We start from the raw sequence: 42,505 nt of genomic DNA on the forward strand, positions 1-42,505 counted from the left end.
TCGCAGCGTGGTGCGCAACGCGTATTCGGGCAGGTTCGACGGATCGAGCGAGATCTTCTGCGTCTGCAGGGTCGTGATCGGCGCCATCGTTTCATGAAAGCCGACGATCGCCATCGCGAGTATGCCGATGATCAGCGGAAACGCGACCGCATCCCAGCGGTTGGGGAGCACGCGCCACGCGGACGCGTTGGCGATGCGATTCGGATCGAAGAAACGGATATCCATCGGTAGCGTCTGGGTCGAATTGAAAATCGATGGGATCGGCCGCGTGCCGCGCGGCCGGGTATGGCATCGGCCGGCGCGGCTCAGAACAGCGTGTAAATCGCCCGGTGCAGTGCCGCCGACAGCGCGATGAAGCGCAGCACGATCGGCAGGACCGAACGTTCCTTGACCGGACCGGGATCCGCGCTCGGGTGAGCATCGACATGAACGATGCCGCAGGCAACGCTCGGAAAGAACGATGCGAGGCCGACGGTGCGCGTGCTTCGACCGCCCGCACCACGGGTTTCCGTTGCCGCGAGATTCGCCATGAGTGGCTCCGGAAAGATGATTCGGTGTCGCAGGCTATCGAGCGAACATGACGCAAACGTGACGTGTCACTTACAGGACATTGACAGGTCATCCGTCAGCGATCCGTCGTCGCTCCGCAAGCCTCGAACGGCCGCGTCGGGCCTCGCAAGGAAGCGGGAATAAATCCGTCTCCGCATCGGTATGGCATGCGAAGGCGCCGGCTAATTCCAGGACGATCCGGCCGTCCGGTTCCGTCATACGAATGCGAGGCAAACATGTCTTCATCGACTCCCACCCGCCCGTCGCGCCGCAAGGCCCTGCAATGCATGGCGTTCGGCGGCCTCGGCACGCTGTTTACGCTGTCGGGCGGCATCCTCACACCGTTCGATCTCGCGCTCGCGCAAAGCGGCGCCCCACTCCCCGCGAATGCGGGCCGGCCGCTGTTTGTGCAGATCAGCGACACGCACATCGGCTTCAACAAGGACGCGAATCCCGACGTCGCGGCCACGCTGGGGCAGACCATCGATCTGGTCAACGGGATGCCTGCCGCGCCCGCGCTCGCGATCCATACCGGCGACATCACGCACCTGTCCAAGGCGGAAGAATTCGACCGCGCGTCGCAACTGCTGTCCGGGCTGCGCGTGCCCGAGCTGCACACGGTGCCCGGCGAACACGACGTGACCGACGGCTCGGGCGCCGAATACTTCAGCCGGTTCGGCAAGGCGTCCGACAACCGCGGCTACTACAGCTTCGATCACGCGGGCGTGCACTTCGTCGCACTCGTCAACGTGATGCACTTCAAGCCGAACGGGCTCGGCAGCTTCGGCGACGAACAGCTCGCGTGGCTCGCGCAGGATCTGAAAGGGCGATCGTCGAGCACGCCGATCGTCGTGTTCTCGCACATGCCGATGTGGACCATCTACGAGCCGTGGGGCTGGGGCACCGGCGACGCGCCGCAGACGATGGCGCTGCTGCGCCGCTTCGGCTCGGTCACCGTGCTGAACGGGCACATCCACCAGATCGTGTCGAAGGTCGAGGGCAACGTGACGTTCCACACCGCGCGCTCCACCGCGTTCCCGCAGCCGACCGCCGGCAACGGCCCGGGCCCGGTGCCGCTCACGGTGCCGCACGACCGGCTGCCCGCGATGCTCGGCGTGACGACCGTCGACTTCGCCGGCCATCCCGTCGCTGCGTCGCTGCACGACACGACGCTGGCCTGATCCGGATACGCAAGGAGACCGACATGACCTTTCTCAAGCCCTCGACGCTGGCGGCCGCGCTCATCCTGAGCGCGGCCGCCGCCGGTACGCCGCTCGCCGCATGCGCGCAGACCCCGGCCGGCCCGCTCGTGACGATCCGCAATTTCATGTTTTCGCCGATGTCGACCACGATCAAGGCCGGCACGACGGTCACGTGGAAAAACCTCGACGCGGAACCGCATACCGTCGTCAACGACGCGGGCATCTTCCATTCGAAAGCGCTCGACCAGGACGAAACCTACTCGTTCCGTTTCGACAAGCCGGGGGTCTACAAGGTGTTCTGCGGGATTCATCCGTACATGAAGGAGACCATCACCGTGGAATGACGCGGCGCGCTGCAAGGCACCGCGGACGCTGCCCGACGATCGCCTACACTGGTTCCATCCGGCCGGCCCCCGCCGGCCGTCACCGACCACGAGGCAAGCGATGACGGCAAGTCAACTCGCACATCCGAAACTGCCGGGCCAGGTCGTGCTCGTGCTCCAGGGCGGCGGCGCGCTGGGTGCATACCAGCTCGGCGTATTCGAGGCGATGGATGCGGCGGGCATTCAGCCCGACTGGGTCATCGGCACGTCGATCGGCGCGATCAACGCGGCGCTGATCGCCGGCAACGCGCCCGGACACCGCGCGCAACGGATGGCCGAATTCTGGCGACACGTCACCGAACGGCCCGCCATGAACGTGCCGGGCTTTCCGACGAGCTGGGACAAGATCGGCTCGGAACTCGCGGTCATCGGCGCGGGCCTTCCGGGATTCTTCCGGCCGAATCCCGCCGCCTGGTTCGGGCCGCTGGCGCGGGTCGGCGTCGAGCGCGCGTCGTACTACGTGGTCGAGCCGCTGCGCGACACGCTTGCGTCGCTCGTCGATCTCGACCTGCTGAACGCAGGCCGGCCGCGACTGACCGTCGGCGCGGTCAACGCGTGCACGGGCACGATGCGCTATTTCGATTCGCGCGACCGGCCGCTCGGCATCGACCATGTGATGAGCTCGGGCGCACTGCCGCCCGCGTTCCCGGCCGTGCGGGTCGACGGCACGCCCTACTGGGACGGCGGCATCTATTCGAATACGCCGGTCGAGGTCGTGCTGGACGACGCGCCGCGCCGCAGCTCGATCATCTTCTCGGTGCAGATGTGGAATCCGGTCGGGCCGGAGCCGCAGAGCATCTGGCAGGTGTCGGAGCGGCAGAAGGACATCCAGTACGCGAGCCGCACGGACAGCAACATCGCGCGGCAGCAGCAGATTCACCGGCTGCGCCACGTGATCCGCGAACTGGTCATGCGGCTGCCGGAGGCGGAGCGCACGTCGGCCGATGTGAAGGCACTTGCTGCCTGGGGCTGCCAGACCACGATGCACGTGATCAAGCTCGCGGCCCCGCGGCTCGACGGTGACGATCAGTGGAAGGACATCGATTTCACACCCGCCGGCATCGCGGCCCGCCGGCAGGCCGGGTTCGACGCGACGATGCAGGCGATCGCCGCGCGGCCCTGGGACGTGCCGATGGACCCGACGGAAGGGCTCAGCGTCTGGAGTCCGGAAGAAAACCGGATCGGCGAGCGGCACAACTGATGGCGCGGGCGGCGCGCCCCCTTCCGCTTACAGTGCGCGCACGATCCCGCCGTCGACGCGAATGTTCTGCCCGGTGATGTAGCCGGCTCCTTCCGACAGCAGGAACGTCACGGTCTGCGCGATCTCCTGCGTCCTGCCGAAGCGACCGGCCGGAATGCGGGCGACGATCTCGGGCGTCTCCGGCCAGCTGTCGATGAAGCCGGGCAGCACCGAATTGATGCGGATGTTGTCCTTCGCATACCGATCCGCATACAGGCGCGTGACGGAGCTCAGCGCCGCGCGCAGCGCGGACGACACCGGCATCGCCTGCTCGGGCGCGTCGGCCGCGAAGCTCGAAATGTTGACCACCGCGCCGCCGCCCTGCTTCAGGAAGACGGGCGTCACCCGGCGCAGCACGCGAACGACGTTGAGCACGATCAGGTCGAGCCCTGCGTGCCACTGGTCGTCCTCGATGGCGAGCAGGTCGCCCTTCGGCGGATGCCCGGTGTTGTTGACGACCGCGTCGATGCGGCCGTACTTCGCGAGCGTCCCGTTCACGAAACGCTCGATGTCGGCGTCTTCGGTGACGGACCCCGCCATGCCGAAACCGCCGAGTTCCCCGGCAAGCTCGACCGCGCTGCCGGACGGCGACATCAGCGCGACGCGATAGCCGTTGCTCGCAAGATCCCGCGCGATCGCGGCGCCCATGCCCTTGCCCGCCGCCGTCACCAATGCCACTTTCTCTACAGTCATGCCGTTCTCCCGGATAGGTCGGCTCAATGCCGCGATCGTCGTCCTGAAGCGTTACTCTAGGACTCTATAATCGCCGTGTCGAACGATGATTTCTCCACCCACACTGTAGATTTTCTACTGCATGAAGGCTTTATCGCGTACCCGTCGATTCCCGCCGCTCAATGCGCTTCGCGCGTTCGAGGCCGCCGCGCGCCACCTCAATTTCCGGCTGGCCGCCGACGAACTCGGCGTGACCCAGGGCGCGGTGGCTCAGCAGGTCAGGCATCTGGAGGACGTCGTGGAGATTCGGCTGTTCCGGCGGCTGCCCAGGGGGCTGGCGCTGACGCGCGAAGGGCTCGAGTATTTTTCGTCGGTCCAGCGCGCGCTGCAGATCATCGCCGATGCCACGGACGCCCTCGGCCAGCGCCCCATGGTCCTGGCGGTCAGCACGACGCCGTCGTTCGCGTCGAAGTGGCTGATCCCGCGCCTGTCGGACTTCGGCCGCCTGCACCCCGACATCGAGGTTCGCGTCATCGCCGACGAGCGCATTGCGTCGTTCCGCGCCGACGGCGTCGACATCGCGATCCGGCTCGGCAAGCCCCCGTTCCCGGCCGGCATGGTCGCGGAATTGCTGTTTCCGCTCGACAACTTCGCCGTCGCCAGCCCGAAACTGCTCGACAGCGGGCCGCCGATCCTTGCACCCGCAGACTTGTCGAAGCATGCGTTGTTGCACGACGCGCACGACCTGTGGCCGGAGTTCATCGAGAAGCTCGGCGGAAAGGGGCAGATCGATCCGACGAAGGGGCCACGGTTCAGCCAGTCGCTGCTCGCCATCGACGCCGCCGTCGCGGGTCAAGGCATCGCGCTGACCAGCGAGCCGCTCGTCGAACGCGATATCGCGGAAGGCCGGCTGCGCCGCGTGTTCGATTTTTCGTTTCCGATGTCGCTTGGGTTTTACGTCGTCTTTCCGCAAGCCAATGCCCATTCGGAAGCGCTCGAGGCCATGCGCCGCTGGCTGTTCACGCAATACGGGGGCGCGTGATTCGCTGATGCTCCGACCGATCAACAACCCCACTCGCATCAGTGCCTTCGCACATATCGCAATTTTCCGATATATGATTCGCCCATCGACGATACCCGTTTGCACCGGTTTTCCGGCCGAACGCCCCGAACACCACACCTTTCCATGCCGACCGAACTCGACATCGACGCGATCCTGAAAGCGCTTTCGAACCCCGTGCGCCGGGAAATCCTCGTCTGGCTGAAAACGCCGGGTGCGCATTTCCCAGAGCAGACGCTGCCGTACGACCACGGCGTATGTGCCGGGCAGATCGACGCGCGCTGCGGGCTGTCGCAGTCGACCGTCTCCGCGCACCTTGCGACGCTGCAGCGCGCGGGGCTCGTGACGTCGACGCGGATCGGCCAGTGGGCGTTCTTCCAACGCAACGAGGCCGTCATCGACGCATTTCTCGACGCCCTGCGCCGCGAACTCTGACCCAGGCCACGCGGGCCGCACGCCGCGCACGACGCGGCGATAAACCCGCCTTTCTGAAAAGGTTGTCTGCCATGCCCACCCTGTTCGATCCCGTTACCCTCGGCGACCTGACCCTGCCGAACCGCGTCGTGATGGCGCCCCTCACCCGTGCCCGCGCAGGCAGCACACGCGTGCCCAACGACCTGATGGCCCGCTATTACGCCGAGCGCGCGTCGGCCGGCCTGATCATCAGCGAAGCGACTTCGGTCACGCCGCAGGGCGTCGGCTACGCGGACACGCCGGGCATCTGGTCCGACGAGCAGGTGGAAGGCTGGAAGCGCGTGACGCAGGCCGTGCACGCGGCCGGCGGCCGCATCGTCCTGCAACTCTGGCACGTCGGCCGGATCTCGGATCCGGTGTTCTTGAACGGCGACCTGCCGGTCGCGCCGAGTGCGATCGCCGCGGGCGGTCACGTGAGCCTCGTGCGGCCTCCGCGCCCGTTCGTGACGCCGCGCGCGCTCGAACTCGATGAAATTCCGCGCATCGTCGCCGCATACCGCAAGGGCGCCGAAAACGCGAAGAAGGCCGGCTTCGACGGCGTCGAGATCCACGGCGCGAACGGCTACCTGCTCGACCAGTTCCTGCAGGACAGCACCAACCTCCGCATCGACGCGTACGGCGGCCCGATCGAGAACCGCGCGCGCCTGCTGCTCGAAGTGGTCGACGCGGCGATCGACGTGTGGGGTGCGGGCCGTGTCGGCGTGCATCTCGCGCCGCGCGGCGACGCACACACGATGGGCGATTCCGACCCGGCCGCGACGTTCGGTTACGTCGCGCGCGAACTCGGCCGCCGCAAGATCGCGTTCATCTTCACGCGTGAGGCGTATTCGGGCGACCAGCTGAGCCCGCGTCTGAAGGAGGCGTTCGGCGGCCCGCTGATCGCGAACGAGCAGTTCACGCTCGAATCGGCGCAGGAAACGCTCGCGAGTGGCCATGCCGACGCGATCGCGTGGGGCAAGCTGTTCATCGCGAACCCGGACCTGCCGCGCCGCCTCGAACTCGGCGCACCGCTGAACAAGCCGGTGCCGGAGACGTTCTACGCCGAAGGCGAAACGGGTTACACCGACTACCCGGCGCTCAGCGACGCGGCCTGACGGCCGGCGATGCGTTCATGCGCGCACGTGTGCGTGCATGAACACGCGCTGCGTTTCGTCGAGCCCGCGTGCGACGTGATGCGCGCGAATCGCGCGCAACGTGTCGTCAAGCGATGCATCGTCGATGATGGCGAAGCCGAGGCGAGCGTAGTACGGCGCATTCCACGGCGCGTCGCGGAACGTCGACAGCACGACCTGTTCAATGCCGTCTTGCGCGGCGCGCGTCATGATCCTTTCGATCAGGCGCGCGCCGATCCGCTGCCCCGCGTGCGACGGCGCGACGTCCAGCTCCTCGAGATAAAACCGCCGCGCATCGAGCAGCCGGTATAACGCAAAGCCGACGCACGTCCCGGCTTCGTCCGTCGCGACATACGCGCGACCGTCGTCGATGCGCATCCGCACGTCGGCCGCATCGGTCGGCTCGCCGTCGGCGATGTCGGGCATGCCGATGTCGCGAAAGCGCTCGGCGGCGGCCACTTCCACGGCGGCCATCGCGGCCGCGTCTTCCCGCGTGGCGGGACGAATCCGGATCGATACTGTCATCACGACGAGGTAGGCAGGCGGGAACGGCCGTCACTATAATCGAAAGTTCATACGTTTCGAACGCCCTGCCCACGAGGTTCGTCATGACGCTGTCCGCGCTCGCCGTGTTCGCCATCGCCCTGCTCGTCACCGCCGGCACGCCCGGCCCGAGCGTCGCCGCGCTCGTCGCGCGCGTGCTGACGAACGGCGTGCGAGACGTGCTGCCGTTCCTCGCCGCGATGTGGATCGGCGAGGCGCTGTGGCTCACGCTCGCGGTTGCCGGGCTGTCCGCGTTCGCGCGCACGTTCGAGACGGGCCTGCTCGTGCTGAAGCTGCTCGGCGTCGCGTACCTGCTGTTTCTCGCGTGGAAGATGTGGACCGCGCCGACCGACACGAAGGCCGGCGACCTGCCCCGCGGCCAGTCGCCGTGGCGCATGTTCGTCGCGGGCACGCTGGTCACGCTCGGCAATCCGAAGATCATGCTCTTCTATCTCGCACTGTTGCCGACGATCGTCGACCTGACGCACGTCGGTGTCCTCGCGTGGGCCGAGCTCGTCGGCACGATGCTCGCGGTCCTGATCCTGGCCGACTGCTTCTGGTCGCTGCTCGCGTCGCGTGCGCGTGCGTTCCTCACGTCCGCACGCGCGAAGCGGATCGCGAACCGCACGAGCGCGACGGCGATGGCCGGTGCGGCGGTGGCGATCGCGACGCGCTGAACGGCGCGGTCGCACGCGCGTCCGCACGACGTCTCGTCGTTGCGAAACGGGGCGGACCGCCACGCCCGCCCGTCAGCGCACGACGGCGCGTTACGGTGTCCCGGCGCTGCAGCAATACGCGAGCAGGAACGTCGCGGTGCCCGCGTCGCCCTGCACGATCGCGCGCATGTCGCCGTTCAGCTTCGCCATCGCCGCCGTCACGTAATCCGGCGCGGGCAGCTTCGCCGTATTGAAGTCGTGTACCGCAACCGCCACCGGCTTGTTGTCCTTCGTCTTCGGCGAAGCCAGCGCCCGGTCTTCCGCGGCGAATCGCTGATCGCGCGTGGCGACTGCACCGACCTGCCCCGCGCAATAGCCGTGCGTTCCCGACATGATGTGAATCGTGTGACCGTCACCGCTCAATCCTGACGCGATGGTATTCAATGCCGCTGCGACGTCCCTGACGTTGCACGGGCCGTGAAAGCCCCAGATCTGCACCGCGTTCGGGGTGCCCTGCATGATGTTGACGAGCGTTGCCATGACCTCTCTCCTTGCGTTCCTGCGTCGTGGACAGTGCGCGGCGAAGCAGGCGCTGCTTTCCACGACGACGTTCATGGGCCGGCGCGATGCCGGGCACACGTGCCCGTTGCCTCCCGCCGAGTTGAGAAACATCCGGATATCCGCGGCGGACTCGATCGAATCGCGCCCGCCACGGACGGTTCAACCTTATCCATCGGCCTCGTTTCGCAACATGGCCCGCTCGTCACACATTCGGCAACGTGCCGATCTTCACGGGCAGCGGGAATCGCGGGCCAGCCTGCGCGCGCCACCCGGTTCGGGCACGCGATCGTTGCATTCAACCAGTGCCCGCACCAATGCCCAGTCATCGTCGTCGCAGAAATCGAGCAGCATCGCGCCATACGAACCACGTTGCGCGCGCAACCGCTCCGCCAGCCGCACCTGAATCCCCTGCACCCTGCCGTCGCCGCGCGCGACCACCGACGGATTCGCGCCCATCCCCGTACCGCTGCAGAAATTGATCGCCCAGCGGCCGCTTTCCGGCGACGGCATGCCGGTCAGCAGCGCATCGATCACGCGCCACTTGTAGTTGATCGATCCGGCAACGGGCACGCGGTATTCGTCCTGGATCACGAACGCCGCATCGGGATGATCGATCGTGAAGGTCGCGTTGTCGGGCCACGCGGTCAGGTCGACGCCCAGCGGCCGGCTGCTGCGGAACCGCCGCAGCAACACCACCGCGCCGCGCACGTCGCCGAGCGCCGGCAGCGCGCCGCCCGCGTGCCAGCGCAACCTCGGGTGCCGTGCACGATGTGCATCGAACGTCGCATCGAAACTGCGTGTGCACGCCTGCGCGGGCCATTCGTCCTTCACCGACATCACGATGCATTCGCGCGGATGCGTATCGAGAAAACGCGCACAGTCCGCGAGCACGTCGTCGAACGACATGCCGAGCGCGATCCCGCCGTGATGGATGTCGAACGCATCGCAGCGGTGCCGGCAGCGGATGTCGAGCAGCCGCACGCCGTGCGCGAGCTGCGCGGCGAGCGGCGCGCGTTGCGTGCGCACGAGCGGATCGTCGACCGTATACGCACAGGTGTCATGGCTGCCCGGTAGGGTCAGCGTATGCAGCGGCCACGCGTCGTCGAGCGCCGACATCCAGTCGGCCAGCGGCATGGAAGCTTCGTATCGCGAAGGGATCATGAATCGATGAATGTCAAGGAAAGGAAAGCGTGGGTAACCGCGTCGGATGTCGCCGTGCGGGCCGGCGTGTCTCGCTCCGCGGTATCGCGCGCGTTCTCGCCGACGGCGAGCATCGCACCCGAAACGCGCGAACGCGTGATGGTGGCCGCGCGTGCGCTCGGCTACCAGGTCAACCTGATCGCACGCGACATGATCACGCAGCGCAGCAGCATGATCGGTGTCGTGACGGCCGGGTTCGAGAATCCGTTCCGCGCGCGGCTGCTGTCGGACCTGATGGCCGCGCTCGGTCAGCGCGCGTTCACGCCGCTCGTCACCAACGCGGATGATCCGCACCAGGTCCGGCAATCGCTCGAACGGCTGCTCAGCTACCGGATCGCGGGCCTCGTAATGACGTCCGCGTCGCCGCCGCTGTCGGTCGCGCGGCAGTATCTCGATCACCGGATTCCCGTCGTGATGATCAATCGCGAAGCGAACCTGCCGGGCGCGGACGTCGTCATCAGCGACAACGCGGCGGGGGCCGCCCATGCCGCGCAACGGCTCGTGCGGGCCGGCGCGCGCCGGCTCGCGTTCGTCGGGCCGCGCACCGCGAGCTACAGCGCACGCACACGTGCGGATGCGTTCGGGCAGGCGCTGCAACGCGGCGACGCGTTCGATGCGGCGCTCGTCCACGTGATCGATACGCACTCCGATACGCATGCATGCGGCATCGACGCCGCGCGGCAACTGTTCGCATCCGGCGAGCGCCCGGACGGCGTGTTCTGCTCGTCCGACCTGCTCGCGCTCGGCGTGATCGACGCCGCCCGCGACGCATTCGGCCTGCGCGTGCCCGACGAGCTGCGCGTGATCGGCTTCGACGACATTCCCGCCGCCGAATACGGCGCGTATCGGCTCACGACGCTGCGCCAGGACACGCAAGGCCTCGCGCACGCGGCCGTCGATCTGCTCGCCGACCGGATCCAGACGTTCGACGGCGCATCGCGCACGCGCGTCGTGCCGGTTACGCACGTGGTCCGGCACAGCTGCGCGTAACGTGTCGCGTCACTTCAGCCCGCCCGCGAAGCCGCGCAGCAGGTAGCGTTGCACGTAGCCGGCCACGGCAAGCGTCGGCAGCGACGCCAGCAGCCCCGCGCTCATCAGGTCGCCCCAGTCGATGCCGTTCTCCGTCACGTAGCCGGCGATTGCGAGCGGCAGCGTGAAGCGGCTCGGCGTCGACACGAACAGCAGCGCGATCAGGAACTCGTTCCAGGCAGCGATGAACACGAAGATCGCGGTCGCGATCAACCCCGGCGCGCACAGCGGCAGCACGATCTGCACGAGCCGCCGCGCGAGCCCCGCACCGTCGATGCATGCGGCCTCCTCGTATTCGACCGGCACGTCGCGCACGAACGCGAGCAGCATCCAGATCGCCATCGGCAACGCGTAGATCTGGTAAGCGAGCATCAGCCCGAGCGTCGAATCGAGCAGATGCAGCCGCTTCGCGAGCGCGAACAGCGGCACCGCGATCGTGATCGGCGGCATCAGCTTCAGAGCCAGCACGAGCATCAGGAACAGCAAATCAAGCCGGGCCGGAAACCGCAGCCGCACGAGCGCATACGCGGCCGGAAACGCGAGCGTCAGCGCGAGCAGCGTCGTGCCGAACCCGACCAGCAGCGAATTGGCGAGCGGCGCGCCGATGCCGTTCGACCAGACCGACGCGAAATGCTCGAGCGTCGGCGCGGCCGGCACGATCCGCAGCGGATGATCGAGGCGCTCGAGCGTCGGCATGAACGCCGCGCCGGCCATCCACAGGCACGGCAGCAGCAACAGCGCGAGCGCGGCGGCGCGCAGAATCCATGGCGCCGCTCGACCGAATGCGCCCCCCGTTCGCGCGTGCGCGATGCCCGCGAATCGCGCCGTCATGCGCGCCGCTTGCGAACCGTCTGCCATACGTACCCCGAAACAAGCAGCGCAGACGCCGCGAGCATCAGCACCGACGCGGCGCTCGCCGGTCCGACGTTGAAGAAGCGGAAGCCCGTGTCGTAGATGTAGGTCGACAGCGTCTGCGTCGCGTTGCCGGGGCCGCCGCCCGTCAGCGCATAGACCTTGTCGAACAACTTGAACGTGTCGATCGAGCGCAGCAGCAGCGCGAGGCCGATCTGCGGCGCCGCGAGCGGCAGCGTGACGTCGCGGAGGCACTGCCACTCGCTCGCGCCGTCGGTGCGCGCGGCTTCGTACAGCTCCTGCGGGATCGATTGCAGCCCGGCCAGCACGATCAGGAACGCCATCGGCGTCCACTGCCACACGTCGACGAGCGCGAGCGACCACAGCGCGAGATGCGGATCGGACAGCCAGCGCACGCCTTCGATGCCAAACACGGTGAGCAGCGCGTTGAGGAAGCCGTCGAAGTTGAGCCAGTTGCGCCAGATCGCCGAGCACACGAGCGTGGACAGCATCATCGGCAGGATCGCGAGCGGCAGCGCGATGCGCCGCCCCGGAAACGCGCGCACGAACAGCAGCGCGAGACCGAAGCCGAGCGCGACTTCGACGAGCGATGCCGCGATCGTGAAGCGCAGCGTGTTGCCGAAGCCGGCCGCGAACGCGTCGTCGCCGAGCACCGCGCGATAGTTCGCGAGCCCCGCGAATGCGCGGCGGCCCGCCGTGTAGTCGACCTGGCAGAACGAGTCGATCAGCACCTGCGCGACCGGGTACAGCGCGAGCGCGGCCAGCACCAGGAGCGCGGGTCCGAGCAGCGCGACGAACGGCAGGCTGCGGCCGAGGGCTTTCATGCGCGGATTCCGGCTGAAGCGTGGCGACAAGCCGTCACTTGCCGGCCGCGGCCATCGCCTGCGCGATCTTCTGCTGCGCCTGACGCAGCGCGGCGTCGGGTGCGGCCTGCCCTGTCAGTGCGAGCTGCAGCTGGTCGCCGAGAATGCTCTCGACCTGCTGCCAGTCCTTCACGCGCGGCCGCGCACGGCCGGCCTCGAGCGCCTTCAGCTGATCGGGATACCAGCGGTACTGGCGCACCAGCGCCGGATCGGCGAACACGCTGCGGCGCGTCGGCGGAATGCCGATCCCGGCGAGGCGCGCTTGCGTATCGCGCGAACTCAGATAAACCAGGAAGTCCTGCGCGAGCTTCGCGTGCGGGGCGTCCTTCGGAATGCCCATCTGCCAGATGCCGAGCATCGGCGCCGGGCCGGCCGTCTGCCCGGGCGGCGGCTGCAGCGCGATCTGCCCGACCACGCGCGACTGCTTCGGATCGTCGAGCGCCGGAATCCACGCCGGCCACACCTCGATCGACTGCGCGGCCGTGCCGCGCTGAAGCGCATCGCGCACTTCGGCGGCGCCGTACACGTCGACGTCCTTCGGCGCGGAGGCCTTCAGCGCGAGGAACGTCTTCAGCGCGGCCTGCGACTCACGCGAATCGATCGTCACGTTGCCGGCGCGGTCGAACACGTCGCCGCCATAGGCCCACAGGATCGGCAGGAAGCCCGTCACGACCGGGTTGCCCTTGGTGCCGCGGAACACGACGCCCGACACGCTCTTGTCCGCGCCGCCGACGGTTTGCGCGATCTTCAGCACGTCGTCCCAGTTGCGCGGCGGCTGCAGCTTGTATTTCGCGAGCAGATCCTTCCGGTACGCGAACATCTCGACGTTGCCGACAATCGGCAGCGCGTACAGCGCGCCCGCCGCGTTGCGGCCGAGCGCGACCGCCGACGGCACGAGATCGGCGTCCGCGAGCGACACCGGCAGCGGCTTCAGCCAGCCGTTGCCGATGAATTCGGGCGCCCACGTGTCGTCCATCATCACGAGGTCGTACGTGCCGGCGCCTTCGCGCATCGACAGCTTCAGCTTCTGGTACAGGTTCGCGTTCGGCAGCTTGAGCAGCTCGATGTCGGTGCCCGGATGCAGCTTGGTGAAGCCGGCGACGGCGTCGGCCAGCCCCTTGCCGTAGATGTCGTCGCGGCCCGCGATGACGAGATCCGCCGCGAAGGCGTGCGAGGCGGCAAGGGACAGCGCAACGGCGGCGGACAGCGCGCGCAGGCGGCTCAGCAAGGTCATGTGGTCTCTCTCGATCGGCGTGGTGGCGGGTCGGCCTCGCGTTGCACACGTGTGCAACGCGGGCGACGCTTCGGGCGTCCTGAAGCGAACGCCATTGTTCACGTCGATCGTTAAGAATTTGTGGCAGACGGCGGAACCGGCCGGCCATCGCAGCCGGCCGCCCCGCCCGCTTCGCCACGTGCGCGCCGTCAGAAGTTCACGCGAATCCCGGCCATCACCGCGAGTTGCCGGCTCGAATTGCTGTTCGCGAGCACCGGAATCTGAGCGTAGTTCACCGCATTGCCGTTCGCGTCGGTGCCGAGCCCCGTGCCGCTCGCGAGCTGGCCGATCGCGACCGCATACAGCGCGGTGCGCTTCGACAGGCTGTAGTTCGTGCCGACGTTGACCTGATGGAAGCGCGTCGTACCGCGCCCGTCGGTGTGCGCGGCATTGAAGATGTACGCGACGCCGCCCTGCAGCGCGGGCGTGAACATGTACGTGACGTTCAGCTCGCCGATGTCGAATGTGAACGCCTGCGTGCGCGGCTGCGCGCCCGTCGAGAAATAGCGGCTGTCGCCGAGGCGCGTGTGCGTGTAGGTCAGCGCGACCGTCGCCGCGCCGAGCGTCACCGAGCCGCCGGCGCCGAACGCGCGCATCGAGCCGGCGTCCTGGAGCAGGCAGTACATCGCGCCCGGATTGCTGCACGCGAAGTCGCCGATATAGCCGTTCGCGCCGCCGAGCGCCGCGTCGAGCGGCTGGTGCAGGTCGAGATAGCCGACCGAAAACGCGACCGGCGCAAGCGTGTAGGTCGCGGCGACCGCATAGCCGCGCTTCGCGGAAAAATCGCCGGCCTGCCCGCCGAAGCTGAACGTGCCGCCGAACGTCAAGCCGTTGAAGTCCGCGCTGGTGAACTTCACCGCGTTGTTGAAGTTGAACGCGGCATTCAGGTTGTCGACGTCGCCGAGATGCGAGCCATACGGCGTCGCCCAGTTGTTGCTCGACACGTACGCGCCGAGCATGTCCGTGTACGAGTCGTATTGGCGGCCGAGGCCGAGCGTGCCGATCGAATCCTGGCGCAGCCCGACCCACGCTTGCCGGCTGAACGCGGTGCCGCCCTGCAGCGCCTGCCCGTTCGCGGACAGGAACTGCTGCTCGAGCGAAAACACCGCGGTGAGTCCGCCGCCGAGCGGCTCGGCGCCCTGGAATCCGAAGCGGGACGGCACGAGGTTGCCGCCGCCCATCTGCCATGCGTGGCCGCCGCCCGTGCTGCCGTCGGCGCGCGTGAACTGCTGGTTCGTCGAATAGATGATGCCGGTGTCCACGGTACCGTACAGCGTCACGCTGCCCGAGGTTTGCGCATGTGCGTGCATGCAACCCAGCGCGACCGCGCTCGCGGCCAGTCTTCGTCCGATCTTCATGTCCCGCCCCTCTGATGTCATCGATTCGCAGTGCAGATCGATGGTGTTGTCGATATGGGTGACAGGACTCTATCCAGCGAAAATTCGGGCCCCCTATCCCAAATCAGCAAACGATGAAGCGAACGGGCGACATGCGACCATGCCCGGCGGCGCAGTCGCGATGCGCGGACGTCATTCGGGACGCAAGGTTTGCGACGGCAGCTCGCCGAACAGGTCGCGATACTCGCGTGCGAAATAGCCGAGATGCGTGAAGCCCCAGCTCGCGGCGGCCTCGCCGACGCCGAGTTGCTGCGCCGAGGTCGTGCGCAGCAGGCGCCGCACCGCATTCAGCCGGATCGTGCGCAGATAGCCGACGGGCGTGACGTCGGCGACGCGCTGGAAGCTCGTCTGCAGCGTGCGGCGGCTGCAGCGAAGCGCGCGGCACAGTTCGAGCACGGTGACGGGTTCCTCGGGCCGGTCGCGCAGGTGTTTCTCGCAACGGCTGACGATATCGCTGTAGGTCGCGTGCGTGATGTCGCGGCGCTCGACGCCGATGCCCTGGTCGAGCGCATCGAGGAACATGCCGAGCATCGCGTCGCGGAACATCTTGCGGGTGGCCGCGTATTCCAGGCAGCCGGGGTTGCGCTGCGCGTCGTCGATCAGCGACGACAGCCGCGCGCCGAGCGCGACGCCTTGCGCGTCCGACAGCCGCGTGACGTGCCGCAGCTTGCGCGCGCCGGCCGCACCGAACTCGGCTTCGCACAGCTCGTCGATCATGTCCGACGCGGCGCTGATCCCGACGAGCCCCATCCCTTCCGGCGTATGGAATTCGAAATCCTCGCCGGCGCGCAGCGCGAGCAGCGCATAGCCGTCGACCGGCTGGCCCTGGAACGTGCCGGCGAGCGGCATCGACAGCGGCACCGCGAGCGACGTGCGCCCGGCCGGAGCGAGGCCGGTTTGCGCGACACGCCGGTTGGTCGTCTCGCGGAAGAAATGGAACTCGTCGTACAGCACCTGCGTGACGGTGCCCCTGAACCGGCCCGGCGTCATCTGGCGGTAGACCTGATGCCAACCCGCGATCGCGAGCCCGTGGTCATGCACGTCTTCGTGTGAGCGTGACTGGAACAGCATCGGCATCTCCGGTGAAACCCTGAATCCACGTTGCGCCGCACGGCGCGCAACGGCACAGCTTACCCCCGCAAAATTCCGCGCAGTGCAGTTTCGAACGCAAGGCAAGCCGCCGACAGTGCGGTGGCCTGCTCGCCGGTCAGGCGGACATAACGCCGAAACGACGGCATCCGGTTCACGATCTCGCTGCCGCCGAACGGCACGACGGCGAGCGTCCAGCGCCCGTCGCGGGCGGCGATCGTGCAGTCGGTCAGGTGCAGCGGGCGCAGCGCGTCGGCTAATGACGAATCGGCGACCAGCGCGGCCACCGCCCGCACGAATCCGGGGCCACATCCCGCTGCGGGCTCGGCTGCGACACCGGTGCGCCGCAGCCACCCGGTCTGCAGCACGCGGGCATGGCCCTGCCCGGCCGGGCCGTCCGCGCTGATCGACACCTGCACGCTGACCGTATGCATCAGGAACTGACGGTCGACGCGTTCGTCGATGGCCACGTGCACGCCATTCGGCAGCCGGGCCAGAGGTTCGGCAGCGCCGCTGCTCGCATCGCGCGCCGCACCGAGGTCGGCCAGCACGCGCGCGGCGATCGCGCCGGGCCGGTGGCCGGGCGGCGGTGTGTCGGGCGCCGCGCGCCACCGGGCGAATGCGAGCCTCACGACGCGACGTGCTCGTTGCGCAGCACTTCCTCGACCGGCACCGGTTTGAACGGATGCCGGCGCTGCACGACGAGCGTCCAGAACAGCGCGTACAGCGCGGTGAGCCCGAGCATCGCGCCGAACGGCACGTAGATGTCGCGCGCGTTCATGCCGGGCGGCGTGATGTACCAGATCGCGAGGACGATACCGACGCTCGACACGATCTGCGGCAGCGGGAACAACGGCGAACGATACGGACGCGGCAGATCCGGGCGGCGAATGCGCAGCATCACGACCGACGCGGTGACGAGCAGATACGCGGTGCCCCACGCGCAGGTCGCGGCGAGCACGAGGTGCAGGATGCTGTCGAGGTTGCCGTTGATCAGCCACGCATGAAAGATCGGCACGATCGCCGACGCGACGATGCCGACCACCGGCGTCTTGAAGCGCGGATGCAGATACGCGAAGCAGCGCGGCAGCGCGCCGTCGATCGCCATCCCGTACAGGATGCGCGGCAGCCCGGCCATCAGCGTGTTGATCGTCGCGGCGCCCGCGCACAGGAACGCGATGCCGAACCACACGCGGCCGAAGGGCCCGAGCACCTGCAGCGCGAACGCGGGAATCGCGCCCGGCGTGTCGAGCAGATGCGTGAGGCCGTCCGGACTCACCGGCACGTTCGCGACCTGGCGGCGGATCGCCGCGCCGTACAGGAACATGCAGATCGCGACGCCGACGAGACCGAGCGCCATCGCGCGCGGAATCGTGCGGCCTGGCGCCTTCATTTCCGGCGCGAGCGGCGTGACGAACTCGCAGCCGACGAACATGAACATCGCCATCCCGACCAGCGACAGCACCGCCGGCACCGACGTGCCGACTTCCGAGCCGCCGAACCAGCCGTCGAGATGCACGGCCGGCGCGGCGGCGAGGCCGAGGATGCCGAAGATCATCAGCGACAGCCACATGCCGGCCGTCAGCACGATCTCGAGCTTGCTGAACACCTTGATGCCGATGATGTTGGTGATCGCAAACGTGACGACGAGGCCGACGCCGACGAGCCACGAGCTGTTGTGCTTCTCGAACGCGGCATTCAACGACTCGAAGTTCACGAGCGCCATGATGCCGCTCAGGATCGTCTCCGCCGTGCCGGCGAACACGTGTACGAGGAAATACGCGGATATCGTGCCGGTGATCGCCCAGAAGCGGCCGAGCCCGCACGACAGGTAATCGTAAACCGAGCCCGCCGTCGGCAGCATTGCGGCGGCTTCGGAGAACGTCGTCGCCTGCGCCTGCATCATCACGAACGCGATGATCATCGCGACCGCGAACGCCCAGCCGCCCATTCCGAAGCCCGACGTCGCGGTGAGAATCACCGGGCTCGCCATGATGAGGCCGACGGCGCTCGCCAGCGCGGTCGGGAAACCGACCGCGCCCGCCTTCAGCACCGTGCCGCCGCCCGCTTCAGCCGACGCGCCGGCGGGCGTATCGCCCGCGGCGCCGGTCACTCCAGGCCATCCCGACATCTTCGTCTCCTTCCCTTTTTGGGCCGGCACCGGCGCTGCGGCGCCTGCTCCGTTCCGTGCTTCGCGGTCGGCCCGGGGCGGCGCTTCAGCGCGTCGCCACCGGGCCCCTGTCGATCCAATCCGGATCCGATGTCGAAAAAATACGCAGGCAAAATAATCCGGTCATAGCGCAAATCGGCAAACCGGCGGTGGCGCACGGGTTATCCCGCCCTCCACCGCCGGTTCGGCGTCATGCGCTCATGCCGTCACGGCCTCACGCGAACGGCACGGCCTCGAAGCCCGCCGCGAGCGCGTCGACGATCCGGTCGAGCTGCTCGCGCTGGATCACGAGCGGCGGTGACAGGATGATCTTCGTGCCGACCGGGCGCACCAGCACGCCGTGCGCGCGCGCCACTTCCGCGACCGCGTTCGCATAGCCGGACAGCGGGTCGATCGGCTCGCGGGTCTGCTTGTTCGCGACGAGGTCGAGCGCGAGCATCAGCCCCTTGCCGCGCACCTCGCCGACCGCCGCGAAGCGTTCGGGGAACGACTGCAGCGCTTCGAGCAGATACGCGCCCTGCTTCGCCGCGTTCGCCGGCAGGTCCTCCTTCACGACGATGTCGAGGCTCGCGATCGCGGCCGCGCACGCGACCGGATGCCCGGCATACGTGTAGCCGTGCATGATCGCGCCGCCGAAATCCGCGTTCGCGGCGAACGCATCCTCGATCCGCGCGTTCACGGCCGTCGCGCCGAGCGGCACGTAGCCGGACGAGATTCCCTTCGCGAGACACATGATGTCCGGGCGCACGCCCCAGCCGCGGCTGCCGAACATGCTGCCGCTGCGGCCGAAGCCCGTCACGACTTCGTCGGCGATCAGCAGCACGCCGTAGCGGTCGCACACCTCGCGCACGAGCGGCCAGTAGTTGGCCGGCGGCACGATCACGCCGCCCGCGCCCTGCACCGGCTCCGCGATGAACGCGGCGACCGTGTCGGGGCTCTGGAACTGGATCTCGCGCTCGAGCATTTCCGCGCAGATGCGGCCGAGTTCCTCCGGATCCTGCGTGAACGGATTGCGGTACAGCCACGGCGTCTCGACGTGGAAGCAGCCGGGCAGGTTCGGTTCGTAGTTGCGGCGGAACACCGTGTTGCCGTTCACCGACGCGCCGCCGAAGTGCGTGCCGTGATAGCCCTGCTTCAGCGAGATGAACTTGGTACGGTCGGCCTGGCCGCGCACCTTCCAGTACTGGCGCGCGATCTTCAGCGCGGTCTCGATCGAGTCGGAGCCGCCCGAGCTGTACAGCACGCGGCGCATCCCTTCCGGCTCCAGCATGTCGATCAGCTTCTTCGACAGTTCTTCCGCGCGCGGATGCGAGATGCCGTCGAACAGCTGGAAGTATTCGAGCTCGTCGAGCTGGCGCACGATCGCGTCCTTCACTTCCTGGCGGTTGTGCCCGACGTTCACGTTCCACAGGCCCGCGACGCCGTCGACCAGCTGCTTGCCGGTTTCGTCGAACACGTAGCAGCCGTCGCCGCGCACGATGCGGATCGGCTTGCGCTGTTTCATTTCGTTCGGGTGCAGCATCGGGTGCCAGAACTTCGCTTCGTTGTAGCTCATTGCAGTCTCCACTTTCGGATCGTTTGAACTTCGACCGCCCGCGGCCGAGGTTCGAGGTTGTCGGGGTGGTCGGAACGGGCGCCGCGCGTCAATGCGCGATGCACACGGATTTGGTTTCGGTGAAGCCTTCGATCGCGTACTGGCCGAACTCGCGGCCGATGCCCGACTGCTTGTAGCCGCCGAACGGCATCGACGGGTCGAGCGGAATGTGACAGTTCACCCACACGGTGCCGGCCTCGATCTGCGGCACGAGGTTCATCACGCGCTTCAGGTCGTTGCTCCAGATGCTCGCCGCGAGGCCGTACGGCGACGCGTTCGCGAGACGCACGGCCTCGGCCGCATCGTCGAACGGCACGACGACGATCACCGGACCGAACACCTCGTCGCGCACGATCGCGCTGTCGGGATGCGGATCGGCGATCACGGCCGGCTTCACGTAGTAGCCGGGCAGGTCGTCCGCCGGCGCGCCGCCCGCGAGGAACGTGAGGCCCGCGCGGCGCGCGCCGTCGATGTGCCGGACGACCGTGTCGCGATGGTGCGCGGAGACGAGCGGGTTGATCTGCGCGGTGGTGTCGAGGCCCGCGCCGAGCTTCATCGACTGCGCGACGCCCGCGAGGCCGTCCGCGAGCTGCGCGAACTTGCTGCGGTGCACGTAGATGCGCGACGCGGCCGCGCACACCTGCCCCTGGTTGAAGAACGCACCGGCGGCGACGCCGTCGAGCGCCTGCGCGACGTCGACGTCGTCGAGCATCACGATCGGGTTCTTGCCGCCGAGTTCGAGCGAGAAGCGCGTCATGTTCTGCACGGCCGCCGCGCCGACCAGCTTGCCGGTCGCGGTCGAACCCGTGAACGAGATCTTCGCGATCGACGGGTGGCTCGCCAGCGCGGCGCCGCACGTGCGTCCGCCGGTGACGACGTTGAACACGCCGGGCGGCACGCCGGCGTCGAGGGCGAGTTCGGCGAGGCGCAGCGCGGTGAGCGGCGTTTCCGGCGACGGCTTCAACACGATCGTGCAGCCGGCCGCGAGCGCCGGAATCAGCTTCCACACGGCGATCATCAGCGGAAAATTCCACGGCACGATCGCGGCGACCACGCCGACCGGCTCCTTGCGCGTATAGGCCGTATAGCGCGCGCCGGGCGGAAACGGGATCGACACGTCGAGCGTCTGGCCGGTGATCTTGGTCGCCCAGCCGGCCATGTAGCGCACGTATTCGACGCTCGCGCCGACCTCGATCGCGCGCGACACGTGGATCGACTTGCCCTGGTTCAGCGTTTCGAGCTGCGCGAGCGTTTCGGCGTCGGCCTCGATCAGGTCGGCGAGCTTCAGCAGGATGCGCTCGCGGTCGGCCGGGCGCAGCCCGCTCCACACGCGCGTGTCGAATGCGTGTTTCGCGCTGGCGACGGCGCGGTCGACGTCGTGCGCGCCGGCATCCGCGACCGTCGCGAGGCGCTCGCCCGTCGACGGGTCGTACACGTCGACCCGCGCGGCCGCGTGCGCTGGCTGCATGGCGCCGTCGATGAAAAGGCCGAAATCGCGTGCGACGAAGGTGCGCACGGTGTCGCTGACCGCGACGAAGTTCGTGGTGCTCATGGGCGTCTCGATGATTGTCATGGCTGGGCCGCGTGCGCGCCGGCATGCGGGTGTCGAACCACTGTAGCGACGAGGGATCGCGCCCGGTGAGCGCAAATTGGCAAGCGCGCGGGGATCGAAACGCGGGTGAGTCGGGAACCTGGCAAGCGCCGCGCTATCGTCGGATGAATCGCGCGGTGCATGGGGTGAGGAAAGAACTACAGGAACAATGTGCCGACCAGCTCGGTGCGGTTCGACACGCCGAGCTTGCGGTACATCCGCATCAGATGCGTCTTGACGGTCGGTTGGCCGAGCGCGAGATCGCGCGCGATCTCCTTGTTCGAGCGGCCGTCGCGTACGAGGCGGGCGATCTGCTCCTCCCGGTGGGTCAGCCGCTCCTCGCAATCGATCCGGTGAATCCCGCGCCGCGCGCGCAGCAACGGGGCCAGCGCGGCTTCGGCGATCGGCTGCAATCGTGCCAGCGCATCGACCTCGCCGGGCGCGAATCGCCCCGCCGTGCTGTTGCCCGCGCCACCTTTCCCGAAGCGCAGCAGCGAAAACGCGCCGACCGTCCGGCCCGCGTCGTCGCGCAGCCAGATCTCGACGACGTCGGCAACATCGTGCCGTTGCAGGAAACGAGTCCAGTATGCGGACGCATCGCGTCTCTCGTCAGGCAATTGGGAAGCCAGCGTCACGACCGCGTGAACGCCCGCCGAGCAGCGCGACGGATGTAGCGGATCGAGCATCCGGTAGCGCGCGATGTAGGCGCGATGCATCGACTCGGGCATGCCGAACAGCTCGAAATCGGCCGGCTCGCCGCTCAGGTCGAGCCGGTAGAACACGATCGCGGACGGGCTCGCGAACGCGTCGAACGCATCGACGCACGCGCGCAGCGCGCGCTGCCAGTCGGCGGCTTCGTGGTCGGCGGCAACGGGTGAAGTCGGCATGATGGGAGCGGCCGGCGGCCGAACGCGTCGAAGTTCGGGCCAGCCTACCGGCACCGAAATGGGCCGGTGAGCACAAATCGGCAATTCGTCTGCTGGTGCTGACGGGCGGACGCACCAGCCGTGTCGCGACAACCGAATCTACGTCAGGAAATCATGCGCCGCGAACCGTGCGGTCGACGATGGCCGTCGAGGGTGGCGCGAGACATCGGACGCGCCGGCTGAGTCTCGACGACGGAATCTGCATCGGGAAGGCATGCGCCGCGAGCCGCGGGACCGGGAATGGACGTCGAAGACGGCGCGGAACATCGCGCGCGCCGATCGAGCGCGATCGACGAAGTTTCCGGAGCGGCCGCGCGTGCGGCCTCGAAACGAAGGCGCGGCGACATGCGCGCCCCGCCCTGTCGGTCAATATCAGTGCGCGTTCGCGGCGAACGTGTCGCAGGCGCTCACTTCGCCCGACTCCATCCCGCGCCGCAGCCAGTACACGCGCTGCTCGCTGGTGCCGTGCGTGAAGCTCTCCGGCACGACGTAGCCCTGGCCTTGCTGCTGCAACCGATCGTCGCCGATCGCGGCGGCCGCCTTCAGCCCCTGCTCGAAATCGCCGGGCTCCATCAGCCGCTGGTTCGCGCGCTGCGCGTTGTTCGCCCACACGCCGGCGAAGCAGTCGGCCTGCAGTTCCATCCGGACCGACAGCGCGTTCGAGCGCGCTTCGCTCGAACGGCGGCGCGCGGCATCGACCTTGTCGGAAATGCCGAGCAGGTTCTGCACGTGATGGCCGACTTCGTGCGCGATCACGTAGGCCTGCGCGAAATCGCCGCCCGCGCCGAACCGCTTGCGCAGTTCGTCGTAGAAGCCGAGATCGATGTACACGTTGCGATCGCCCGGGCAGTAGAACGGGCCCATCGCGGTCTGGCCGGTGCCGCACGCGGTCGGCGTCGAGTTCGTGAACATCACGAGCTTCGGCGCTTGGTACTGCGCATGCAACTGGGTGTTGAACACGCCCGTCCACGTGCGCTCGATATTGCCGAGCACCTTGCGCGTGAACACCGCGCCGGGATCGTTCGCCGGCGCGCCCTGGTGCTGCGCAGGCGCGGGCTGCGCCTGCTGCTGCCGGCCCTGCAGCGCCGACGCGCCTTCGAGCACGACGCGCGGGTCGATCCCGAAAAAATACGATGCGGCCAGCGCGACCACGATCGTGCCGATGCCGATCGTCGCGCGCCCGCCGCCGAACCCGCCGCCGCGTCGATCCTCGACGTTCACGCTTTCTCTTTCGTCGTCCAGCCTCATTGCCGGCCCCTCCCTGTTCTTGTCGATGGTCCGGCCGCGCGATGCGCGACCGGGCGATCGGCCGCCGCGTCCCGCGCCATCGGCCGGCCGTCGCGCCCTGCATTGATGCGCGGGCGCGCCCGCGCCATTTTGCCGTGCTTTTGCGACGCATCGCAAAAATACGGAGGATAGAGCGATTCGGCGCCGAACATCGTCAGCCTTTGCAAAATGACCGCGATCTGGCCGGTCGGCCCGATACGCGTTCATCCTTTCGGCGGATACCGGCGTGCGTCGGCGCCGCCTAAAGTGACTGGAAACGACACCTTCCGGAGAACGACATGGCGCACCCGCAACCTCGTACGATCGCGATCACCGGCGCAGGCACCGGCATCGGCGCCGCGTGCGCGCGCCGCTTCGCCGCGCGAGGCGATCGCGTCGCGCTGATCGGGCGGCGCCTTGTGCCGCTCGACGCGCTCGCTGCCGAGACGGGCGGCCTCGCGCTCGCCGGCGACGCCGCGAGCACGGCCGACTGGGCCCGTTTCCTGTCCGAGATCGCCGCACGGTTCGGCCCCGTCGATGCGCTCGTCGCATGCGCCGGTGGCCACGGTCTCGGCCGCGCCGACGAAACCGACGACACGCAATGGCGCGACGCGATGCATGCGAACCTCGACACCGCGTTCGTCAGCGCACGCGCGTGCTTGCCCGACCTGATCGCGCGGCGCGGCAGCATCGTGCTGGTCGCGTCGATCGCCGCGCTGGCGGCTGGGCCCGGCGTATGCGGCTATACGGTCGGCAAGCATGCGTTGCTCGGGCTCGCGCGTTCGCTCGCACGCGACTACGGGCCGCACGGCGTGCGCGCGAACGCGGTGTGCCCGGGCTGGGTTCGCACGCCGATGGCCGATGCGGAAATGGAGCCGCTGATGTCCGCTCACGGCGACACGCTCGACGGCGCCTACGCGCGCGTCAGTGCCGACGTGCCGCTGCGGCGCGCGGCCGAACCGGACGAGATCGCGGCCGTGTGCGCGTTCCTGGCGTCGCCCGACGCGTCGTTCATGACCGGCGCGACGCTCATCGCCGACGGCGGTGCGATGGTCGTCGATGTGCCGACGCTCGCGTTCGACAAGCTGTGATGCCGGGAGACACGAAGCCCACGTGAAACAGCGTTGCGGGCGGCCGCGCGCCGTCGCGCGCATGCGTTCCGGCACTCGAGCGGCCGCCCCGGCACGCACCGCGCGTTTCCCGCCCCGGAAATCCGCTAACATCGACCGATCCCGCCGCCCCGCGCGCGGCATGGCCTCACCGCTCGGAATTCGATGAACATCCGGTTTCTTGAAACCTTCGTCTGGCTCGCCAAGCTGGAGAACTTCCGGCTCACGGCCGAGAAACTGCACACGACGCAGGCGGCCGTGTCGAGCCGCATCGCGTCGCTCGAAGAGGCGTTCGACGTGCGTCTGTTCGACCGCAACGCGCGCTCAGCCACGCTCACGCCCGCGGGGCGGCGCATGCTCGCGTACGCGGAGCGGATCGTGCGGCTCGACAGCGAGATGCGGCGCGACATCGACGCCGCGAGCGACGCGGGCCTGATCCGGATCGGGGTGATCGAATCGATCGTGCACAGCTGGTTTCCGGCGTTGATGGCGCAATTGCGCGAGCGCTATCCGCGCCTCGACGTCGAAATCACGAGCGATACGACACTGCATCTGGCTCGCCTGCTGAGCACCGATGGCGTCGACCTGATCCTGCAGACCGACCCGGTGCCGGGCCCCGACTTCACGAACCTGCCGCTGTGCGAATTCCCGGTGCGCTGGGCGGCCAGCCCGCGCCTCGGGCTCGGCGGCGAACGGCTCGACGTCGCGCGACTTGCCGCGTATCCGATCATCAGCTTCTCGCGTCACTCGGGGCCGCACGCAACGATCGAACGGCTGTTCGCGGCAGTCGAACGGCCGGCCAGCATCAACTGCATTACATCGGTCGCCGCGATGATCCGGCTCGTCGCCGACGGCTTCGGCGTGGCTGCGCTGCCGCCCGCGATCATCGGGCGCGAACTGCAGGAAGGCGCGCTCGAACTGCTCGACGTCGAACCCGAATTCCCCGCGCTGCCGCTCGTCGCATCGTATCGCACACAGGGCCTGCCGGTCGCCGCGCGCATCGCCGAACTGGCGAGCGAAGTCGCACGCGCGATGCCGGCCGCGTCGAGTCATGCGAAGACGGGCGTATCGGCAAAGGACGAGGCTGTCGGCAAAACCTCCGTCCGCCCCGCGAAAATAACCAAAACCCCAGCGGTCAAACGCACGCCGAAATCCGCACCGCCCGCCACGCCGGCGAAACACCGTCCGCGCCGCTCATAAGAAAATCTGTTCACCGCGAATTTGTTTTCTTGTTGGACGGGCGCAGCCCGTCTTCGGGACACTGCGGTTCCTGACATACCCCGTCACGAGGAATCCGCAATGACCCGCCCTTCCCTTCCACACGGCCAGCTCTGCGTCTGGACGGACATCGACCCCGCGCACGAAGCCGATTTCAACGCGTGGTACGACCGCGAGCACATGCAGGAGCGCGTCGCGATTCCCGGCTTCACGCATGCGCGGCGGTTTCGCGCGACCGACGGCGGCCCGCGCAAGTATCTGGCGCTCTACGTGACGGACACGCTCGACGTATTTCGCAGCGACGCGTACCGGCGCGCATTCACGCAGCAGACCGCCTGGTCGCTCGCGAACTTCGAACGGATGACGCGCACGCAGCGGCGAGTCGGCGAACTGACGATCGAGGCCGGCGATGGCGAAGGCATTCATCTCGCGCTGTTCGTGCTGCCGCCCGAGCGCGTCGACGCGCCGCGCCTGCGCGAGCGCTTCGACGCGGTGCTGAGTGAACCCGGCATCCATGCGGCACGGCTGTTCCGCACCGTGCCCGACCTGTCCGCGCCGATCGGCGCCGATGCGGCTGCGCGCCCGGCCGCCGACGCGCTCGTGCTGATCGAGGGCAGCGATGCGGCTGCCACGCGCCGCGTCGCCGCCGCCATCGCCGGTCACGACGACGTGCGCACTTTCGACCTGCTGTGGCGCGCCGCCGCGCCGCTGCCGGCTGCCGGTCGCGACGCCGAAACGAAACCGGCCGCCGCCGCCCAGCCGGCCTGAACGCCGACTTCGCCACCGCCCGCGTCGTCCGTCATCGGCACGCGCGTCGTCCCGTCATCCTTCACGACATGCCCGACACCATGAGCACTCTCGCCCAGCCCGCCGCCCACGCACCCCGCCGCGTCCGCAACAGCCGACTCGCGACCGCGAGCATGATCGGCACGTCGCTCGAGTGGTACGACTTCACGATCTACAACACGCTCGCCGCGCTCGTCTTCAATCATCTGTTCTTTCCGTCGGTCGATCCGCTGGCCGGCACGATCCTCGCGTTCTCGACCTATGCGGTCGGCTACGTGTCGCGTCCGCTCGGCGGCTTCGTGTTCGGCAACCTCGGCGATCGCATCGGGCGCCGCGCGGTGCTGATGCTCACGCTCGTGCTGATGGGCGTGACGACCGCGCTGATGGGCGCGCTGCCGACGTATGCGCAGGCCGGCATCCTGAGCCCGATCCTGCTCGTCGCGCTGCGCTTCGTGCAGGGTGTCGCGCTCGGCGGCGAATGGGCCGGCGCGGTGCTGCTGTCGGTGGAGCACGGCGACCAGAAGCGGCGCGGGCTGTCCGCGTCGTGGACGCAGATCGGCCCGTCGTTCGGCACGCTGCTCGGCACCGGCTGCATCGCGCTCGTGACGCTCGCCACCACGTCCGACACCTTCCTGTCGTGGGGCTGGCGCGTGCCGTTCGCGGCCAGCGCGCTGCTCGTCGTGTTCGGCTTCTGGTTGCGGCGCGGGGTCGACGAAACGCCGCAATTCGAGCAGCTCGCGGAATCGCACGCGACCGCCGAGGTGCCCGTCGCCGAAGTGCTGAAGTGTCACTGGCGGCGCCTGCTGATCGCGGGCGGCTCGCGCATCGGCTCCGACGTGCTGTACGCGCTGATCGTCGTGTTCACGCTGACCTACGTGACGACCGTGCTGCACCTGTCGCGCCCGGTCGCGCTGACGGCCGTGATGGTCGGCACGGCCTGCAACGCACTCGCGGTGCCGTTCTTCGGCGCGCTGTCGGACCGTTTCGGACGCCGCCCCGTGTACTTCGCCGGCGCGATCGCCGGGATCGTGTGGGCGTTCGCGTTCTTCACGCTGCTCGATTCGGCGCGGCCTGGCCCGATCGTCGCGGCGGTTGCGATCGGCCTCGTGATCCACGCGGCGATGTACGGCCCGCAGGGCGCGTTCGTCACCGAACAGTTCCCGACGCGCGTGCGTTACGCGGGCTCGTCGCTGGCCTACACGCTCGCGGGCATCGTCGGCGGCGGCTTCGCGCCACTCGTGATCGCGACGCTGTTCCGCCAGACGGGGACGACGACGGCCGTGTCGCTGTATGTCACCGCGTCGCTCGTCGTCACGTCGATCGCGCTGCTGGCCGCGCGCGAGACCGCGCACCGGCCGCTCGCGGACTGAGCTTCCCTGCCGATCGTTTCATTCATTCGCACTTCAAATGGATCCCCGCATGCAAGCCCTGTCGTTCAACGTGATGTCCACGCAAGGCGCCCCCGCTCATGTCGACGTCGAAATCGAACGCGTCGTGATTGCCGGCTGGGCCGGCCGCGATCCGGACGCGATCCGCGCACACATCGACGAACTCGCGGCGCTCGGCGTCGCGCCGCCGTCGACCACGCCGTGCTTCTATCGCGTGTCGTCCGCGCTGCTCACGCAGGCGGCATCGATCAGCGTGCTCGGCGCACGCTCGGGCGGCGAGATCGAGTGCGTGCTGATCGACAGCCCGGTCGGCACGCTGGTGACGGTCGGTTCCGATCATACGGATCGGGAAGTCGAGGCCTACGGCGTCGCGGTGTCGAAGCAGATATGCGCGAAACCGCTCGGCCGCGATGCGTGGCGCCATGCGGACATCGCCGGTCACTGGGACGCGATCGAGATGCGTTCGTGGTTGATCAGACCCGGCGGAGAGCGCGTCGCGTATCAGCACGGTTCCGTCAGCGGGCTCCTTGCGCCCGATGCGCTGTGGCAGCGCTTCGACGACCGGCGCACGACGCCCGCGCGCTGCGCGATGTTCGGCGGCACGGTCGCCGTGCACGGCGCGATCGCGGCGATGGGTGACGGTGACACGTTCGAGATGGAATTGCACGATCCGGTGCTCGGGCGCAGTCTCCGGCACCGGTATGCGGTCGAGGTACTGCCGGTCGTCGCATGATGGAAGGTGGCGGATGCGCATGCGATCGAGGACATGAACCGCATGCGGTCCGGCCATCCGCCTGCGCCGCCCGCCGTCATCGCAAGCAGCCCAGCCCGGCGAGCGCCGTCTCGACCGCGGTATCGAGCGGCGTCATCGGCTCGCGGCCCAGCACCGCCGTCACCCGCGCGTTGTCCATCCGGAGCGGCTCGCGCCACAGATAGCGCATCTCTAGCATCTCGCGCATCGTCGTGACGAACGGCGCCGCGGCCCACACGAGCCACCACGGGAATCGTCGCACCGTCGGCCGCATCCCGTGCCGCTGCGCGACGCGGCGCACGGCCTGCGCCATCTGCGTGCCGTCCTTGTCCCAATAACCGCCGAGATGGAAGCGCGCGAACGGCTCGAGCGTGTCGCGTCGCTCGAGCAGCTCGACCATCGTGCGCGCGACGTCCGGCAGGTACGCCCATTGATGGCCGACGCCCGGCCGGCCCGGCACGCTGATGGCCGCGACGGGCCGCCCGGCCTTGACGAGCCCCTGCCCGAACCAGTTGTTGCCCGCATGCGCCCCGAAGAAATCGCCGGCCCGCACGATGATCGTCCGGACGCCCTGCGCGGTCGCCGCCTGCAACCGCCGCTCCATCTCGACGCGGATCGCGCCCTTGCGCGTCACCGGATGCTGCGGCGCGTCTTCGCGCAACTCGGGAAACGCGTCGGGGCCGTAGTTGTAGATCGTCCCCGGCAGCACGACGGTCGCCTGCGCCACCGTCGCCGCCGCGATCGTGTTGTCGAGCATCGGCAACACCTGCGTCGACCAGTTCCGGTAGCCCGGCGGGTTCACCGCATGCACGATCACGCTGCAGCCGCGCGCCGCCCGGACCACCGCGTCGCGGTCGAGCGCGTCGCCACGCATCCATGCGATCCCGTCGCGCTCCACCGTCCCGGCGTCGAGCCCGCGCTTGAGCGCGCGCACCTGCCAGCCGGCATCGCGCAACTGACGCGCGACCTCGCCGCCGATGCCTCCGCTCGCGCCGAGCACGAGTGCCTGTCGTTGCGTTCCGCCTGCGTTTGCCGTCATGGCCGCTCTCCGTGAATGAACCGTTGTCTGCACGCATTCTGGCGCGGAGCCGCCTAATAAGGAATTGCCGAACCCAATGGATCAGCTATACATTTATGCATGACCATCGATATGAACTGGGAACGCTACCGCACCTTCCTCGCCGTGCTGACGGAAGGCTCGCTGTCGGCCGCGGCGCGCGCGCTCGGCATCACGCAGCCAACGGCCGGCCGTCACGTCGCGGCGCTGGAGGCCGCGTTCGGCCAGACGCTGTTCACGCGCTCGCCGTCGGGGCTGCTGCCGACCGAGGCGGCGCTCGCGCTGCGCGGTCATGCCGAGGCGTTGCGCAGCGCGGCGGCCGCGTTCGAGCGCGCGGCCGCGAGTCACGGCGCGGGTGTACGCGGCACCGTCCGGATCTCGGCCAGCGACGTGATCGCGGTCGAGGTGCTGCCACCGATGCTTGCGCAGTTGCGGCGCGACCATCCAGGGCTCGTCATCGAACTGGTGCCGACCGACCGCATCCAGGACGTACTGAACCGCGAGGCCGACATCGCAGTGCGGATGGCGCGGCCCGCGCAGGAAGCGCTCGTCGCACGGCGCATCGGCGAGATCGACGTCGCGCTGCATGCCCGCGACGATTATCTGGCGCGCAACGGGACGCCGTCGTCGACGGACGAACTCGCGCATCACGCGCTGATCGGTTTCGATACGGTGACGCCGTTCATCCGCTCCGCGGGACGCGGGATGCCGCTGTGGAAGCGCGATGCGTTCGCGCTGCGTACCGACAGCAATCTCGCGCAACTTGCGATGATTCGCGCCGGCTACGGGATCGGCTTCTGTCAGAACCGGCTCGCGCAGCGCGATGCGCGGCTCGTGCGCGTGCTGCCGGACGGGCCCGCGATGAAACTGGAAACCTGGGTGGTCATGCACGAAGATCTGCGCGCGAGCCCGCGTTGCCGGGCCGTGTTCGATGCATTGGCGAACGGGCTGCGCGCATATGCCGAAGGGACGGCCGACTAGGTCGCTCCAGCCCTCTGCGCTCGCGCATCGCTGCAACGCGCTATTCGTGGATCTTGCCGGCGAACAGGATGTCGGCCACGCGTCGCCACGGGTTGTCGGGCAGGTCGTAGCAACGCAGCCCGTCCTCGGACGCCTCGGCCCAGTCGACCATCGCCTCCAGATACTCGCCGATCGAGCGGTTTTCCCAGCCGAGCGCGGCGGCCGCGAACGGCGACGGCGGCACGTCGGCGTCGAGCTGACGCTCCTTGTGCCAGTCGTGGCCGAGCACGCGCAGGAAATGGATCAGCGAGCGCTCGTCGACCACCCGCTCCAGCGCGTGCTGCAGCCGCGCGGCCATCTCGCTTTTCAGTTCGTCGTTCATGCGTCTCGCCCCCTGCTACGCAACGTTCGGAAAGCTTCCACCTCGCACCAACCGGGATACCTTTCCTCGACGATGAAGAAATCGTCGAAATGGACCAGCCCGAGCCGCTCGAGCAACGCCCCCGAAATCTCCCGATATTTTCATCGGTAACGACTCCCGTCGAATACGTGCCTCCGCGCCGACGCGCATGCCTGCGTCACATCAGCAACTGCCGCGACAGCACCTCGCGCGCCTGCGTGACCGTCGCGCGTTCGCCCGGCATCGGCGGCGTCAGCGAGAACACGGCGTCGGGCAGCGCCGGCAGCCGGTATTTCGCGCCGAGCCGCACGAGACCCTCGCCGATCGCCGATGCGCACAGGCAGCCGACGCCGAGCCCCGCCGCCAGCATCGACTGCAGCCCCGCGACACCCGACGCGCTGTGCACGAGCACATACGGCGCGTGCTGCTCGTCGAGCGAGCGCACGGCGATCTGATGCATCATGCAGTCGTCCGGCAGCAGCACGAGCGGCAACGGCTCGGGCAATTGCTCGGCGAGCGCGGGCGACGCGACCCACGATAGCGGCTCGCGCCGCAACACCCAGCGCGTATCGGCCGACGCGGGCCGGAACGGGCCGCTCGACAGGTTCATCACGACACCGAGATCGATCTGTCCGCGCGCATGCGCGGCTTCGATCTCGGCGCTCTTCATCGCGCTCACGTGCAGGCTCAGTTGCGGGTAGCACTCCCGCAACCGCGCGAGCAGGCCCGCGACTTCATGCGTCCGGTAGTAATCGGTGATCGCGACGCGCAACTCGCCCTTGATCGCCCGTCCGCGAACTTCGTCGAACGCGGCCTCGTTCAGTGCGACGATGCGGCGCGCATGCTGCAGCAAACGTGCGCCGGCCGGCGTCGGCTCCACGCCGCGCTTGCTGCGCACGAACAGCGGCACGCCGGCGCGCAATTCGAGCTTGCGCACCTGCTCGCTCACCGTCGACTGTGACAGATGCAGCAACGGCGCGGCCGCCGTAAGGCTGCCCGCATCCGCCACCGCCGCGAAAGTGCGCAACTGATCCAGATCGAAACCGCGCATCACCCTCTCCATCCATCGAATAACCCGATGGATGCTACCACTAATTCCCGCTTTTCCGATTAATCTGCAATCCGCAGAATGTCGGTTCAACGGGTTTCGACCTACGTTGCGGCCCTCTTTCTTCCGGACTTCCGTTCATGACCGACAACACCCTCGCCCCTTGCGCGCCGGCCGGCTCGGCCGCCGCGGCGCCGCCGCGCAGCCATCACGGCTGGGCGCTCGTGGTCCTGCTGGTCGGCGCCATTCTGCCGCCGCTCGACTACTTCATCGTGAATCTCGCGCTGCCGGCCATCCGCGACGGCATCGGCGCACGACCGTCCGAGCTGCAGCTCGTCGTGTCGGCCTACGCGTGCGCGAACGCGGTCGTGCAGATCACCGGCGGGCGTCTGGGCGACCTGTACGGCCGCAAGCGGATGTTCATGATCGGGATGGCCGGCTTCGTCGTCGCATCGACGCTGTGCGGGCTCGCCGGCAGCGGCGCGGTGCTGGTCGGCGGCCGCGTGCTGCAGGGCCTGTTCGCCGCGATCCTCGCGCCGCAGGTGCTCGCGACGATCCGCAGCGTGTTCAGCCCACAGGAGCAGGTGCGCGTGATGGGTTTCTACGGTTTCGTGTTCGGCCTCGCGGCCGTGATCGGCCAGCTGGGCGGCGGCGCATTGATCAGCCTGCATCCGTTCGGGCTCGGCTGGCGCGCGATCTTCCTGGTCAACGTGCCGATCGGCATCCTCGCGCTGCTCGGCAGCTGGCGCTTCATCCCGGAAAGCCGGCCGCCGCGCGGCCAGCGTATCGACGTGCCCGGCACGGTACTGCTGTCGCTGTCCCTGCTGATGCTCGTCTATCCGCTCACGCACGGACGCGAGGCAGGCTGGCCGCTGTGGATGGCCGCGTGCATCGCCGGCGCGCTGCCGATGCTCGGCGCGCTGCTGGCGGTCGAAGCGCGCCGGCTCGCCGGCGGCCGCGATGCGCTGCTCGACGTGCGCCTGCTGCGCAATCCGGTCGTCGCGCTCGGGCTCACGCTCGCGTTCCTGTTCTACATGCTGAGTGCATTCTTCCTGAGCTACGGGATCTATCTGCAGGGCTGCCTGAACTGGTCGCCGCTCGCGTCGGGGCTGGCGATCCTGCCGCTCGGCATCGGCTTCCTCGCGAGCCCGCTGCTGATGCCGCGCCTCGTCGACCGGTTCGGCGGCCATCGCGTGCTCACGCTCGGCTTCGCGATGCTCGCGGCCGGCGTCGCGACCGCCGCCGCACTGGCCGGCGACCACGCGCCCGGCCCGGGCTTTTACGCGGGCATCGCGGCGATCGGCATCGGACAAGGCCTCGTGCTGCCGTCAGTCGTGCGGATCGTGCTCGCGGAAGTCGACGCGGCGCGCGCCGGGGTCGCATCGGGCATGGTCAGCACGATGCTGCAGATCGGCGCGGCCGTCGGGGCGGCGACACTCGGCGGGCTGTTCTTCGCGCGGCTCGGCGCGCAGCCGGGCGCGCTCGACTACGTGCAAGGGTTCAGGACGGCGATGTGGGCGCTGACGGTCGTGCTGCTCGTGTGTGTCGCGTTGTCGGCCGCACTGGGGCCGATGCATCGTCGGTTGCGGGCCGGCACGTGACGACGCAGGCCGGACGACACATCGCCGGCAGCGAATCGGGGCATGCGCGATCGCTTGCCGGCATCAACCTCACTTGTGATGTTTGCGTTGCGCGTGCCGCGCTTCCCATTCGGCCAGCTCGACGCGATAGCGCGCCAGCGCTTCGTCGTACAGGTCGAAAACGCACGGCGAGCAGCCGCTGTTGCAGCAATCTTCCAGTTCGGGTTGTTCGGGCGGGGTGGGACGCGGATCGTCGGCGAGCGTTTCCGCGGAGGCAGGCTTGGTCACGGCTTCAGTCACATGATGTCGAACGCCCAGTATACGGTGATGGTCCGCCGCATGCAGGCATGCCGGCCGTATGCAGCCGCGCAACCTGCCGATCGAAATCGCGACGGTCACGCAACTGCTGCGTGCGCGATTTCGCATGCCCTGACGTCATGCTCGAGTGCGACCGTCCGCCATCCGCTACGCCACGCGACCGTTCACGGGAATCGATGCACCGGTGATCGCCTGCGCGTCAGTCGACAGCAGGAACCCGATCGTCGCGGCGATCTGTTCGGGCCGGACCCAGCGCGTGAAATCCGCGTCGGGCATGTCCGCGCGGTTCGGCGGTGTGTCGATGATGCTCGGCAACAGCGCATTCACGGTCACGCCGCGATCGAGCAGTTCCGCCGCCAGCGCCTCGGTGAGTCGCGCGACGCCCGCTTTCGCGGCCGCATACGCGCCCATTCCCGCGCCTGCCTTGAACGCCGCGCCCGCGCCGATGTTGACGATGCGGCCCGCCGGGCTCGCCACCAGATACGGCAGCGCGGCCTTCGACGCATTCAGCGCCGTCTTCACGTTCAATTCGTACATGCGGTCCCATGTGGCCGCGTCGCCATCGGCGATCGTCTGCCACACGAACGCGCCTGCAATATTCAGCAGCGCGTCGACCCGGCCGAATTCGCGATTCACGGTATCAAGTGCGCACGCAGCCGCCTGCGGATCGACGAGATCGATGCGGCCGAGGCGCAGCGCATCGGCCGGCACGCCGGGCAACGCCTGCGCGTCCGGCGCTGGGCCACGGCCGATCAGCGCGACGCGCGCGCCGTGCCGGCCGAGCCAGGCGGCGGTTGCGACGCCGAGGTGGCCGAATCCGCCGGTGATTGCGACAGCTTTGCCTTTCAAGTCGTGGGCCATCGATGTGTTCTCCTGAGTCGAAGGGAGTGGGATGATACGCGGTTCGGTACGATGCCGGCCGCGATACGGGCGTGCCCGCCCGGCGTTTCGACAGCGTAGCGCCGTTCACGCCTCCGTGCGCGCTGCGACGGATGCGTCACCATCGAGGAAGTCGATCCGACGATCCACTGCGGCTTCGCAGGTGCGCACCACGCGTGACCGCGGGCCGCCGGGCATAATGCGCGATCACGGCGCGCCGCACGATGCACCGTGATCGCGCCGAGTCGCCGAACGGCCCGCGCCGTTTGCGTATCGAACCCCGAACCTCAACCCGTCTATCCCATGCAAGTACTCGTCGTTGGCACCGGCAAGCTGGCAACCGAACTGCTCGGCTCACACCGGCTCGACCCGGCAACCTGTCGCGTGATGGCCTGGTCGGACCCCGCACGCGGCGACGTCCGTTCGATCGTCGTGCACGCAGGATCCGGCCGAGAGCTGCCTGCGGCGATCGAATTCTGCCGCGCAACGGGGTCGCCGCTCGTCGAGCTGTCCACCGGCTCCGACCTCGAAACCGGATCGCACGACTTCCCCGTCGTGCTCTGTCCGAATACGAACATCCTTATGCTCAAGTTCATGAGCATGCTGGAAACCAGCGGCCATCTGTTTCGCGACTGCCACATCAGCGTGACGGAGTCGCATCAGGCGAGCAAGACGTCCGTGCCCGGCACCGCGGTCGGCATCGGCCGGTCGCTCGGCGTTCCGGCGCTGGACATCCACTCCGTGCGTGACCCCGCCGAGCAGCGCGACGCGTTGCAGATTCCCGACGACCAACTCGGCCGTCATGCGTTCCACCGGATCCGCATCGAGGACGGCGCATGCAGCCTGCAATTCGAATCCCGCGTATACGGCGCGTCGCCTTACGCGGATGGCGTGTCGCGGATCGTCGAGGCCGTCCGGCAGCACGAGCTCGAACCTCGCCGGTACTCGATCGTCGAGTTCATTCACAACGGCTGGCTGTAGGCGCGACGATGCGCGCGACGCGCGAGCGACGCCCCTGCCGGCCCACTCGACGACCCTGATCGCACGATCGCGCACGCGCCCCCTTACCCGTCACCCAGCACGACCCCACTCTCCGGCAACGTCGCCCCGCCGTCGACCACGATCGTCTGCCCGGTGATGTACGTCGCATCGGCCGACGCGAGAAACAGCATCGCGTTCGCGATGTCCTCCGGCTCGCCCATCCGCGCGAGCGGAATGTCGCGTGCGATCTGCGCGGCGACCGACGCATCGCCGAGATTGCCGGCCGCCGGCGTGCGGATCATCCCCGGCTCGACGCCGTTGACCGTCACGTTGCGGCGCGCGAGTTCGAGCGCCGCCGCGCGAATGAAGCCGTTCACGCCTGCCTTCGACGCCGCGTAGTGCGCGAGCCCCGGATAGGCGACGCGCGGCCCGGTCACCGACGACGTGACGAGCAGCCGCCCCGCCCCCGCACGTTCGAATGCCGGCAACGCGGCCTGTGCGAGCCAGAACAGCGCCGACAGGTTGACCGACAGCGTGCGCTCGAGCATCGGCGCATCGATCTGCTCGAACGGAGTCAGCGGGAAGTACGCGGCGTTGTGCACGACGACGTCGAGCCGGCCGCCATCGCGCTCGACCGCCTCGACCAGCGCGACGAGTTCGTCTCGGCTCGCGGCGTCGACGCGATACGCGCGCGCATCGCCGCCCGCGCTGGCAAGCGCGTCCGCCTGCGCGGCAGCGGCATCGCCGTTGAGATCGGCGAGCGCGACGAATGCACCGGATTGCGCGAAACGGCGCGCGATCGCCGCGCCGATCCCCTGCGCCGCGCCCGTGACGAGCACGACGCGGCCGCTGAAATCCGCACGCAGGCGGCCGCTGCCCGGCACGGCGTTCATTGCCGCGCCTCGCCGGCGAGCGGATGCACGGTTTCGTTCAGCACCTGCGCATGCGCGCCGATCGCGAAGTTCGACAGCGTGCCGAAATCGCCGGCCTGGTATCCGAAGATCTTGCCGTCCGTCTTGCGTTGCGCGAGGTCGATCAGCACGACGCCAAGCGTCGGCACCACCTTTTCGCGCCATACGAACAGATACAGCTGCTCGGCAAGCCGGAAGTAATGGCAGCGGTCCACGTCGGCCAGCCCGCCTTCGACGCCCTGCAGACACTGCCATGCGTAGAAGTTCTCGTTCAGGTAGATGTGCTCGTAGCATTCGGTCGGGCTGTAGCGGTACAACGTCCGCTTGCCGATCAGTTCGCGCGTGGGCCCGTGCAGCGGGCCCGGCTGCGCATGACCGCCGAGCGTGCCATGCCGGAACGTCGCGTCGACGCCCGTCAGCGGCAGCCCGCGCGCGACGCGCGTGAACGCGTCGACGTGCGTATCGGCTTCGGTCGGCAGCGTGCCGATTACCGACGTCCACACGCCGTCGCCGACGTCGATCACGAGACTGACCGACGTCGCGCGCGCTGCCGGGTCGATGTAGTCGACGAAGTACAGATCGTCGCGCAGCCGCGTGATGCGGCACGGCGCACGGCCGCCCGTGTCGGTCGCCGCGTCGCGCCATTGCAGCGCACCTGCCTCGAACGTATAGACGCGCCATGCGCCCGATGCGTCGCCGAGGGCCAGCGACCGCCCGACGAGCGCGTCCACCGGCGCGAGGATGTTCGCGTCCGGCGCGAAGCCGTCCGCGAGCGCGCCAACCTGAATGAATACCGGATCCTGTCGTTCCATCTGCCGTCTCCCGCGCAGCTTCAGGCCCGGCGGGCCGTGTACGCTGCTCATGTGCACATGGTGCGGGCTGCGCGCGCCGCGCGGTATCGGCCAAAAGGATGAAGGGCGCGCGGCGCCGGAACGCGCTAAAGTGCACGTGATCCGCGCCGCTGCCGGCGCGAGGAGCGCCCATGCACCGTGTCACCCATTACCGACGCACCGATGAAGGCATCGAGGCGATCAGCCTCGAGTCCGACCGCACGTTTCCGCGGCACGCGCACGACGAATTCGGGGTCGGCGTGATCGTCAGCGGCGCGCACCGGTCCTGGAGCGGACGCGGGCAGGTCGACGCGCTGGCCGGCGACGCGATCATGGTCAATCCGGGCGAAATGCACGACGGCATGCCGATCGAAACGGGCACGGGCCGGCGTTGGCGAATGCTGTACCTCGCGCCCGCACTGGTCGCGGGCGTCGCGGCGGAAGAAGGCCTCGGCGGTGTCGAGCTCGCGCATCCGGCCGTGCGTGACGCGCGGCTCGCGGCCGCGTTCGGCCGGCTGCATGCACGGATCGTCGCAGGAGACTCGCTGCCGCTCGCCCGCGACGAAGCGCTCGTCACGCTGGTCGCCGGGCTGCTTGCGCGGCACTCGAACCGCGCGCTGCCACCCGCCGGCGTCGCGCCGGCGATCCGCGTCGCCCGCGAGCGACTCGATGCGGCGCCCGCCGCGCCCGTTTCGCTGGCGGAACTCGCCGGCCTGAGCGGCGTGAGCCGCTTCCAGCTGCTGCGCGGATTCGCGCGCGAACTCGGCATCACGCCGCACGCGTATCTGATGCAGTCGCGCACGCGGCTCGCGCGCGCACTGCTCGCCAGCGGCCGGCCGATCGCGGATGCCGCGGCCGAAGCCGGTTTTGCCGACCAGAGCCACCTGACGCGCGCATTCACACGCCAGTTCGGGATCACGCCGGGACGATTCACGCAGGCAGGCTGACGGGCCTCGCCGTCGCGGCGTGGCCACCCGGTGCGCGGCGATGTCGATCTGCGCCGCCCGGCAGCAACGGCTCTGAATGGCGGCGCTACCGTTCAACCGAGATACCGGACAGGACACATCGCCGTTTCCGCTCACCCGCCTCGCTCGCCGACGCCGCTGCAATTTCGTTCAAGACGCCCGCGCCGCCGCACGCGACGATGCGGCACATGAAGACACGACTGATCGGCTATCTCTATCTCGCCACCGCAATGGCCGGCGTCGGCAGCACCGTCATCGCGAGCCGCCTCGCGGCCGGCGGCCTGCCGCCGTTCGCGGCCACCGTGCTGCGCTTCCTCATCGCAACCCCGCTGCTGTTCGCGCTGATGCGAGCGCAGCGAATGCGATGGCCGAGGGTCTCCGCACGCGACGCCGTGCTGCTGGTCGTACAGGCCGCGGCGGGCGGGGTCGGCTATACGGTGCTGCTGATCATCGGCACGAAGTTGTCGTCGCCGGTCGATGCAGGCGTGATGCTCGGCACGCTGCCGGCGATGTCGACGCTGATCGCGGCGGTCGTGCTGCGCGAACGGCAGACGCCGCGCGACTGGGGCGCGGCCGCGCTGGCCACCGCCGGCGTGCTGTTCGTCACGTTCGCGCCCGGCCAGGCCATGCCGTCGCTCCGGACGCTCGCCGGCGACGCGCTGGTGCTGGCCGCCGTCGCCTGCGAGGCCGCGTTCATCCTGCTCAACCGGCGGCTGTCGGCGCCGTTGCCGCCGCTCGCGCTGTCGACGGCGATGTCGGGCCTCGGCTTCGTGATCGCGCTGGTGCCGGCCGCGTTCGAATGGCACGCGCTGGCGAGCGGCTGGAACATCGGCGCGGTGTCGGCGATCGCATACTACGCGCTGGTGCCGACCGTGCTCGGCTATCTGTGCTGGTACGCGGGTTCGGCTCGCACGAGCGGCACCGAAGCCGCGCTGTTCACGGCAGTCGCGCCGGTCTCGGCCGTGCTGTTCGCGGTCGCGCTGTTCGGCGAGACGCTCGGCGGCACGCGACTGCTCGGCATCGCGCTCGTCGTCGCGGGGATGGTGGTGGGTGCGACACGGCGGCGCGAGCCGCCGGCACCCATCACGTCAACCGGCTGCCTCGATGGCTAGCCCGTTCGTCAATCGGTGGCCGTCACGGCCCGCCATCGACGACTGTAGGAATGTGTCCGCACGCGGCAAAATCGTTGCGTACCGTCGCGCAAGATGCAATATTCGCGTGGCCGGGCCATTTGACCACCATCGAACAATAATTCGCATTGCCATGAACAAGAAGGAAGCCAAAACAAGAATCGCGGCGCTGCTGTCCGCGGGCGCGAGGAAAGCCGACGTGCTCGCCGAGCTCGCCGGACAGGGCCTCAAGGATCGCGTGCTCGCGCGCCTCATCGCGTCGCGCCCCGACCCCGATCTGTGCCGGAAGAACAAGGTGCACACCCGGATCCTGATCGCGCTCGGCATCGCGCAGTTGCTGATCAGCCTCGCACTCGCCTATCTGCTCCTGGTGGATGGGCTCAGCATCGGCGCCGCGGTGCTGTTCCTCGCATTGACGGTGCCGCTGTCGCTGCTGTTCATCTGGGGCTTCGCGACTCATCGCGTTGGCGCGTATCACGCGTTCATCATTCTGTCGCTGCTGCAACTGCCGAGGACCATCGCCGATCTCGGCCGCGATCCGTCGGCCGCGCTGCCGACCCTCGGGGTGACGGTCATCCTGGTCGGCTACGTCTGGTTCGTCCGCAACCGGCTGTTCCCGGACTTCGGCTGGTTCACGCCGCGCAAGGTCGAGGGCCGTTACGCGTTCGTCGAAAACGCCTGACGCTGTCGACCGCGCGCCATGAAAAAGGCGCCGGGCCGCCCCGCGATCGCGGAACGGCCCGGCGCCTTCTGCATTCCGGAATCCGGTGGCTTACTTGGCCTTCTCGGCCGTATCGCTGATTGCCTGGCCACCCTTCGAAATGTCCTGCCCCATGCCTGCAACGGTATTGCAACCGGCGAGCGCGGCGGTCACCACCAGCAGCATTGCAGCAATCGTACGCGTCATTCTCATTCTCCTTCGAGTCAACATGCCCGACCGGGCGAATCGTATGTGGCGTGATGTCCTGCGGCTCGCAGGACACGGGGCCTGACCTGATTATACGGAGACGGCCGCCGCGCGCCAGTGTTCGCCGAGTCGGCGCGACGCAGGCCACACGGGCCATCGTGCAGATTTTCCTTGACTTCGGCCGGTCTCGAACTAATATACGCACCGCGTATATTTTTCGTCAGGTGCCGCCGATGACCGTTCCCCAGCAAGCCTTCCTGCGCGACGCGATGCGCCGCCTCAACATGACCCGCGAAGCGTTCGCGAACCGCATCGGCGTAAGCCGCCGTGCGCTCGACACGTGGCTGTTGCCCGACGACTCGCAGGAATCGCGCGGCATGCCCGAGATCGTCGAGCGCTTCGTGTCGGAAATCGTCGAACGCCCGGCACCGGATGGCGGAGACTATACGCAAAGCGTAGAAAAGCAGGGGCTCGCGAAGCAATTCCTGTTCGAAGGCAAGCCGCAGCTGATTTCCGTGGACCAGTTCTCACGGGATTCGGTCGAGGCGCTGTTCCGCGTCGCCGACGTGATGCAGCCGATCGCGCGCCGCCACAAGATCTCGCGCGTGCTCGAAGGTGCCGTGCTCGGCAACCTGTTCTTCGAGGCCAGCACGCGCACCCGCGTGTCGTTCGGCGCGGCTTTCTGCCGGCTCGGCGGCTCGGTGTGCGACACGACCGGCTTCACGTTCTCGTCGATGGCCAAGGGCGAATCGATCTACGACACGAGCCGCGTGATGGCCGGCTACGTCGACGCGCTCGTGATCCGCCACCCGGAGAAGGGCTCGGTTGCGGAGTTCGCGCGCGCGACCAACTTGCCGGTGATCAACGGCGGCGACGGTCCGGGCGAGCACCCGAGCCAGGCGCTCCTCGATCTCTATACGATCCAGCGCGAGTTCTCGCGACTCGGCAAGATCGTCGACGGCGCGCATATCGCGCTCGTCGGCGACCTGAAATACGGCCGCACCGTGCACTCGCTCGTCAAGCTGCTCGCGCTGTACCGCGGGCTGAAGTTCACGCTCGTGTCGCCGCCGACGCTCGAAATGCCCGCGTACATCATCGACCAGATCGCGACGAACGGCCACGTGATCGAGCAAACGAACGACCTCGCGGCCGGGCTGCGCGGCGCGGACGTCGTCTACGCGACGCGGATCCAGAAGGAGCGCTTCACCGACGAGTCGTTCGAAGGCTACACGCCGGATTTCCAGATCAACCAGGCGCTCGTCGACTCCGTCTGCAAGCCCGACACGCTGATCATGCACCCGCTACCGCGCGACAGCCGGCCCGGCGCGAACGACCTGTCAGTCGACCTGAACCGCGATCCGCGCCTCGCGATCTTCCGGCAGACCGACAACGGCATTCCCGTGCGGATGGCGATCTTCGCCGTGCTGCTCGGCGTCGAGAATCTGGTTCAACATTCGATGCGCGACGCGACGTGGCGGCCACCGGCGTACCTCGGGCCGGAGGATGCGGTGTTTCACGGGATCGATTGACGCGCCGCCGTAACACACAAAACGCGCCGCCTTGC

General features: G+C 68.5%; 44 protein-coding genes and 1 pseudogene. 20 read left to right on the top strand and 25 right to left on the bottom strand.

Features of this window, described 5'->3' with window-relative positions; genetic code table 11:
• Both ACV22W_RS31180 and ACV22W_RS31185 read right to left on the bottom strand, forming a co-directional pair.
• A pseudogene (locus ACV22W_RS31180) lies at positions 1-225 on the bottom strand (sulfonate ABC transporter permease); the annotation flags it as partial.
• An 80-nt stretch (positions 226-305) separates the two neighbouring features.
• Positions 306-530 carry a phosphate transporter gene (locus tag ACV22W_RS31185; protein WP_448023245.1) on the bottom strand — a complete coding sequence of 75 codons (225 nt, stop codon included), beginning with the start codon at positions 528-530 and terminating at the stop codon, positions 306-308.
• 255 nt (positions 531-785) lie between these two features.
• On the opposite strand from ACV22W_RS31185, the gene ACV22W_RS31190 reads away from it, so the two are divergent.
• The 3 genes from ACV22W_RS31190 (at position 786) to ACV22W_RS31200 (ending at position 3,335) form a co-directional block, all read left to right on the top strand.
• Positions 786-1,730: a metallophosphoesterase family protein gene (locus ACV22W_RS31190; protein WP_448023246.1), complete on the top strand. Its 945-nt coding sequence runs from the start codon at positions 786-788 to the stop codon at positions 1,728-1,730.
• 23 nt (positions 1,731-1,753) lie between these two features.
• On the top strand, positions 1,754-2,095 hold the full coding sequence (locus ACV22W_RS31195) for a cupredoxin domain-containing protein (protein ID WP_448023247.1): 342 nt from the start codon (positions 1,754-1,756) through the stop codon (positions 2,093-2,095).
• Between the two features lie 100 nt (positions 2,096-2,195).
• Positions 2,196-3,335, top strand: a complete 1,140-nt coding sequence (locus tag ACV22W_RS31200) for a patatin-like phospholipase family protein (protein ID WP_448023248.1) — start codon at positions 2,196-2,198, stop codon at positions 3,333-3,335.
• A gap of 27 nt (positions 3,336-3,362) precedes the next feature.
• Here the strand turns inward: ACV22W_RS31200 and ACV22W_RS31205 are convergent, their stop codons facing one another.
• A complete protein-coding gene (locus ACV22W_RS31205) occupies positions 3,363-4,067 on the bottom strand; it encodes an SDR family oxidoreductase (RefSeq protein WP_448023250.1) in 705 nt (234 codons plus the stop codon).
• Between the two features lie 121 nt (positions 4,068-4,188).
• Between ACV22W_RS31205 and gcvA the strand changes: the two genes are divergently transcribed.
• From gcvA to ACV22W_RS31220, 3 genes are all read left to right on the top strand, one after another.
• Entirely contained in the window at positions 4,189-5,088 is a 900-nt protein-coding gene (gcvA, locus tag ACV22W_RS31210; RefSeq protein WP_448023251.1) for a transcriptional regulator GcvA, read from the top strand.
• Between the two features lie 144 nt (positions 5,089-5,232).
• Positions 5,233-5,541, top strand: coding sequence for an ArsR/SmtB family transcription factor (locus tag ACV22W_RS31215; protein ID WP_044846683.1), 309 nt, complete (start codon positions 5,233-5,235; stop codon positions 5,539-5,541).
• Positions 5,542-5,612: 71 nt separating this feature from the next.
• A complete protein-coding gene (locus ACV22W_RS31220; RefSeq protein ID WP_448023253.1) occupies positions 5,613-6,674 on the top strand; it encodes an alkene reductase in 1,062 nt (353 codons plus the stop codon).
• A gap of 15 nt (positions 6,675-6,689) precedes the next feature.
• On the opposite strand, the gene ACV22W_RS31225 is transcribed toward ACV22W_RS31220, so the two are convergent.
• Complete coding sequence (locus ACV22W_RS31225; RefSeq protein WP_448023254.1) at positions 6,690-7,217, bottom strand: GNAT family N-acetyltransferase; 528 nt, start codon at positions 7,215-7,217, stop codon at positions 6,690-6,692.
• An 83-nt stretch (positions 7,218-7,300) separates the two neighbouring features.
• Here ACV22W_RS31225 and ACV22W_RS31230 point away from each other — a divergent pair, with 83 nt between their 5' ends.
• Positions 7,301-7,912: a LysE family translocator gene (locus ACV22W_RS31230; protein ID WP_059699007.1), complete on the top strand. Its 612-nt coding sequence runs from the start codon at positions 7,301-7,303 to the stop codon at positions 7,910-7,912.
• A gap of 90 nt (positions 7,913-8,002) precedes the next feature.
• Here the strand turns inward: ACV22W_RS31230 and ACV22W_RS31235 are convergent, their stop codons facing one another.
• Both ACV22W_RS31235 and ACV22W_RS31240 read right to left on the bottom strand, forming a co-directional pair.
• Entirely contained in the window at positions 8,003-8,431 is a 429-nt protein-coding gene (locus tag ACV22W_RS31235) for a hypothetical protein (protein WP_448023256.1), read from the bottom strand.
• 249 nt (positions 8,432-8,680) lie between these two features.
• Positions 8,681-9,613, bottom strand: a complete 933-nt coding sequence (locus ACV22W_RS31240) for a phosphatidylinositol-specific phospholipase C (protein ID WP_448023258.1) — start codon at positions 9,611-9,613, stop codon at positions 8,681-8,683.
• Between the two features lie 6 nt (positions 9,614-9,619).
• On the opposite strand from ACV22W_RS31240, the gene ACV22W_RS31245 reads away from it, so the two are divergent.
• Positions 9,620-10,642, top strand: coding sequence for a LacI family DNA-binding transcriptional regulator (locus tag ACV22W_RS31245; RefSeq protein ID WP_448023259.1), 1,023 nt, complete (start codon positions 9,620-9,622; stop codon positions 10,640-10,642).
• Between the two features lie 9 nt (positions 10,643-10,651).
• Here ACV22W_RS31245 and ACV22W_RS31250 read toward each other — a convergent pair whose 3' ends face one another.
• The 11 genes from ACV22W_RS31250 to ypfJ all read right to left on the bottom strand — a co-directional run bounded on the left by ACV22W_RS31250 (position 10,652) and on the right by ypfJ (position 23,705).
• On the bottom strand, positions 10,652-11,512 hold the full coding sequence (locus ACV22W_RS31250; RefSeq protein WP_448023261.1) for a carbohydrate ABC transporter permease: 861 nt from the start codon (positions 11,510-11,512) through the stop codon (positions 10,652-10,654).
• Positions 11,509-12,378: a carbohydrate ABC transporter permease gene (locus ACV22W_RS31255; protein WP_448023263.1), complete on the bottom strand. Its 870-nt coding sequence runs from the start codon at positions 12,376-12,378 to the stop codon at positions 11,509-11,511. The genes ACV22W_RS31250 and ACV22W_RS31255 overlap by 4 nt, the downstream gene beginning before the upstream one ends.
• A 34-nt stretch (positions 12,379-12,412) precedes the next feature.
• Positions 12,413-13,651 carry an ABC transporter substrate-binding protein gene (locus tag ACV22W_RS31260; protein ID WP_448023265.1) on the bottom strand — a complete coding sequence of 413 codons (1,239 nt, stop codon included), beginning with the start codon at positions 13,649-13,651 and terminating at the stop codon, positions 12,413-12,415.
• 188 nt (positions 13,652-13,839) lie between these two features.
• Positions 13,840-15,048 (bottom strand): porin, encoded by a 1,209-nt coding sequence (locus ACV22W_RS31265; protein WP_448023267.1) that lies wholly within the window; start codon positions 15,046-15,048, stop codon positions 13,840-13,842.
• A 171-nt stretch (positions 15,049-15,219) separates the two neighbouring features.
• A complete protein-coding gene (locus ACV22W_RS31270) occupies positions 15,220-16,158 on the bottom strand; it encodes a helix-turn-helix domain-containing protein (protein WP_059819686.1) in 939 nt (312 codons plus the stop codon).
• Positions 16,159-16,217: 59 nt separating this feature from the next.
• The gene (locus ACV22W_RS31275; RefSeq protein ID WP_448023269.1) at positions 16,218-16,808 is read right to left on the bottom strand and encodes a DUF3156 family protein; all 591 of its coding nucleotides are present in this window, start codon (positions 16,806-16,808) and stop codon (positions 16,218-16,220) included.
• The gene (locus ACV22W_RS31280; RefSeq protein WP_448023271.1) at positions 16,805-18,307 is read right to left on the bottom strand and encodes an APC family permease; all 1,503 of its coding nucleotides are present in this window, start codon (positions 18,305-18,307) and stop codon (positions 16,805-16,807) included. Before ACV22W_RS31280 ends, ACV22W_RS31275 begins: the two co-directional genes overlap by 4 nt.
• Before the next feature lie 253 nt (positions 18,308-18,560).
• Positions 18,561-19,901: an aminotransferase class III-fold pyridoxal phosphate-dependent enzyme gene (locus ACV22W_RS31285; RefSeq protein WP_448023272.1), complete on the bottom strand. Its 1,341-nt coding sequence runs from the start codon at positions 19,899-19,901 to the stop codon at positions 18,561-18,563.
• 88 nt (positions 19,902-19,989) lie between these two features.
• Entirely contained in the window at positions 19,990-21,492 is a 1,503-nt protein-coding gene (locus ACV22W_RS31290; RefSeq protein WP_448023273.1) for an aldehyde dehydrogenase family protein, read from the bottom strand.
• Positions 21,493-21,689: 197 nt separating this feature from the next.
• Positions 21,690-22,418: a helix-turn-helix transcriptional regulator gene (locus ACV22W_RS31295; protein WP_448023275.1), complete on the bottom strand. Its 729-nt coding sequence runs from the start codon at positions 22,416-22,418 to the stop codon at positions 21,690-21,692.
• Between the two features lie 411 nt (positions 22,419-22,829).
• Complete coding sequence (ypfJ, locus tag ACV22W_RS31300; RefSeq protein WP_448023277.1) at positions 22,830-23,705, bottom strand: KPN_02809 family neutral zinc metallopeptidase; 876 nt, start codon at positions 23,703-23,705, stop codon at positions 22,830-22,832.
• 317 nt (positions 23,706-24,022) lie between these two features.
• On the opposite strand from ypfJ, the gene ACV22W_RS31305 reads away from it, so the two are divergent.
• The 5 genes from ACV22W_RS31305 to ACV22W_RS31325 all read left to right on the top strand — a co-directional run bounded on the left by ACV22W_RS31305 (position 24,023) and on the right by ACV22W_RS31325 (position 28,957).
• Positions 24,023-24,814 (top strand): SDR family NAD(P)-dependent oxidoreductase, encoded by a 792-nt coding sequence (locus ACV22W_RS31305; protein ID WP_448023279.1) that lies wholly within the window; start codon positions 24,023-24,025, stop codon positions 24,812-24,814.
• A gap of 183 nt (positions 24,815-24,997) precedes the next feature.
• Positions 24,998-26,032: a LysR family transcriptional regulator gene (locus ACV22W_RS31310; RefSeq protein ID WP_448023281.1), complete on the top strand. Its 1,035-nt coding sequence runs from the start codon at positions 24,998-25,000 to the stop codon at positions 26,030-26,032.
• A 99-nt stretch (positions 26,033-26,131) separates the two neighbouring features.
• Positions 26,132-26,818, top strand: a complete 687-nt coding sequence (locus ACV22W_RS31315) for a hypothetical protein (protein WP_448023283.1) — start codon at positions 26,132-26,134, stop codon at positions 26,816-26,818.
• Positions 26,819-26,886: 68 nt separating this feature from the next.
• Positions 26,887-28,206: an MFS transporter gene (locus tag ACV22W_RS31320; protein WP_448023284.1), complete on the top strand. Its 1,320-nt coding sequence runs from the start codon at positions 26,887-26,889 to the stop codon at positions 28,204-28,206.
• 49 nt (positions 28,207-28,255) lie between these two features.
• A complete protein-coding gene (locus tag ACV22W_RS31325) occupies positions 28,256-28,957 on the top strand; it encodes a DUF2848 domain-containing protein (protein ID WP_448023286.1) in 702 nt (233 codons plus the stop codon).
• A gap of 76 nt (positions 28,958-29,033) precedes the next feature.
• Here the strand turns inward: ACV22W_RS31325 and ACV22W_RS31330 are convergent, their stop codons facing one another.
• On the bottom strand, positions 29,034-30,014 hold the full coding sequence (locus ACV22W_RS31330; protein ID WP_448023287.1) for an NAD-dependent epimerase/dehydratase family protein: 981 nt from the start codon (positions 30,012-30,014) through the stop codon (positions 29,034-29,036).
• 99 nt (positions 30,015-30,113) lie between these two features.
• Between ACV22W_RS31330 and ACV22W_RS31335 the strand changes: the two genes are divergently transcribed.
• Complete coding sequence (locus ACV22W_RS31335; RefSeq protein WP_448023288.1) at positions 30,114-31,013, top strand: LysR family transcriptional regulator; 900 nt, start codon at positions 30,114-30,116, stop codon at positions 31,011-31,013.
• Between the two features lie 40 nt (positions 31,014-31,053).
• Here ACV22W_RS31335 and ACV22W_RS31340 read toward each other — a convergent pair whose 3' ends face one another.
• Together ACV22W_RS31340 and ACV22W_RS31345 are read right to left on the bottom strand one after the other, a co-directional pair.
• Positions 31,054-31,374, bottom strand: a complete 321-nt coding sequence (locus tag ACV22W_RS31340) for a DUF7660 family protein (protein ID WP_448023289.1) — start codon at positions 31,372-31,374, stop codon at positions 31,054-31,056.
• Between the two features lie 196 nt (positions 31,375-31,570).
• Positions 31,571-32,443 (bottom strand): LysR family transcriptional regulator, encoded by an 873-nt coding sequence (locus ACV22W_RS31345; protein WP_448023291.1) that lies wholly within the window; start codon positions 32,441-32,443, stop codon positions 31,571-31,573.
• Between the two features lie 137 nt (positions 32,444-32,580).
• On the opposite strand from ACV22W_RS31345, the gene ACV22W_RS31350 reads away from it, so the two are divergent.
• Positions 32,581-34,041 carry an MFS transporter gene (locus ACV22W_RS31350; protein ID WP_448023293.1) on the top strand — a complete coding sequence of 487 codons (1,461 nt, stop codon included), beginning with the start codon at positions 32,581-32,583 and terminating at the stop codon, positions 34,039-34,041.
• A 69-nt stretch (positions 34,042-34,110) separates the two neighbouring features.
• Here ACV22W_RS31350 and ACV22W_RS31355 read toward each other — a convergent pair whose 3' ends face one another.
• Together ACV22W_RS31355 and ACV22W_RS31360 are read right to left on the bottom strand one after the other, a co-directional pair.
• The gene (locus ACV22W_RS31355; RefSeq protein WP_448023295.1) at positions 34,111-34,308 is read right to left on the bottom strand and encodes an oxidoreductase-like domain-containing protein; all 198 of its coding nucleotides are present in this window, start codon (positions 34,306-34,308) and stop codon (positions 34,111-34,113) included.
• A 177-nt stretch (positions 34,309-34,485) separates the two neighbouring features.
• Positions 34,486-35,199 carry an SDR family NAD(P)-dependent oxidoreductase gene (locus ACV22W_RS31360; protein ID WP_448023297.1) on the bottom strand — a complete coding sequence of 238 codons (714 nt, stop codon included), beginning with the start codon at positions 35,197-35,199 and terminating at the stop codon, positions 34,486-34,488.
• 321 nt (positions 35,200-35,520) lie between these two features.
• Between ACV22W_RS31360 and ACV22W_RS31365 the strand changes: the two genes are divergently transcribed.
• Positions 35,521-36,198: a dihydrodipicolinate reductase gene (locus ACV22W_RS31365; RefSeq protein ID WP_448023298.1), complete on the top strand. Its 678-nt coding sequence runs from the start codon at positions 35,521-35,523 to the stop codon at positions 36,196-36,198.
• Between the two features lie 83 nt (positions 36,199-36,281).
• Here ACV22W_RS31365 and ACV22W_RS31370 read toward each other — a convergent pair whose 3' ends face one another.
• Both ACV22W_RS31370 and ACV22W_RS31375 read right to left on the bottom strand, forming a co-directional pair.
• The gene (locus ACV22W_RS31370; protein WP_448023300.1) at positions 36,282-37,091 is read right to left on the bottom strand and encodes an SDR family oxidoreductase; all 810 of its coding nucleotides are present in this window, start codon (positions 37,089-37,091) and stop codon (positions 36,282-36,284) included.
• Complete coding sequence (locus ACV22W_RS31375; RefSeq protein ID WP_448023302.1) at positions 37,088-37,921, bottom strand: molybdenum cofactor biosynthesis F family protein; 834 nt, start codon at positions 37,919-37,921, stop codon at positions 37,088-37,090. The genes ACV22W_RS31370 and ACV22W_RS31375 overlap by 4 nt, the downstream gene beginning before the upstream one ends.
• Positions 37,922-38,091: 170 nt before the next feature.
• Here ACV22W_RS31375 and ACV22W_RS31380 point away from each other — a divergent pair, with 170 nt between their 5' ends.
• The 3 genes from ACV22W_RS31380 (at position 38,092) to ACV22W_RS31390 (ending at position 40,716) form a co-directional block, all read left to right on the top strand.
• Positions 38,092-38,886 (top strand): AraC family transcriptional regulator, encoded by a 795-nt coding sequence (locus tag ACV22W_RS31380; RefSeq protein WP_448023304.1) that lies wholly within the window; start codon positions 38,092-38,094, stop codon positions 38,884-38,886.
• Positions 38,887-39,092: 206 nt separating this feature from the next.
• Positions 39,093-40,016, top strand: coding sequence for a DMT family transporter (locus ACV22W_RS31385; RefSeq protein ID WP_448023306.1), 924 nt, complete (start codon positions 39,093-39,095; stop codon positions 40,014-40,016).
• 151 nt (positions 40,017-40,167) lie between these two features.
• Positions 40,168-40,716, top strand: a complete 549-nt coding sequence (locus ACV22W_RS31390; RefSeq protein WP_448023307.1) for a permease — start codon at positions 40,168-40,170, stop codon at positions 40,714-40,716.
• A gap of 90 nt (positions 40,717-40,806) precedes the next feature.
• Here the strand turns inward: ACV22W_RS31390 and ACV22W_RS31395 are convergent, their stop codons facing one another.
• On the bottom strand, positions 40,807-40,941 hold the full coding sequence (locus ACV22W_RS31395) for an entericidin A/B family lipoprotein (protein ID WP_009688930.1): 135 nt from the start codon (positions 40,939-40,941) through the stop codon (positions 40,807-40,809).
• 233 nt (positions 40,942-41,174) lie between these two features.
• Here ACV22W_RS31395 and ACV22W_RS31400 point away from each other — a divergent pair, with 233 nt between their 5' ends.
• Complete coding sequence (locus ACV22W_RS31400) at positions 41,175-42,470, top strand: aspartate carbamoyltransferase (RefSeq protein WP_059526663.1); 1,296 nt, start codon at positions 41,175-41,177, stop codon at positions 42,468-42,470.
• Positions 42,471-42,505: the final 35 nt, after the last annotated feature.

The sequence above is a fragment of the Burkholderia sp. AW49-1 genome, from assembly GCF_053427845.1.

What these genes read in the sequence shown, in the direction of transcription:
- ACV22W_RS31250 (WP_448023261.1), bottom strand. Translation starts at nt 11,512, where the DNA reads ATGACGGCGCGATTCGCGGGCATCGCGCACGCGCGAACGGGGGGCGCA.
- ACV22W_RS31395 (WP_009688930.1), bottom strand. Translation starts at nt 40,941, where the DNA reads ATGACGCGTACGATTGCTGCAATGCTGCTGGTGGTGACCGCCGCGCTC.
- ACV22W_RS31330 (WP_448023287.1), bottom strand. Translation starts at nt 30,014, where the DNA reads ATGACGGCAAACGCAGGCGGAACGCAACGACAGGCACTCGTGCTCGGC.
- ACV22W_RS31235 (WP_448023256.1), bottom strand. Translation starts at nt 8,431, where the DNA reads ATGGCAACGCTCGTCAACATCATGCAGGGCACCCCGAACGCGGTGCAG.
- ypfJ (WP_448023277.1), bottom strand. Translation starts at nt 23,705, where the DNA reads ATGAGGCTGGACGACGAAAGAGAAAGCGTGAACGTCGAGGATCGACGC.
- ACV22W_RS31260 (WP_448023265.1), bottom strand. Translation starts at nt 13,651, where the DNA reads ATGACCTTGCTGAGCCGCCTGCGCGCGCTGTCCGCCGCCGTTGCGCTG.
- ACV22W_RS31195 (WP_448023247.1), top strand. Translation starts at nt 1,754, where the DNA reads ATGACCTTTCTCAAGCCCTCGACGCTGGCGGCCGCGCTCATCCTGAGC.
- ACV22W_RS31295 (WP_448023275.1), bottom strand. Translation starts at nt 22,418, where the DNA reads ATGCCGACTTCACCCGTTGCCGCCGACCACGAAGCCGCCGACTGGCAG.
- gcvA (WP_448023251.1), top strand. Translation starts at nt 4,189, where the DNA reads ATGAAGGCTTTATCGCGTACCCGTCGATTCCCGCCGCTCAATGCGCTT.
- ACV22W_RS31185 (WP_448023245.1), bottom strand. Translation starts at nt 530, where the DNA reads ATGGCGAATCTCGCGGCAACGGAAACCCGTGGTGCGGGCGGTCGAAGC.
- ACV22W_RS31265 (WP_448023267.1), bottom strand. Translation starts at nt 15,048, where the DNA reads ATGAAGATCGGACGAAGACTGGCCGCGAGCGCGGTCGCGCTGGGTTGC.
- ACV22W_RS31400 (WP_059526663.1), top strand. Translation starts at nt 41,175, where the DNA reads ATGACCGTTCCCCAGCAAGCCTTCCTGCGCGACGCGATGCGCCGCCTC.
- ACV22W_RS31305 (WP_448023279.1), top strand. Translation starts at nt 24,023, where the DNA reads ATGGCGCACCCGCAACCTCGTACGATCGCGATCACCGGCGCAGGCACC.
- ACV22W_RS31385 (WP_448023306.1), top strand. Translation starts at nt 39,093, where the DNA reads ATGAAGACACGACTGATCGGCTATCTCTATCTCGCCACCGCAATGGCC.
- ACV22W_RS31360 (WP_448023297.1), bottom strand. Translation starts at nt 35,199, where the DNA reads ATGGCCCACGACTTGAAAGGCAAAGCTGTCGCAATCACCGGCGGATTC.
- ACV22W_RS31285 (WP_448023272.1), bottom strand. Translation starts at nt 19,901, where the DNA reads ATGAGCTACAACGAAGCGAAGTTCTGGCACCCGATGCTGCACCCGAAC.
- ACV22W_RS31215 (WP_044846683.1), top strand. Translation starts at nt 5,233, where the DNA reads ATGCCGACCGAACTCGACATCGACGCGATCCTGAAAGCGCTTTCGAAC.
- ACV22W_RS31350 (WP_448023293.1), top strand. Translation starts at nt 32,581, where the DNA reads ATGACCGACAACACCCTCGCCCCTTGCGCGCCGGCCGGCTCGGCCGCC.
- ACV22W_RS31255 (WP_448023263.1), bottom strand. Translation starts at nt 12,378, where the DNA reads ATGAAAGCCCTCGGCCGCAGCCTGCCGTTCGTCGCGCTGCTCGGACCC.
- ACV22W_RS31315 (WP_448023283.1), top strand. Translation starts at nt 26,132, where the DNA reads ATGACCCGCCCTTCCCTTCCACACGGCCAGCTCTGCGTCTGGACGGAC.
- ACV22W_RS31335 (WP_448023288.1), top strand. Translation starts at nt 30,114, where the DNA reads ATGACCATCGATATGAACTGGGAACGCTACCGCACCTTCCTCGCCGTG.
- ACV22W_RS31200 (WP_448023248.1), top strand. Translation starts at nt 2,196, where the DNA reads ATGACGGCAAGTCAACTCGCACATCCGAAACTGCCGGGCCAGGTCGTG.
- ACV22W_RS31370 (WP_448023300.1), bottom strand. Translation starts at nt 37,091, where the DNA reads ATGAACGCCGTGCCGGGCAGCGGCCGCCTGCGTGCGGATTTCAGCGGC.
- ACV22W_RS31230 (WP_059699007.1), top strand. Translation starts at nt 7,301, where the DNA reads ATGACGCTGTCCGCGCTCGCCGTGTTCGCCATCGCCCTGCTCGTCACC.
- ACV22W_RS31325 (WP_448023286.1), top strand. Translation starts at nt 28,256, where the DNA reads ATGCAAGCCCTGTCGTTCAACGTGATGTCCACGCAAGGCGCCCCCGCT.
- ACV22W_RS31390 (WP_448023307.1), top strand. Translation starts at nt 40,168, where the DNA reads ATGAACAAGAAGGAAGCCAAAACAAGAATCGCGGCGCTGCTGTCCGCG.
- ACV22W_RS31205 (WP_448023250.1), bottom strand. Translation starts at nt 4,067, where the DNA reads ATGACTGTAGAGAAAGTGGCATTGGTGACGGCGGCGGGCAAGGGCATG.
- ACV22W_RS31220 (WP_448023253.1), top strand. Translation starts at nt 5,613, where the DNA reads ATGCCCACCCTGTTCGATCCCGTTACCCTCGGCGACCTGACCCTGCCG.
- ACV22W_RS31320 (WP_448023284.1), top strand. Translation starts at nt 26,887, where the DNA reads ATGCCCGACACCATGAGCACTCTCGCCCAGCCCGCCGCCCACGCACCC.
- ACV22W_RS31245 (WP_448023259.1), top strand. Translation starts at nt 9,620, where the DNA reads ATGAATGTCAAGGAAAGGAAAGCGTGGGTAACCGCGTCGGATGTCGCC.
- ACV22W_RS31280 (WP_448023271.1), bottom strand. Translation starts at nt 18,307, where the DNA reads ATGTCGGGATGGCCTGGAGTGACCGGCGCCGCGGGCGATACGCCCGCC.
- ACV22W_RS31380 (WP_448023304.1), top strand. Translation starts at nt 38,092, where the DNA reads ATGCACCGTGTCACCCATTACCGACGCACCGATGAAGGCATCGAGGCG.
- ACV22W_RS31240 (WP_448023258.1), bottom strand. Translation starts at nt 9,613, where the DNA reads ATGATCCCTTCGCGATACGAAGCTTCCATGCCGCTGGCCGACTGGATG.
- ACV22W_RS31190 (WP_448023246.1), top strand. Translation starts at nt 786, where the DNA reads ATGTCTTCATCGACTCCCACCCGCCCGTCGCGCCGCAAGGCCCTGCAA.
- ACV22W_RS31375 (WP_448023302.1), bottom strand. Translation starts at nt 37,921, where the DNA reads ATGGAACGACAGGATCCGGTATTCATTCAGGTTGGCGCGCTCGCGGAC.
- ACV22W_RS31225 (WP_448023254.1), bottom strand. Translation starts at nt 7,217, where the DNA reads ATGACAGTATCGATCCGGATTCGTCCCGCCACGCGGGAAGACGCGGCC.
- ACV22W_RS31310 (WP_448023281.1), top strand. Translation starts at nt 24,998, where the DNA reads ATGAACATCCGGTTTCTTGAAACCTTCGTCTGGCTCGCCAAGCTGGAG.
- ACV22W_RS31270 (WP_059819686.1), bottom strand. Translation starts at nt 16,158, where the DNA reads ATGCTGTTCCAGTCACGCTCACACGAAGACGTGCATGACCACGGGCTC.
- ACV22W_RS31290 (WP_448023273.1), bottom strand. Translation starts at nt 21,492, where the DNA reads ATGAGCACCACGAACTTCGTCGCGGTCAGCGACACCGTGCGCACCTTC.
- ACV22W_RS31340 (WP_448023289.1), bottom strand. Translation starts at nt 31,374, where the DNA reads ATGAACGACGAACTGAAAAGCGAGATGGCCGCGCGGCTGCAGCACGCG.
- ACV22W_RS31345 (WP_448023291.1), bottom strand. Translation starts at nt 32,443, where the DNA reads ATGCGCGGTTTCGATCTGGATCAGTTGCGCACTTTCGCGGCGGTGGCG.
- ACV22W_RS31365 (WP_448023298.1), top strand. Translation starts at nt 35,521, where the DNA reads ATGCAAGTACTCGTCGTTGGCACCGGCAAGCTGGCAACCGAACTGCTC.